Origin of the sequence: Pseudomonas sp. NPDC087612 (genome assembly GCF_044743505.1) — a bacterium.
In the GTDB taxonomy this organism is placed as follows: Bacteria; Pseudomonadota; Gammaproteobacteria; order Pseudomonadales; family Pseudomonadaceae; genus Aquipseudomonas.
Map to the genome: position 1 here is coordinate 435,337 of NZ_JBIUWO010000001.1, position 54,114 is coordinate 489,450.

Annotated in this window: 54 protein-coding genes (2 of these 54 cut by a window edge); 32 read left to right on the forward strand and 22 right to left on the reverse strand. The window is 64.2% G+C overall.

The annotated features are described in order from the left end of the window. A protein-coding gene (gene lexA, locus ACIOVF_RS01810; RefSeq protein ID WP_401286996.1) for a transcriptional repressor LexA crosses the window boundary here: on the reverse strand, positions 1-512 show its 5' portion. Its footprint begins 106 nt before the window's first position; only the first 512 of its 618 coding nucleotides appear in the window; it begins with the start codon at positions 510-512; the stop codon falls past the left edge of the window. Between the two features lie 77 nt (positions 513-589). On the opposite strand from lexA, the gene ACIOVF_RS01815 reads away from it, so the two are divergent. The 4 genes from ACIOVF_RS01815 (at position 590) to ACIOVF_RS01830 (ending at position 5,062) form a co-directional block, all read left to right on the forward strand. Continuing rightward, positions 590-1,246, forward strand: a complete 657-nt coding sequence (locus ACIOVF_RS01815; RefSeq protein WP_401286999.1) for an HAD family hydrolase — start codon at positions 590-592, stop codon at positions 1,244-1,246. Between the two features lie 185 nt (positions 1,247-1,431). Further along, positions 1,432-2,151 carry a DUF899 domain-containing protein gene (locus ACIOVF_RS01820; RefSeq protein ID WP_401287002.1) on the forward strand — a complete coding sequence of 240 codons (720 nt, stop codon included), beginning with the start codon at positions 1,432-1,434 and terminating at the stop codon, positions 2,149-2,151. A 101-nt stretch (positions 2,152-2,252) separates the two neighbouring features. Further along, positions 2,253-3,869 (forward strand): hypothetical protein, encoded by a 1,617-nt coding sequence (locus ACIOVF_RS01825; protein ID WP_401287005.1) that lies wholly within the window; start codon positions 2,253-2,255, stop codon positions 3,867-3,869. 275 nt (positions 3,870-4,144) lie between these two features. Continuing rightward, positions 4,145-5,062 carry a bestrophin family protein gene (locus ACIOVF_RS01830; RefSeq protein WP_401287008.1) on the forward strand — a complete coding sequence of 306 codons (918 nt, stop codon included), beginning with the start codon at positions 4,145-4,147 and terminating at the stop codon, positions 5,060-5,062. On the opposite strand, the gene ACIOVF_RS01835 is transcribed toward ACIOVF_RS01830, so the two are convergent. Next, the gene (locus ACIOVF_RS01835) at positions 5,043-6,035 is read right to left on the reverse strand and encodes a bile acid:sodium symporter family protein (RefSeq protein ID WP_401287011.1); all 993 of its coding nucleotides are present in this window, start codon (positions 6,033-6,035) and stop codon (positions 5,043-5,045) included. The two genes, ACIOVF_RS01830 and ACIOVF_RS01835, sit on opposite strands and share 20 nt — an antisense overlap. Before the next feature lie 79 nt (positions 6,036-6,114). On the opposite strand from ACIOVF_RS01835, the gene ACIOVF_RS01840 reads away from it, so the two are divergent. From ACIOVF_RS01840 to ACIOVF_RS01860, 5 genes are all read left to right on the forward strand, one after another. After that, the gene (locus ACIOVF_RS01840) at positions 6,115-6,927 is read left to right on the forward strand and encodes a helix-turn-helix domain-containing protein (RefSeq protein ID WP_045194099.1); all 813 of its coding nucleotides are present in this window, start codon (positions 6,115-6,117) and stop codon (positions 6,925-6,927) included. 81 nt (positions 6,928-7,008) lie between these two features. Next, positions 7,009-7,404 carry a hypothetical protein gene (locus ACIOVF_RS01845; protein WP_258607202.1) on the forward strand — a complete coding sequence of 132 codons (396 nt, stop codon included), beginning with the start codon at positions 7,009-7,011 and terminating at the stop codon, positions 7,402-7,404. A gap of 5 nt (positions 7,405-7,409) precedes the next feature. Beyond that, complete coding sequence (locus tag ACIOVF_RS01850) at positions 7,410-10,070, forward strand: DUF4132 domain-containing protein (RefSeq protein WP_401287014.1); 2,661 nt, start codon at positions 7,410-7,412, stop codon at positions 10,068-10,070. Positions 10,071-10,099: 29 nt separating this feature from the next. Continuing rightward, positions 10,100-10,525, forward strand: coding sequence for a hypothetical protein (locus tag ACIOVF_RS01855; RefSeq protein ID WP_052676464.1), 426 nt, complete (start codon positions 10,100-10,102; stop codon positions 10,523-10,525). Beyond that, the gene (locus ACIOVF_RS01860) at positions 10,522-11,571 is read left to right on the forward strand and encodes an NAD(P)/FAD-dependent oxidoreductase (protein ID WP_401287017.1); all 1,050 of its coding nucleotides are present in this window, start codon (positions 10,522-10,524) and stop codon (positions 11,569-11,571) included. Before ACIOVF_RS01855 ends, ACIOVF_RS01860 begins: the two co-directional genes overlap by 4 nt. Here the strand turns inward: ACIOVF_RS01860 and ACIOVF_RS01865 are convergent. Beyond that, positions 11,561-12,436 (reverse strand): LysR family transcriptional regulator, encoded by an 876-nt coding sequence (locus ACIOVF_RS01865; RefSeq protein ID WP_401287020.1) that lies wholly within the window; start codon positions 12,434-12,436, stop codon positions 11,561-11,563. The two genes, ACIOVF_RS01860 and ACIOVF_RS01865, sit on opposite strands and share 11 nt — an antisense overlap. Positions 12,437-12,567: 131 nt before the next feature. Between ACIOVF_RS01865 and ampC the strand changes: the two genes are divergently transcribed. After that, complete coding sequence (gene ampC / locus ACIOVF_RS01870; RefSeq protein ID WP_401287023.1) at positions 12,568-13,722, forward strand: class C beta-lactamase; 1,155 nt, start codon at positions 12,568-12,570, stop codon at positions 13,720-13,722. A 195-nt stretch (positions 13,723-13,917) separates the two neighbouring features. Here ampC and ACIOVF_RS01875 read toward each other — a convergent pair whose 3' ends face one another. Together ACIOVF_RS01875 and ACIOVF_RS01880 are read right to left on the reverse strand one after the other, a co-directional pair. Further along, on the reverse strand, positions 13,918-14,541 hold the full coding sequence (locus ACIOVF_RS01875; RefSeq protein ID WP_401287025.1) for a glutathione S-transferase family protein: 624 nt from the start codon (positions 14,539-14,541) through the stop codon (positions 13,918-13,920). A gap of 3 nt (positions 14,542-14,544) precedes the next feature. After that, positions 14,545-15,336, reverse strand: coding sequence for a helix-turn-helix transcriptional regulator (locus tag ACIOVF_RS01880; RefSeq protein ID WP_045194106.1), 792 nt, complete (start codon positions 15,334-15,336; stop codon positions 14,545-14,547). A 166-nt stretch (positions 15,337-15,502) separates the two neighbouring features. Here ACIOVF_RS01880 and ACIOVF_RS01885 point away from each other — a divergent pair, with 166 nt between their 5' ends. The 3 genes from ACIOVF_RS01885 to ACIOVF_RS01895 all read left to right on the forward strand — a co-directional run bounded on the left by ACIOVF_RS01885 (position 15,503) and on the right by ACIOVF_RS01895 (position 18,926). Further along, positions 15,503-16,597, forward strand: a complete 1,095-nt coding sequence (locus ACIOVF_RS01885; protein WP_045194107.1) for a P1 family peptidase — start codon at positions 15,503-15,505, stop codon at positions 16,595-16,597. A gap of 86 nt (positions 16,598-16,683) precedes the next feature. Then, positions 16,684-18,057: a nucleotide 5'-monophosphate nucleosidase PpnN gene (ppnN, locus tag ACIOVF_RS01890; protein ID WP_045194108.1), complete on the forward strand. Its 1,374-nt coding sequence runs from the start codon at positions 16,684-16,686 to the stop codon at positions 18,055-18,057. A gap of 182 nt (positions 18,058-18,239) precedes the next feature. Continuing rightward, positions 18,240-18,926, forward strand: coding sequence for a TIGR04211 family SH3 domain-containing protein (locus tag ACIOVF_RS01895; RefSeq protein ID WP_045195640.1), 687 nt, complete (start codon positions 18,240-18,242; stop codon positions 18,924-18,926). Between the two features lie 18 nt (positions 18,927-18,944). Here the strand turns inward: ACIOVF_RS01895 and ACIOVF_RS01900 are convergent, their stop codons facing one another. Continuing rightward, on the reverse strand, positions 18,945-19,868 hold the full coding sequence (locus ACIOVF_RS01900; RefSeq protein ID WP_045194109.1) for a DMT family transporter: 924 nt from the start codon (positions 19,866-19,868) through the stop codon (positions 18,945-18,947). Between the two features lie 96 nt (positions 19,869-19,964). On the opposite strand from ACIOVF_RS01900, the gene ACIOVF_RS01905 reads away from it, so the two are divergent. Next, complete coding sequence (locus tag ACIOVF_RS01905; protein WP_213604023.1) at positions 19,965-20,522, forward strand: helix-turn-helix domain-containing protein; 558 nt, start codon at positions 19,965-19,967, stop codon at positions 20,520-20,522. Between the two features lie 14 nt (positions 20,523-20,536). After that, complete coding sequence (locus tag ACIOVF_RS01910) at positions 20,537-21,046, forward strand: methylated-DNA--[protein]-cysteine S-methyltransferase (protein WP_213604021.1); 510 nt, start codon at positions 20,537-20,539, stop codon at positions 21,044-21,046. 235 nt (positions 21,047-21,281) lie between these two features. Here ACIOVF_RS01910 and ACIOVF_RS01915 read toward each other — a convergent pair whose 3' ends face one another. From ACIOVF_RS01915 to ACIOVF_RS01925, 3 genes are all read right to left on the reverse strand, one after another. Then, positions 21,282-23,681: a TonB-dependent siderophore receptor gene (locus ACIOVF_RS01915; protein ID WP_401287032.1), complete on the reverse strand. Its 2,400-nt coding sequence runs from the start codon at positions 23,679-23,681 to the stop codon at positions 21,282-21,284. Between the two features lie 97 nt (positions 23,682-23,778). Next, complete coding sequence (locus tag ACIOVF_RS01920) at positions 23,779-24,744, reverse strand: FecR domain-containing protein (protein ID WP_401287035.1); 966 nt, start codon at positions 24,742-24,744, stop codon at positions 23,779-23,781. Further along, entirely contained in the window at positions 24,744-25,277 is a 534-nt protein-coding gene (locus tag ACIOVF_RS01925; RefSeq protein WP_093381507.1) for a sigma-70 family RNA polymerase sigma factor, read from the reverse strand. Before ACIOVF_RS01925 ends, ACIOVF_RS01920 begins: the two co-directional genes overlap by 1 nt. Positions 25,278-25,466: 189 nt before the next feature. Between ACIOVF_RS01925 and ACIOVF_RS01930 the strand changes: the two genes are divergently transcribed. From ACIOVF_RS01930 to ACIOVF_RS01940, 3 genes are all read left to right on the forward strand, one after another. Next, a complete protein-coding gene (locus ACIOVF_RS01930; RefSeq protein WP_401287038.1) occupies positions 25,467-26,054 on the forward strand; it encodes an SMI1/KNR4 family protein in 588 nt (195 codons plus the stop codon). A gap of 94 nt (positions 26,055-26,148) precedes the next feature. Next, entirely contained in the window at positions 26,149-26,964 is an 816-nt protein-coding gene (locus ACIOVF_RS01935; RefSeq protein WP_401287041.1) for a carbon-nitrogen hydrolase family protein, read from the forward strand. A 36-nt stretch (positions 26,965-27,000) separates the two neighbouring features. Beyond that, positions 27,001-28,095, forward strand: a complete 1,095-nt coding sequence (locus tag ACIOVF_RS01940; RefSeq protein WP_401287044.1) for a polyamine ABC transporter substrate-binding protein — start codon at positions 27,001-27,003, stop codon at positions 28,093-28,095. A 31-nt stretch (positions 28,096-28,126) separates the two neighbouring features. Here ACIOVF_RS01940 and ACIOVF_RS01945 read toward each other — a convergent pair whose 3' ends face one another. Further along, entirely contained in the window at positions 28,127-28,711 is a 585-nt protein-coding gene (locus ACIOVF_RS01945; protein ID WP_045194117.1) for a DUF4174 domain-containing protein, read from the reverse strand. Positions 28,712-28,934: 223 nt separating this feature from the next. Between ACIOVF_RS01945 and ACIOVF_RS01950 the strand changes: the two genes are divergently transcribed. After that, positions 28,935-29,438 carry a DUF1772 domain-containing protein gene (locus ACIOVF_RS01950; RefSeq protein WP_045194118.1) on the forward strand — a complete coding sequence of 168 codons (504 nt, stop codon included), beginning with the start codon at positions 28,935-28,937 and terminating at the stop codon, positions 29,436-29,438. A gap of 62 nt (positions 29,439-29,500) precedes the next feature. Here ACIOVF_RS01950 and ACIOVF_RS01955 read toward each other — a convergent pair whose 3' ends face one another. Both ACIOVF_RS01955 and ACIOVF_RS01960 read right to left on the reverse strand, forming a co-directional pair. Beyond that, entirely contained in the window at positions 29,501-31,861 is a 2,361-nt protein-coding gene (locus ACIOVF_RS01955; RefSeq protein WP_401287048.1) for a DNA polymerase II, read from the reverse strand. Between the two features lie 66 nt (positions 31,862-31,927). Beyond that, positions 31,928-33,136 carry an MFS transporter gene (locus ACIOVF_RS01960; protein WP_401287051.1) on the reverse strand — a complete coding sequence of 403 codons (1,209 nt, stop codon included), beginning with the start codon at positions 33,134-33,136 and terminating at the stop codon, positions 31,928-31,930. 113 nt (positions 33,137-33,249) lie between these two features. Here ACIOVF_RS01960 and ACIOVF_RS01965 point away from each other — a divergent pair, with 113 nt between their 5' ends. Beyond that, the gene (locus tag ACIOVF_RS01965) at positions 33,250-34,155 is read left to right on the forward strand and encodes a LysR family transcriptional regulator (protein WP_401287053.1); all 906 of its coding nucleotides are present in this window, start codon (positions 33,250-33,252) and stop codon (positions 34,153-34,155) included. Here the strand turns inward: ACIOVF_RS01965 and ACIOVF_RS01970 are convergent. Beyond that, entirely contained in the window at positions 34,152-35,051 is a 900-nt protein-coding gene (locus ACIOVF_RS01970) for a LysR substrate-binding domain-containing protein (RefSeq protein WP_401287056.1), read from the reverse strand. The genes ACIOVF_RS01965 and ACIOVF_RS01970 overlap by 4 nt on opposite strands. 112 nt (positions 35,052-35,163) lie before the next feature. Here ACIOVF_RS01970 and ACIOVF_RS01975 point away from each other — a divergent pair, with 112 nt between their 5' ends. From ACIOVF_RS01975 to ACIOVF_RS02000, 6 genes are all read left to right on the forward strand, one after another. Next, the gene (locus ACIOVF_RS01975) at positions 35,164-35,781 is read left to right on the forward strand and encodes a LysE family translocator (protein WP_045194123.1); all 618 of its coding nucleotides are present in this window, start codon (positions 35,164-35,166) and stop codon (positions 35,779-35,781) included. A 118-nt stretch (positions 35,782-35,899) separates the two neighbouring features. Next, the gene (locus tag ACIOVF_RS01980) at positions 35,900-36,628 is read left to right on the forward strand and encodes a sel1 repeat family protein (protein ID WP_401287578.1); all 729 of its coding nucleotides are present in this window, start codon (positions 35,900-35,902) and stop codon (positions 36,626-36,628) included. A gap of 104 nt (positions 36,629-36,732) precedes the next feature. Beyond that, complete coding sequence (locus ACIOVF_RS01985) at positions 36,733-37,431, forward strand: AzlC family ABC transporter permease (protein ID WP_045195646.1); 699 nt, start codon at positions 36,733-36,735, stop codon at positions 37,429-37,431. Then, positions 37,428-37,751 (forward strand): AzlD domain-containing protein, encoded by a 324-nt coding sequence (locus tag ACIOVF_RS01990; RefSeq protein ID WP_093381490.1) that lies wholly within the window; start codon positions 37,428-37,430, stop codon positions 37,749-37,751. The genes ACIOVF_RS01985 and ACIOVF_RS01990 overlap by 4 nt, the downstream gene beginning before the upstream one ends. Further along, the gene (locus ACIOVF_RS01995) at positions 37,748-38,578 is read left to right on the forward strand and encodes an AraC family ligand binding domain-containing protein (protein WP_401287061.1); all 831 of its coding nucleotides are present in this window, start codon (positions 37,748-37,750) and stop codon (positions 38,576-38,578) included. The genes ACIOVF_RS01990 and ACIOVF_RS01995 overlap by 4 nt, the downstream gene beginning before the upstream one ends. A 12-nt stretch (positions 38,579-38,590) precedes the next feature. Next, positions 38,591-38,986, forward strand: coding sequence for a hypothetical protein (locus ACIOVF_RS02000; RefSeq protein WP_401287063.1), 396 nt, complete (start codon positions 38,591-38,593; stop codon positions 38,984-38,986). Positions 38,987-39,005: 19 nt separating this feature from the next. On the opposite strand, the gene ACIOVF_RS02005 is transcribed toward ACIOVF_RS02000, so the two are convergent. Next, complete coding sequence (locus ACIOVF_RS02005) at positions 39,006-39,776, reverse strand: AraC family transcriptional regulator (protein WP_401287066.1); 771 nt, start codon at positions 39,774-39,776, stop codon at positions 39,006-39,008. Between the two features lie 100 nt (positions 39,777-39,876). On the opposite strand from ACIOVF_RS02005, the gene ACIOVF_RS02010 reads away from it, so the two are divergent. Beyond that, entirely contained in the window at positions 39,877-41,007 is a 1,131-nt protein-coding gene (locus ACIOVF_RS02010; protein ID WP_401287069.1) for a Bcr/CflA family efflux MFS transporter, read from the forward strand. 104 nt (positions 41,008-41,111) lie between these two features. On the opposite strand, the gene ACIOVF_RS02015 is transcribed toward ACIOVF_RS02010, so the two are convergent. The 6 genes from ACIOVF_RS02015 to ACIOVF_RS02040 form a co-directional block, all read right to left on the reverse strand. After that, a complete protein-coding gene (locus ACIOVF_RS02015; RefSeq protein WP_045194129.1) occupies positions 41,112-42,107 on the reverse strand; it encodes a hypothetical protein in 996 nt (331 codons plus the stop codon). Between the two features lie 220 nt (positions 42,108-42,327). Then, positions 42,328-43,083 carry an ABC transporter permease gene (locus ACIOVF_RS02020; RefSeq protein ID WP_045194130.1) on the reverse strand — a complete coding sequence of 252 codons (756 nt, stop codon included), beginning with the start codon at positions 43,081-43,083 and terminating at the stop codon, positions 42,328-42,330. Next, positions 43,083-44,282 carry an ABC transporter substrate-binding protein gene (locus ACIOVF_RS02025; protein ID WP_401287073.1) on the reverse strand — a complete coding sequence of 400 codons (1,200 nt, stop codon included), beginning with the start codon at positions 44,280-44,282 and terminating at the stop codon, positions 43,083-43,085. The genes ACIOVF_RS02020 and ACIOVF_RS02025 overlap by 1 nt, the downstream gene beginning before the upstream one ends. After that, the gene (locus ACIOVF_RS02030) at positions 44,248-45,096 is read right to left on the reverse strand and encodes an ABC transporter ATP-binding protein (RefSeq protein WP_045194132.1); all 849 of its coding nucleotides are present in this window, start codon (positions 45,094-45,096) and stop codon (positions 44,248-44,250) included. Before ACIOVF_RS02030 ends, ACIOVF_RS02025 begins: the two co-directional genes overlap by 35 nt. Next, positions 45,093-46,154: an acyl-CoA dehydrogenase family protein gene (locus ACIOVF_RS02035; RefSeq protein WP_045194133.1), complete on the reverse strand. Its 1,062-nt coding sequence runs from the start codon at positions 46,152-46,154 to the stop codon at positions 45,093-45,095. Before ACIOVF_RS02035 ends, ACIOVF_RS02030 begins: the two co-directional genes overlap by 4 nt. Before the next feature lie 50 nt (positions 46,155-46,204). Further along, entirely contained in the window at positions 46,205-46,762 is a 558-nt protein-coding gene (locus ACIOVF_RS02040) for a carboxymuconolactone decarboxylase family protein (protein WP_045194134.1), read from the reverse strand. A 106-nt stretch (positions 46,763-46,868) separates the two neighbouring features. Here ACIOVF_RS02040 and ACIOVF_RS02045 point away from each other — a divergent pair, with 106 nt between their 5' ends. Beyond that, positions 46,869-47,780 (forward strand): AraC family transcriptional regulator, encoded by a 912-nt coding sequence (locus ACIOVF_RS02045; protein ID WP_045194135.1) that lies wholly within the window; start codon positions 46,869-46,871, stop codon positions 47,778-47,780. A 139-nt stretch (positions 47,781-47,919) separates the two neighbouring features. Next, the gene (locus tag ACIOVF_RS02050; RefSeq protein ID WP_401287079.1) at positions 47,920-49,449 is read left to right on the forward strand and encodes a methyl-accepting chemotaxis protein; all 1,530 of its coding nucleotides are present in this window, start codon (positions 47,920-47,922) and stop codon (positions 49,447-49,449) included. A gap of 120 nt (positions 49,450-49,569) precedes the next feature. Here the strand turns inward: ACIOVF_RS02050 and ACIOVF_RS02055 are convergent, their stop codons facing one another. Beyond that, on the reverse strand, positions 49,570-49,923 hold the full coding sequence (locus ACIOVF_RS02055; protein WP_045194137.1) for a DUF1428 domain-containing protein: 354 nt from the start codon (positions 49,921-49,923) through the stop codon (positions 49,570-49,572). A gap of 140 nt (positions 49,924-50,063) precedes the next feature. Next, the gene (locus ACIOVF_RS02060) at positions 50,064-52,283 is read right to left on the reverse strand and encodes a TonB-dependent receptor (protein WP_401287082.1); all 2,220 of its coding nucleotides are present in this window, start codon (positions 52,281-52,283) and stop codon (positions 50,064-50,066) included. Positions 52,284-52,510: 227 nt separating this feature from the next. Here ACIOVF_RS02060 and ACIOVF_RS02065 point away from each other — a divergent pair, with 227 nt between their 5' ends. The 3 genes from ACIOVF_RS02065 to ACIOVF_RS02075 all read left to right on the forward strand — a co-directional run. Beyond that, entirely contained in the window at positions 52,511-53,380 is an 870-nt protein-coding gene (locus ACIOVF_RS02065; RefSeq protein WP_401287084.1) for a GyrI-like domain-containing protein, read from the forward strand. A gap of 227 nt (positions 53,381-53,607) precedes the next feature. Then, positions 53,608-53,802, forward strand: coding sequence for a hypothetical protein (locus ACIOVF_RS02070; RefSeq protein WP_401287087.1), 195 nt, complete (start codon positions 53,608-53,610; stop codon positions 53,800-53,802). Then, positions 53,799-54,114, forward strand: the 5' portion of a protein-coding gene (locus ACIOVF_RS02075; RefSeq protein ID WP_401287090.1) for a low molecular weight protein tyrosine phosphatase family protein. It continues 17 nt past the right edge of the window; only the first 316 of its 333 coding nucleotides appear in the window; its start codon is at positions 53,799-53,801; the stop codon falls past the right edge of the window. The genes ACIOVF_RS02070 and ACIOVF_RS02075 overlap by 4 nt, the downstream gene beginning before the upstream one ends.

Sequence of the window (54,114 nt, forward strand, 5' to 3'; positions counted from 1 at the left end):
TGCCCGCCGACGCGTTCGAAGCGCTTGATGGTCACCTCGCCGTCCAGGCGCGCGACGATGATCTGCCCGTCACGGGCCTCGGCCTGCTGCTTGATGCCGACCAGGTCGCCGTCGAGGATGCCGGCGTCGATCATCGAGTCGCCGCGCACCTTGAGCAGGTAGTCCGGGGAGCGGCTGAACAGGTGTGAATCGAGCATCAGTTGTTCGTGGATATCCACGTCCGGGCCGATCGGCCGGCCGGCGGCGACCTGGCCGAGCACCGGGATCTCCAGCACCTCGGGGCGGCGCAAGGCGCCAGCCAGGCGGATGCCACGGGCCTGGTTGGGGGTGACCTCGATGAAACCCGCCTCGGTCAGCGCCTGAATGTGCTTGCGCGCGACACTGCGCGAGGCAAAACCGAAGGCCGTGGCGATGTCGGCCAGGCTTGGCGGCTGGGCCTGATCGGCGATGCGCTGGCGAATGAAATCGAGAATAGCGCGGCGTTTGGGCGATAGTTTATTCATGGAGTACATTTGTACTCTTTTCCTACGCATCTGACCAGCCCCGCTGATCCGGTTATCATGGCCGGCCACCGCAGCGGAAGCCGACCATGCTTGATGCCCTGTTGTTCGACCTCGACGGTACCCTGACCGATACCGACAAACTCCACCTGCTGGCCATGCAACAGCTGTTGCTCGAAGAAGGCCGGGTGTTCACCGAAGCCGAGTTCGATGCCCACGTCAGCGGCCGGGCCAATGCCGACCTGTGCCGTTACCTGTTCCCCGACCGCCCGGTGAGCGAGCACCAGCTGTTCGCCGAGCGCAAGGAGGCGCGCTTTCGCGCCCTGTCGCCCACCTTGCAGCCCACCGCCGGCCTGCTGCGTTTGCTCGAACATGCCGAACGCCAGCGCATCGATGTTGCCGTGGTCACCAACGCGCCACGGGCCAACGCCGTGCACATGCTCGCCGCCATGGGTCTGGAGCAACGCTTCGAGCATGTGCTGGTGGCCGAAGAACTGGCCCGGGCCAAGCCCGACCCGCTGCCCTACCTCACCGGCCTTGAACGCCTGCAGGCGCGGGCGGCGCATGCGCTGGCGTTCGAGGATTCGCTGCCGGGAGTGAAGGCGGCCAGCGGCGCGGGGATCTTTACCGTCGGATTGTCGACCAGCCAGCGGCCTGAAGCCTTGCTGGAAGCCGGTGCGCAGTTGGTGGTGAAGGATTTCGACGATGAGCGCTTGTGGGCGTTGATCGGGCGGATGTCCGGCTGAAGACTGCGGCGCGCCCATCGCTGGCAAGGCCAGCTCCCACAGGGTTGCGGGGTATGCAGGATCTCTGTGGGAACCGGCCTTGCCGGCGATGAATTCACCACCGTTCATCGCCCCTGCCCTCATACCTGTCGAATCTCCCGGCCGACAATCGACCATGAGTACATTCCCCCAGCGGAGCCGTACCCATGGACAACCATCAAAACCCCCAGGTGGTCTCGCGCAGCGAATGGCTCAGCGCCCGCCGCCAGTTGTTGCTGCATGAAAAGGCCCTGACCCACCAGCGCGACGAACTGAGCAAGGCCCGCCGCGCCCTGCCCTGGGTGCGGGTCGACCAGGACTACCGCTTCGAAGGCGCCGAAGGTCGCCTGAGCCTTGGCGACCTGTTCGCCGGCCGCAGCCAGTTGCTGGTCTATCACTTCATGTTCGGCGAAGGCTGGGATGAAGGCTGCCCGGGCTGTTCGTTCCTGGCCGATCATTTCGACGGCGCCAACCTGCACCTGGCCCACCACGATGTGTCGCTGGTGGCGGTGTCGCGCGCACCCTATGCCCAGTTCCAGGCCTTCAAGCAACGCATGGGCTGGAAGTTTCCCTGGGTCTCGTCCCACGCCAGCAGCTTCAACCAGGACTTCGGCGTCGGCGCCAAGGGCAGTGATCAGTACAACTATGAGCCGTATTCGGGTGAAGAAACCGAGCTGCCGGGCCTCAGCGTGTTCTACCGCTATGCCGATGGCACGCTGTTCCACACCTATTCCAGCTACGCCCGCGGCCTGGACATTCTGGTCGGTACCTACAACTTTCTCGACCTGATGCCCAAAGGCCGCAACGAGGAAGGCACCATGGACTGGGTGCGCCACCATGACCGTTATGAAGGTGCCGTCCAACCTCCCCACTGCTGCCATGAATAGCCGCGCTACCTAGTATTTTTGCCAGTAGCCAGTACGCCCTGGCGGTGCTCGAATGCACCGAGGCCTGTCGACCGACAGGCACCACCCCGGAGGCAGGGCGTATGGAACTGTTCATCGACCACACCGATTTCGAATCCGACATTGATCCCTGGAATAGTTGGCAGAAAGGGCCCAATGGCAGCATGTTGACGATCAAGACAGAGCAAGAAAATCACTTTGCCGGATTTGAAAACTTCCAGGGCACCCTCAATGGGCGCATCCTCAACAAAACGCTCGAGGGGCTGACACCCGCAACGCACTACACAATTTCCATGCGCGTCAGACGCCAGAAAGACACGTCGATGACGCCCAGCCTGTGGTTCGAATTGGACGGTAATGAACTGGAGGGGCGAATTGCGGTAGTCGACAAGCAATGGCAAACCCTTCGCTGGACTTTTCAAGCCACCAGCATCACGCAACACCTGGAGTTGCTAGGCCGTGACGGCACAGCACAAACAGGTGGGGATATCAGCTTTGACGATATCCGCATTCACCCCACCACCATCACGGAAAACTTCGACGATCAGACCAGTCAACTGATCGACCCCGGGCAAAGCATTCAACTGCCGACCATGACCATTACCCTGCTCGAAGGCCCTGCTGGCATCAAGGCCGGTGTCGAGCGCTACGCCTTTCCAGAGGCCGGTCTACTGGAGGGCGAAGCGATTGTCCTGCAACGCGGCCAGAGCAACCCACCTTCAGCGCAACGGCTGTGCATCGACCCCATTGTACCGTGCGATAAAATCAAGTTCGCCTGGACCTGGAGGCAACGCCCGGGCGAAGTCGAGTTCTACGATGAGCAAAGCCAGCTGCTTGAAACATTGAGCTTTGACGGGGAGCCCAAACACCATTGGGTGGAGTATCAAGCGCCAGCCAATCGCCCGATCGCCTCGCTGGTGATTACCTCGCGCGACCACGCCTTCCTCGATTTTTTCACCTTGTCTCAACTACCCGACGAGGCCGCAACAACACTCAACACTGTGTACATCGATCACACCGATTTCGAACCCGGCAATGACCCATGGAATGCTTGGCAGAAAGGCCCTAATGGCCAGGCGCTGGCGCTGACCTCCGATGGCAGCAACCACTGGGCGTACTTCGAAGGCTTTGCGGGCAACCTGCTGGGCAGGGTGATGCGCAAGGAACTGGCAGGCCTGACACCCGGCACCGACTATCGCCTGTCGATGCGGGTAAAACGCAACGGCAACAGCTCCAAGACCCCTCACCTGTCATTTGAGCTCGATGGCACCCGACTCGAAGGCGAGTTTGCCGTCACCGCGCCTGAATGGCAGACCTTGCGTTGGCAGTTCCGCGCCCAGGAGCACTCCCACACCCTCGAGCTGATCGGGCGTGACGATACCGGCAACGGCAGTGATAACGGTGCTGATTTCAGCTTCGATGATATCCGTATTCAGCCCGCCATCGTTCACGAGGATTTCAATGGCCACCCGCAAACAATCATAACGGCCGGCCAACATATCGACCTGAGCACCTTGCGTGTGACGCTTTTGCCCGGTTCCACAGGAGAAGCCGCCATTCAAAAACATACCGGCGAAGTGCCCGGCCTGCAGGAAAAGGAAGGCTTGGCAATATGCCGCAACCAGGGTATTCAGCAACCACAAGTACTACGATTTGACTTGGTCGGTATCTATGCATCCTTGAAGTTTGCCTGGACCTAGCATGACCACCCTGGCCAAGTCGCGTTCTTCAACGCCAAAGGCGAATTGCTTGAACGACGTGACGTCCAGCCACCCGCTGGCCGCCACTTGTGGATAGAGTTCACTGCCCCGACAGACAACCCAGTTGCCAGCCTCGAAGTCAAAAGCCAGGACTTTGCCTACCTGGACTTCTTCACCTTCACCAGCGCTTGACCCCATCAGACTGTATCCCGGTCCGGCTTTGCCCTACAGTAACGCGCGTCAATACTCGCGTTACTGTACAGGGCCTGCCTTGCATGATCATCCAGCCACAAAAACCCTCCATCCGCGTCCTGCTGTTTTCGCTCAAGGGCTCGATCATCCCGGCGATCTGGCGCAAGGTGCTGTACACCGTGCTGATCAGCTCGGCAGTGGTAGCCACCCATGGCACCCTGTTCGAGTACAAGGTCATCCTCACCGCCACGCCCTTTACCCTCTGGGGCCTGACCCTGGCGATTTTCCTCGGCTTTCGCAACACCGTGGCCTACCAGCGCTTCTGGGAAGCGCGCACGCTGTGGGGCGAGCTGCTGATCGTCAGCCGCAACCTGACCCGCCAGAGCCTGAGCCTGCTGCCGAGCCTCGACGCCAACCAGCGCCGCGCCCTGCTCGACCCCTTGATTGCTTTCGCCTATGTGTTGCGTGACCAGTTGCGCGGCACCCCGGCCTGCGCCGACCGCCAGCGCCTGCTCGACACCCCGACGCGCACTGCCCTGGCCAACAGCGATGCGCCTGCCAGCCGCCTGCTCGGCCTGCTCGGCCAGCGCTTCATGGCCCAGGCCCGCGATGCCGGCGCCGGCGAGGTGATCCAGGCCAACCTCGACCAGCAGCTCAACCGGCTGTCGTACGTGCTGGGCGGTTGCGAGCGGATCAAAAACACGCCCATCCCCTACCCCTACATCCTCATGCTGCACCGCATCGTCCACGTCTACTGCTTCCTGCTGCCGTTCTGCCTGGTCGACAGCATCGGCTGGTTCACGCCGTTTGCCGTGTGCGTGCTGGCCTATACCTTCTTCGGCCTGGATGCCCTGGGTGACCAGATCGCCGACCCGTTCGACACCCAGCCCAACGACCTGGCCCTGGATGCCATGTGCCGCAACCTGGAAATCGCCGTGCGCGAGCTGGCCGATGAGGCGGCGCCGGCACCACTGCAACCGGTCAAAGGGGTTCTGTTGTAAGCGAGGGTTCTTCAGTACGCGCGGCATAACGCTGGGCCAGTACCGCGCAAACCATCAGCTGGATCTGGTGGAACAGCATCAGCGGCAGGATCATTGCACCGATACCGCCGCCGACGAACAGCACCTGGGCCATCGGCACGCCGGTGGCCATACTCTTTTTCGAGCCGGCAAACAAAATGGTGATGCGGTCTTCGAGGCTGAAGCCCAGCCAGCGCCCCAGCGCGCCGGTCAGCCACAGCACCAGCGCCAGCAGCAGGCAGCAGACCAGCGCCAGGCCCAGCAGGCGCGACGCAGGTACTGCATGCCACAGGCCGCTGACCACCGCATCGCTGAAGGCGGTATAAACCACCAGCAGGATCGAACCCTGGTCGACGCTCTTCAACCAGCGGGCATTGCGCGCCACCCAGGCGCCGATCCAGCGCCGCGCCAGTTGCCCGGCCACGAACGGCACCAGCAGTTGCAAAACGATCTTCAGCACGGCATCGAGGCTCGAGCCGCTGTCACCCTCGACGCCCATCAGCAGCACCACCAGCAACGGCGTCAAGACGATGCCGAGCAAACTCGACGCCGCCGCGCTGCAGATCGCCGCCGGTACGTTGCCACGGGCCAGCGAGGTAAAGGCGATGGCCGACTGCACCGTGGCCGGCAAGGCGCACAGGTACAGCACGCCCAGGTACAGCTCATCGCCCACCAGCGGCAGCAACAGCGGCTTGAGCAGCATGCCCAGTAGCGGGAACATCACGAAGGTGCAGGCAAACACCAGCAGGTGCAGGCGCCAGTGCCCGGCACCGGCGGCGACCGCCTCGCGCGACAACTTGGCGCCATGCAAAAAGAACAGCAGGCCGATGGCCAGGTTGGTCAACCAGCCGAACAGCACAGCGCCACTGCCTTCGCAGGGCAGCAGCGTGGCAATGAGGATGACCCCGAGCAGCGCCAGGGTGAAATTGTCGAACAGCATCCGCAGGTACTTCATGGCCGCTCCCGGCTTGTTATTGTGGCGCCGCAGACGTTAAGGTCTTTGCCCGATCTTGACTAACGCCAGCGCCCCGCCAGTGTCGCCAAAAGGACAACCGCCCGCCTTCACCCCGCAGTCACTGGAGCAGCTGACGGCACTGCCGCGCCCGGTGTATGGCCATGTGCAGGCGCTGCCCAACGTGGTGCTCGGCTACCGCCATAGCCATCCGTGGGGGCAGTTGTCCTATGCCATTCGCGGCGTGCTGGAGGTGCACACCGACCAGGGTTTCTACCTGGTGCCGCCGCAGCGCGCAGTGTGGCTGCCGGCGCACGTGCCGCACCGGGTCAGTTGCGCCGACGACACCTGCCTGCGCAGCCTGTACCTGGAGCAAGCACCGGCAAGCTGGCGCGAGCCGCAATGCCGGGTAGTCGCGGTCAAGCCGCTGTTGCGCGAGCTGATCCGCAGCTTCAGCGAACTGCCGGTGGAATACGACAGCGAGGGCCCCGACGGGCGCCTGGTGCAGGTGCTGCTCGACCAGCTGAACAATGCCGAAGAGCAGCAACTGATGCTGCCGCTGCCACTGGACCCTGACCTGCGCGCCCTGTGCAGCCACCTGCAGGCACAACCCGATTCGCCGACCGGGCTGGCCGACTGGGCGCGGCAAGCCGGCGTGTCGGAGAAAACCCTGAGCCGGCGTTTTCAACGCGAAACCGGCCTGAGCTTTCGCCTCTGGCGCCAGCGCATGCGCCTGCTTTGCGCCCTGCCGGCCCTTGAGCGCGGCGAGCGGGTCACCGACGTGGCCCTGGCCTGCGGCTACGAATCGCTGTCGGCGTTTATCGCCGCCTTCGGCAGGCAGTTCGGCCTGCCGCCGGGGGAGTTCTTTCGCGCACGCAACGGCAGTGATGGTTGAGCGCCTGCACGTCGAAATCCGCCGACCAGCCTGATACTCTTGCGCCCATTCGTTTTGCCTCTTGCCAGAAAAGGAGTTCCCATGGCAACGCTCACCGTCCGCGACGAGTCGGTTTCGGGAGAAGTCTTCGACGATTTCGCCCTGCACTTTGCCACCGACACCATCACCGTGCGCCAGCTGATCCGCGAACGGGTCCATCAGGAAGTCCTGCAGCGCAGCACTGAAACCGGCCACAGTCGGCGCCAGCGCCTGGTCAGCCCCGAACCGCTGGAAGCTGCGCTCAATGGCGAGCCTGTCGTCGAGCGCCAGACCATCGACTGGCGCAAGCAGGTCGACATCGCCTGTGAGGCCTTCGAGCGCAATGGCTTTTTCATCCTGCTCGACGAGCGTCAGGCCGAAAGCCTCGACGAAGTCCTGACCATCCGCCACGACAGCGTGGTCAATTTCATCAAACTGACCCCGCTGGTAGGAGGCTGAACCTCATGGCACTGGAACAACTTCAGGCGTTTCGCCACGACCGCGCGCAAACCGAACTGGGCCCGGTCGAGCACATCGGCCCGGACGGCTACCCGCTGCTGGCCGGCTCCGAACTGCGCCACGAGCATGCGCTGATCGGCGAACTGCTGCCGCTGCTGCAAAAAATTCACGGCCGCCCCGACGCCATGGTCTTCGCCCTGGGCAAATTGCCGGCGGTGATGGCCCTGAGCCCTGACCCGGCGCTGCGCACGCGCCTGGTGCTGGCGCTGATCGAACGGGTGGTGGCCTACAACGGTGAGCTGAGCACCGCCAGTGCCGGCCATGCCTTCTCGCACATTTTCGACTACGGCGTACTGCCGGCGCTGATGACCTGGCTGATGGAAAACGGCGCCGACGTCGGCCAGCTGGCCGAGCCTGTGCTGCAGTGGTTCACCAGCTACCGCTTTGCCTATTACGGCACCCTGCCAACCCTGACGGTGACCGACTGGGTCATCGCGCAACACTTCAGCACAGTGCCAACCGACCTGCGTGACCTGCTGATCATGCTGCGCAGCCAGTGCGCCGACCTGGGCCACTACGGCAACTTCGGCGAACAACTGCTGGCCAAGCTCGACCCGCTGCTGGGCAGCGGCGCCTGGCAGGTGTTGGCGCCGTGCGAACACTGGACCCAACTGGCCCTGGAAGACCTCGAACAACTGAGCCCCGAGGTGCGCGAAGACTGGCTGGCGCTGTTGCGTCAGGCCGCTGCGGCAACTTCGGCGCGGCCCTCGGCGAAATGGTTGAAGAACGCCCAGGCGCTGTTGGCCAAGGTCGGTGAAGCACCGCTGCGGGCGGCACTGCTGCGCTGGTTTGCGCGGGTCGATGCCGGGCGCTGCGGCGCGCTGCTCAACGTCGGCTGGGAAAGCACCGATGACCGCGCACGCATGCACGATGGCAACGCCACGGTGCTGCGCGGCCTGTTGTGGATGTGCGCGCCGCTGGCCGACAGCGAACTGACCCGGGCCATCGCCCGCCTGGCCCTGAGCGCCTACCGCAAGGTGCGCGGCATCGGCCCACGGGCGCCCAAGGTCGGCAACGCGGCGGTGTTCGCGCTGTCGTCGATCCCAACCAGCGAAGCAGTCGGGCAACTGGCCCTGCTCAAAGTGCGGGTCAAGTTCGGCACCGCGCAGAAGGAAATCGAAAAAGCCTTCACCAGCGCCGCCCAAGCACTGCAACTGCCCCGTGACCAGATCGAAGAACTCGGCGTGCCGACCTACGGTCTGGAGCAGGTCGGCCTGCGCCGCGAAAGTTTTGATGACGGCGCCTTTGTCGCCGAGCTCAAGGTCGATGGCAAGGCCGCTACCCTGAGCTGGTTTCGCGCCGACGGCACGCCGCAAAAATCGGTGCCGGCCAAGGTCAAGGCCGACTACAAGGACGAGCTCAAGGAGCTGCAAGGCGCGCTCAAGGACATCGGCGCCATGCTGCCGGCCCAGGCCGAGCGCCTGGACAGCCTGTTCCTGCTGGAAAAGCACTGGCCGTACGATCAATGGCAGGAGCGTTACCTCGACCACCCGCTGATCGGCACCCTGGCGCGGCGGTTGATCTGGGTGATCAGCGACGGCGGCCAGCAGCACGCCGTGGTGTTCAACGAAGGCTGCCTGCAAACCCTGGACGGTAAAACCATCAGCCCTTCCAGCGCGGCGCAAGTGCGCCTCTGGCACCCGATCGGCCGCCCGCTGGAGGAGGTCCTGGCCTGGCGCGAGCGCATTGAAGCGCTGCAGATCACCCAGCCATTCAAGCAGGCCCACCGCGAGGTCTACCTGCTGACCGAAGCCGAGCGCAACACCGCCAGCTACTCCAACCGCTTCGCCGCGCACATTTTGCGCCAGCACCAGTTCCACGCCCTGGCCGCCGCCCGCGGCTGGCGCAACAAGCTGCGACTGATGGTCGATGACACCTACCCGCCGGCCAGCCGCGAGCTGCCGGCCTGGGGCTTGCGTGCCGAGTTCTGGATCGAGGGCGTGGGCGACGACTATGGCGTCGATACCAACGAAGCCGGCGCCTTCCTGCGCCTGAGCAGCGACCAGGTACGCTTCTACCCGATCGACGCCGCCCAGCGCAGCGCCCATGCCGGTGGCGGCGGTTATGCCTTGAACCGCTGGGATAACGCCGTGGACGCTGCGCCCTTGCCGCTGGACCAGGTGCCGCCGTTGGTGCTCAGCGAAGTGATGCGCGATGTCGACCTGTTTGTCGGCGTCGCCTCGCTGGCCAACGACCCGCTGTGGGCCGACGGCGGGCCGGACGGCCGCTACCGCGATTACTGGCACAACCACTCGTTCGGCGAGCTGGGCGCCACCGCGCAAACGCGCAAGCAATTGCTGGAAAAACTGCTGCCGCGCATGACCCGCCTCAAAGACAAATGGACCCTGCACGGGCGCTTCCTGGAGGTCACCGGCAAGCTGCGCAGCTACAAGATCCACCTGGGCTCGGGCAACATCCTGATGCTGCCCAACGATCAGTACCTGTGCATCGTCCCCGACGCCAAGGCGCGGCAGAAAAACACCCCGCAGTACCTGCCGTTCGAGGGCGACGCGCTGCTGTCGATCATCCTCTCCAAGGCCTTGCTGCTGATTGACGACGACAAGATCAGCGACCCGACCATTACCCGGCAGTTGGCTTTGAAGTGAACGTGAAAAAGGATTGCCCCGTGTCCGCCATGAGGCTGTTGCTGCTGAGTCTGTTGCTGGTCGGCACGGTTTGCGTAGCCGATGACGAGGACTATCCGGACCCGCTGTACGGCTTCGTGGTCGGGCCTTATGCACTGATCGGCAAAGCGCCGGACAACGGCGTCACGTATTCGGGCCGGGCCACGCTGCGCTATGCAGGCGGGCAACTGCAGCTGGCAACGACCATTGACGGCAAGACCCGCACCGCCATCGGCCAGGTCGAGGTCGCGGCCATTGCCAAGGCCAAGGTGCTGCGTTTCACTTGGCCCGGTCACCGTTCGACCTGCCTGATCCACGGCGACCTGGACAACTACGCGCGCCTGACCTGCTACTGGCAACGCGACGGCGTCGAGCACAAGGAGCCGGGCATGGAAAGCTACTTCCCGACCGCCACCTGGCCGGAGAATCGCCAATGACAGCCGAGGCCGAGCGCCCGCACGTGGTGGTCATCGGCGCCGGAATCGTCGGCGCCTCGATTGCCTACCACCTGAGCAAGCACACCCAGGTGACAGTGATCGACAAGGGCCAGCCGGGCCTGGGGGTCACCTCGCGAGCCTTTGGCTGGATCAACACCACGGCGCCGCAGCCTGGCGAATTCGCCGCCTTGCGCACTCTGGCGATTGGCGAGTATCACCGCCTGCAAGATGAGCTGGGCACGGCGCCGATCAACTGGAGCGGCGCACTGTCGTTCAGTGCAGCGCCCTCGCCCGCCGCTGGCGTCGAGCCGATCGACCCGGCTCGCGTGCGAAAGCTTGAGCCGCAGTTCAAAGCGCCACTGCAACAGGCGCTGTTTGCACCGCAGGAAGGCTCAATCGACCCGCTGGCGATGACCCGTTTGCTGCTGGAACGCGCCCAGGCCAACGGCGCCAGGGTGCTGAGCGACACGCAGGTGCTGGCGATTGAATGCCGGGACGGCGCCGTCGCCGCGCTTGTCAGCGCAGAGGGACGGATCAGTTGCGAGCGCCTGGTCGTAGCGGCAGGCACCGCGTGCAAGGCCTTGCTGCAGCCCTTGGGCATCAGCTTGCCACTGCATCCGTCGCCGTCGATCCTGATCCGCCTGCGGGCGCAACAGCGGCTGGTGCACACCCTGATCGCCAGCAGCGAACTGGAAATCCGCCAACCGACGCCGGAGCTGATCCTGGCCGCCGAAGACTACCTCGACGCCGACGGCGAAGACGGTCCCGAGGGCATTGCCCAGCGGGCGCGCACTACCATCCGCAACAGTTTGCACGGCGGCCAGGGCCTTGAGCTAATCAGTACCGAGGTTGGCTGGCGACCCATGCCGGATGATCGCATCCCCATTATCGGTGCCTTGCCAACTGTCAGCGGCCTGTACCTGGCGGTGATGCACTCGGGCGTGACCCTGGCGGCCGTGGTCGGCCGACTGGTGGCGCAAGAGCTGATCGACAGCCGACTGGCGCCCGAGCTGCAAGGCTGCCGGCCTTCGCGTTTCAGCCTGTAGCTGCCTTCAACAGCCAGGCTTTGAACGCCGCCATCGCCGGGCTTTCGGCCTTGGACTGCAGGCGCGTCAGCCAGTAGCTGCCGGTACTGATGCCCAGGGCAAATGGCTGGCGAATGGCATCGCTGGCCAGCAGGCGTTCGAACATAAGCGGTGGCGCCAGGGCCACACCGGCGCCTTGCAGGGCGGCGTCCATCATCCCCAGCGACGAATCGAAGACCATGGTCCGCGACGGCTGTACCGCGCCCGGCAGGCCAGCGGCCTGGAACCATTCGGACCACTCATCGCTGCGGTAGGAACGCAGCAGGGTGTGTTGCAGCAGGTCGGCCGGGCTGTGCAACTGCACGGCAATCGACGGCACGCACAACACCGACAGCGGCGCCTCCAGCAACGGCTGGGCATCGATGCCATGCCAGGCGCCGCTGCCAAAGCGGATGGCGTAGTCCAGGCCTTCGGCGGCGATATCGACGCGGTTGTTGTTGGTCGACAGGCGCAAATCGATAAACGGGTGCAGGGCCTGGAACTCGGGCAGGCGTGGCAGCAGCCAGCCGAGCGCAAAGGTGCCCACCGCGCCGACGGTGAGTACTTCGCGGTAGTGGCCGCCATCGAAGCAGTCGAGGGTCTGGGCGATGCGGTCGAAGCATTCGCGCAACACCGGCAGCAAGGTTTCGCCTTCACGGGTGAGCATCAGCCCGCGCGGCAGGCGCTTGAACAGGGCGACCTTGAGCTGGGCCTCGAGGCTCTTGACCTGATGGCTGACCGCCGCCTGGGTCACGCACAACTCGATGGCCGCGCGGGTAAAGCTCAAATGCCGGGCCGAGGCCTCGAAGGCACGCAGGGCATTCAGGGGCAGGTGTGGTCGGATCATGCAGACTCCCAAATTTTTCTAATGGCTGCTGCGAAATATCATCGTTTGTGCAACCTGGGCAAAGCGCCTAGATTGGCGCTCCCTGCTGCAGCCAGGCTCACAACAGTCCACTTAAGGAAAGGTTGCCGATCATGCACCAAAAAACCAACCTCAAGCCAGGGATTCTGGCTGCCTTTACCCTTTGTCTGGTTGCCGGGCAAAGCCTTGCGCAGACGCCGCTGGAGTCAACGGTGAGCGCCGCCGTGCGCCCGCTGATGCAGCAACAGGCAATCCCCGGCATGGCCGTGGCTATCAGCGTCGATGGCCAGCAGCACTACTTTAACTACGGAGTGGCCTCGAAACAGAGCGGCCAGCCAGTCAATGCCGACACCCTGTTCGAGATCGGCTCGGTGAGCAAAACCTTCACCGCTACCCTTGCAGGCTTTGCCCAGGCCAGTGGCAAGCTGAGCCTTGGCGATACGGCCAGCAAGCACTGGCCCGCACTCAAAGGCACCGCGTTCGATGGCATCACCCTGCTCAACCTTGGTACTTACAGCGCGGGCGGCCTGCCCTTGCAGTTCCCTGACGCGGTCAAGGGCGAAGCCGACCTGGCCGGCTACTACGGCCACTGGAAAGCCGACTACGCGCCGGGCACTCAGCGCTTGTATTCCAACCCCAGCCTGGGCCTGTTCGGCTACCTCACGGCGAAAAGCCTGGGAACGCCGTTCGCCCAGTTGATGGAACAACAGCTGCTGCCGCAACTGGGCCTGCAGCACAGCTACCTGCAAGTGCCTGGCGCGCAGATGGGCAACTATGCCCAGGGATACAACAAGCAGGACCAAGCGGTGCGCGTCGGCCCCGGGCCGCTGGATGGCGAGGCCTATGGATTGAAAGTGACCGCCGTGGACCTGCTCCACTACCTGGACCTGAACATGCAGCCGCAAAGCCTGAGCAAACCGCTGCAACGGGCCATCGCCACCACCCAGACCGGCTATTACCAGGTCGGTGCCATGACCCAGGGCCTGGGTTGGGAGCAGTATGCCTACCCGGTCAGCCTTGAGCAGTTGCAGGCCGGCAATGCGCCGTCGATGGTGCTGGAGCCGCAACCTGTGAGCTGGCTGAAACCGGCGCGGCCGCTGCCAGCCGACACCTTCTTGAACAAGACCGGCTCGACCGATGGTTTTGGTGCCTACGTGGCGTTCGTGCCATCAAAACGCATCGCCATTGTGTTGCTGGCGAACAAGAACTACCCGATTGCCGAGCGGGTGAAGGTGGCGCATCAGATCCTCACGGCTCTGGCCAAGTAGAATCGCGGGGCAAGTCGAGGCGTCGCCCCGCCGCTCCACAGTGGATTTGTGTACGCCGGACCTGTGGGAGCTGGCTTGCCAGCGATGAAGCCGGTGCAGGCAGCACACACAGTGTTGCCTGAATTGCGACCGCTGCGCGCTCGATCGCCGGCAAGTCCGGCTCCCACAGGTCCTACGCAGTGCTTAAAGTTGGCCTCACGGCAACCCGTTGCGCCCATGCAAGCGATAGCCTTCACGCTCGTTCAGGCGCTCATAGTAAGCCTCGACCGCCGGCAACGCCGGGCGCTCCATGGGGGTCTGCAGCCAGCGGTTGACCGACAGGCCGATGGCGATGTCCGCCAGGGCAAAGTCCTGGCCACTGACATAGGCCCCGGTACGTTCCAGCTGACGTTCGAGGATGGTCATGTGCTTCGCCCAGTTGCGGCAACCCGCCGCCAGCGCTTGCGGGTCCTGGTGGGTCGGTGCCTTGCGCACCAACGAGACAAAGGCGTAGCTCCACGAACCGTTGAGGTCGGTGGCCTGCCAATCCAGCCATTGATCAACCCGCGCCCGCGCCTTCGGTTCGGCCGGGTACAACGCCAGGCCGCCATACTGGGCGGCGAGGTAGCGGATGATGCTGTTGGACTCCCACAAGACAAAATCGCCGTCGACGATCACCGGCACCATGGCGTTGGGGTTCAGCGCCAGGAACGCCTCATCTTCGGTCGAGCGAAAGCCCGAGCCCCAATCCTCGCGTTCGAACGGCAACTGCAATTCGGCGCAGGTCCACAGCACCTTGCGCACGTTGATCGATGAAGCCTTGCCGAGTATCCGTAGCATCATTCACTCCTGATGGTCATGTTGTCCCAGGTGTTGCAAAAACAGGCTGAACAGCTCCGATTGGGACGAGACCCCAAGCTTGCTGTAGAGGTTGCGCCGGTGCACCTTGACCGTCTCCTGGGAGATGTCCAGGCGCTTGGCGATGGCCTTGCTGGAGTTGCCGCGCAGCACCAGGCGGGCGGTTTCCAGCTCACGCGCCGACAGCGTGTCGCTGCCAAAATGCTCCAGCGCCCGCTCGACCGGGGTCGAATGCTCGGCAACCTGCCGGGGATGCTGCTGGTGCCAGTGCTGGCGCATCAAGGCCAGCAGCCACGGCGCCAGCAGGCTCAGCTGGCCTATGGCCGCGGTGTTGTAACGCTGGTTGGCGCCCAGCGAGATGGCCAGGACCTTGCCCGCATCGAGGTTGAGGATCAGTTGCAGCTCGTCCTCGCCGACCAGGGCACGAAAGTAGTTGTTGAAGTAGTCGCTCTTGCGAAACTCGTCCGGGGCGACCTCTTCCATGCGGTACACGCCATCGGCAAGGCCGTCGCGCATGGCCTGGATGAACGGGTCGAGCAGGTACAGGCCGCCCAGGTACAGGGGTGCTGCCGCCGGCGCATCGCGAAAGCCGCGGTCGAATTCCTCCAGCACCTGCGGCGCGCCCTCGCGCTCCACCAGCAAGGCCAGGGCGGTGTCGCACGGCAGCAGTTGATCGAGCAGCACGATCAGTTGATGCCAGAACCCCGGCTTGCCCAGCTGGTCGATGACCCGGGCCAGGCCATGGTGGTGGGCAGCGGCTTCGAATAGCAGGTTCACCGGTAACTCCTAGGGGGTAACGATTGGGGGGAATCGCCAGCGGCAGGTCGGGCTCCTAGACTCTGCACACCGGCACGCAGTATTGCCGTTGCTCAAGCACTTGTCATGCGCTGCGAACAACGGCCCTTGCGCGCCCCTCGAACCTTCCAACAGGAGCTGTGAATCAATGCGTGTACGTGATCTGGGCATTCGTATCGGCGTCGGCACCCCTGGCGCGTTCAACGCCATTACCGACGTGCCGGGCGTGCGTGTCGGCCATCACACCGTGCAGCGCGGCAGCGGCGACCACGCGGTCAATACCGGCGTCACGGTGATCGAACCACGAGCCCAGGCCGCCAGCCTGCAGCCGTGTTTTGCCGGTGTGCACGTGCTCAACGGCAACGGCGATGCCACCGGCCTTGAGTGGATTCGCGAAGCCGGCCTGCTGACCACGCCGATTGCCTACACCAACACCCACAGCGTCGGCGTGGTCCGCGATGCGCTGGTGGCGGCCGAGCGCGAGATGGCCAAGGCCCGCACCTACTGGTGCATGCCGACGGTACTGGAAACCTACGACGGCGTGCTCAACGACATCTGGGGCCAGCACGTAACGGCCGAGCATGTCCACGCCGCACTGGCCGCGGCGCAATCGGGGCCGGTGGCCGAAGGGTGCGTCGGCGGCGGTACCGGGATGATCTGCCACGAGTTCAAGGGCGGTATCGGTACCTCGTCGCGGGTCCTGGACCGCGCGGCCGGCGGCTGGACCGTCGGCGTCCTGGTGCAGGCCAACTATGGCGTACGCGGCGCCCTGCGGGTGGCCGGCTACCCAGTCGGCCAGGTGCTGGGCGAGGTGCATTCGCCGTTCAGCGCGCCGCGCAATGTCGGCGAGCCGGGCATGGGCTCGATTGTCATCACCCTGGCCACCGACGCCCCGCTGCTGCCGCACCAATGCACGCGCCTGGCGCAACGGGCCAGCGTCGGCCTGGCACGGGTCGGCGGCGGCACCGAGGACTCCAGTGGCGACATCTTCATCGCCTTCTCTACCGGCAACAGCCTGCCGGCAGCCAACTTCGGCCACCCCGGCGCGCCGACCAGCACAGTTGAGATGGTCAACAACGACCATATCTCGGCGTTGTTCAGCGCAGCGGCGGACGCCGTCGAGGAAGCCATCGTCAATGCCCTGCTGGCTGCCACCGACCTCGAGGCCCATGGCAGCAAGGTCCTGGCGCTGCGCCCCGAGCGTTTGCTTGAGGCCCTGCAGGCGGTCGGCTGGAAGGCCTGACAGCGAAAGGCACTCGTTGCTGCGACAATTTGTCGGTATGGTGGTGTTCTGAAGATGGACGTTTACCCGCTCACAGGAAACCCAGAATGCCCCAACGTGAAGTTATCAATGCATCTGTCAGCCCAAAAGGCAGCCTGGAAACACTGTCTCAACGTGAAGTACAGCAACTGAGTGAAGCCGGTTCCGGCAGCCTGTACACCCTGTTCCGCCAGTGCGCGCTGGCAATCCTCAACACCGGCGCGCACGTCGACAACGCCAAGACCATCCTCGAAGCCTACAAGGACTTCGAGGTACGCATTCACCAGCAGGACCGCGGCGTGCGCCTGGAACTGCTGAACGCCCCGGCCGATGCCTTCGTCGACGGCGAAATGATCGCCAGCACCCGTGAAATGCTCTTCAGCGCCCTGCGCGACATCGTCTACACCGAAAGCGAACTGGCCAGCCAGCGCATCGACCTGGAAAGCTCCCAGGGCATCACCGACTACGTCTTCCACCTGCTGCGCAACGCCCGCACCCTGCGCCCTGGCGTGGAGCCGAAAATGGTCGTGTGCTGGGGCGGTCACTCGATCAGCACCGAGGAATACCAGTACACCAAGAAGGTCGGCCACGAGCTCGGCCTGCGCAAGCTGGACGTCTGCACCGGCTGCGGCCCGGGCGTGATGAAAGGCCCGATGAAGGGCGCGACCATCGCCCACGCCAAGCAGCGCATGAGCGGCAGCCGTTACCTGGGCCTGACCGAGCCTGGCATCATCGCCGCCGAAGCGCCGAACCCGATCGTCAACGAACTGGTGATCCTGCCGGACATCGAAAAGCGTCTTGAAGCCTTCGTCCGCGTCGGCCACGGCATCATCATCTTCCCTGGCGGCGCCGGTACCGCCGAAGAGTTCCTGTACCTGCTCGGCATTCTCATGCACCCGGACAACCGCGGCCTGCCGTTCCCGGTCATCCTCACCGGGCCCAAGAGCGCCGCGCCGTACCTGCAGCAACTGCATGCCTTCGTGCGCGCGACCCTGGGCGACGAGGCGCAGGCGCACTACCAGATCATCATCGACGACCCGGCCGAAGTGGCCCGGCAGATGGTCGACGGGCTCAAGGAGGTCAAGCAGTTTCGCCGCGAGCGCAACGACGCCTTCCACTTCAACTGGCTGCTGAAGATTGAAGAAGGCTTCCAGCGCCCCTTCGACCCGACCCACGAGAACATGGCCGGGCTCAAGCTCAGCCGCGCGCTACCGCCTCACGAACTGGCCGCCAACCTGCGCCGGGCGTTTTCCGGGATTGTCGCCGGCAACGTCAAGGACAAGGGCATCCGCCTGATCGAAGAGAAAGGCCCGTACGAAATCAAAGGTGACAGCGCCGTGCTCGAACCCCTCGGCCACCTGCTGCAGGCGTTCGTCGACCAGCACCGAATGAAACTGCCGGGCGGTGCCGAATACGTGCCCTGCTACCGGGTCGTGAGCTGATTCAAGCCCCGCCCCCGCTTGCGGGCACAGCCTGTGCCCGCAACATTTGCTGCTATTTTCCTACCCCCTTCAGTGAACCTGCCCGCAGAAATATGGTCTTTCAGCAGGCGGCCTGCGCGCACGCCGACTGTTCACCGGCCCAGTCATCGGGCTTTTATTGTTTATTTCACGCGAAGACCATCATGCCTATCTCTCGTCCCGTTTCTGCGGCGCCCGCGCTGTTTTCCTCCTGCAACCCGGGCGCGCGCCGCCTGCTGACCGGCAGCCTGATAGGCGCCCTGCTGGTTTTGGCCAACCCGCTGCATGCCGAAGAGGCCGCGCCCAGCAGCGAGCGCTGGGTCAGCGACAGCTTGAGCACCTACGTGCGTAGCGGCCCTACCGACGGCCACCGCATTGTCGGCAACCTCAAGTCCGGGCAAAAGGTCACACTACTGACCACCCAGGGTAACTACAGCCAGGTGCGCGGCGAATCCGGCGACACCGTGTGGATCACCAGCAGCGACCTGCAGGCCGTGCCCGGCCAGGCCGAGCGCCTGCCGCAACTGACCGAGCAGGTGACCCAGCTCAGCGAACAGCTCAAGACCATCGACGACAGCTGGAAGACCCGCGTGCAAGGCATGCAAGAGACCCTCGACTCGCGCAAGGCGCTGATCGACGAACTGCAAGCACGCAGCAAGGCGCTCAATGCCGAGCTGAGCGACGCCCAGTCGGAACTGCGCAGCACCCAGGCGCGCCTGGGTGACGAGAACAAACAGGTGTTGATGCGCTACATGGTGTACGGCGGCGGCATCGCCGGTGCCGGTTTGCTGGCGGGCTTGATCTTGCCGGCCTTGAGCCGTGGGCGCAAAAAGAATGACCGCTGGTTCTGATGGATAATCCTGAGGTGCTCAGCGATCCCCGTGGGAGCTGGCCTTGCCAGCGATCGGCCGCGCAGCGGTCGTGATCCGCAGCATCCAGCCAAAGGTCATCCCCGCCGCCGCCAGCAATATCAAGCCGGAACCGGCCAGTTGCAGCGCACTCAGCGGATGTCCCAGAGCCAGCCAGTCGACCAGGATCGCCACCACCGGATAGATGAACGACAAGGCGCCGACCAGGCTGGTGGGGATTTTCTGGATGGCGCTGTACAGCAGGGTCGACATCAAGCCGGTGTGGACGATGCCGATCGTGGCCAGCAGTGCCCAGGTAGCAGGCGCCAGGGCCAACCCCGGCAGCTGCGCAAACGGCGCCAACAGCAGCACCCCGACCAGCATCTGGATCAACACGATCAGGTGCGGCGCCACCCCCTGCAAACGCTTGGTGATAGCGGCAGCGACGGCATAGAAAAACGCCGCGCCCAGGGCCATCAGCACGCCCAGGCGGTAGTCTCCGGCAACGCTGTCAACGCTCGATCCGGCCATGACGATCAGCAGCATCCCGGCGAACGCCGCCAGCAACCAGCCGGCCTTGTTGACGGTCATCTTCTCGGCGAACAGCAGCATGCCCAAACCCACCAGCATGAACGGCTGGGTGTGATAAACCACGGTGGTAACGGCAATCGAAGCATGGGTATAGGCACTGAACAGCAACACCCAGTTCAGCACCAGCGCGACCCCGCCCAACACCGCCGCCAGCGCCTGGCGGCCGCTAATCACCCTGCGCCGGAGCAAGCCCAGGCCGGCACAGGCCAGCAGCAACGCCAGCGCGCCAAACAGGCAACGCCAGAACACAACAGCCGCTGCCGGCTGGTCTGCGGCCAGCACGAACCAGCCCACCGTGCCGGAGATCACCATGGCCGCGGTCATCTCCAGGGTGCCACGTGTTTTCAGGTGCATGCTGTATCGACTCCTGTCATATCGAACAAAGGTCCGCTATGCTGAACAGATGAGTAGCGTTCGTCAAGACGAACAAATGACCGGTATAAAGAACACATGATCGAAGCCCATTCCCCTATCCTGCTGCTGGCCAGCGCCATCCGCCGCGAGCGCGAGCGCCTGGGCCTGTCGGTGACCGAGCTGGGCAAGCGCGCGGGCCTGGCCAAGTCGACCCTGTCGCAACTGGAGTCCGGGGTCGGCAACCCCAGCCTGGAAACCCTCTGGGCCCTGGCCACTGCGTTGCAGGTGCCGGTCAGCCGGCTGATGGGCCAGCCGCGCCAGCACGTGCAGGTGATTCGCGCCGCTGAAGGCGCCGCCAGCCATAGCGAGCAGGCCCACTACGCCGCCACCCTGCTCGCCGCCTGCCCGGCCGGGGCGCAGCGCGATATCTACCGGCTGCGGGTGCAGCCGGGTGAACCGCGGCGGTCAAAACCGCATCCACCGGGTACCCTTGAGCACGTGATCCTCTGCAGCGGCCGCGCCCGGGTCGGCCCGCTCGAGCAAGCGGTGACCCTGGAGGCCGGTGACTACATGAGCTATTCGGCCGACGCCCCGCACGTGTTCGAGGCCCTGGCCGCCGACACCCTGGCGGTGATGCTGATCGAACACGCCTGAAACGAGGACTGCCCATGAGCGAACTGCTGCTGCGCCGCCTGCACCTGCCGGAGCCGATTGGCCAGGTGCTGATCGTCGGCGATGACCAACGGCTGTTGGCGCTGGAATTCGATGAGCCAGAAAAACGCCTGCTGCGGTTGCTGCGCACCCGTTTTGGCGCCGCTGTGCAATTACGCGAAACCGCTGGGCTGACGGCGCTTGCCGATGCTGTGCAGGCTTATTGCTCAGGCCAGTTGCAGGCGTTTGATGCGCTGGCAGTTGATGCCGGCGGCACGCCGTTCCAGCAACGGGTGTGGGCGGCGTTACGGGAAATTCCGCCAGGCACTACCCGCACCTACGGGCAGATTGCTGCACAGCTGGGTAACCCGGCTGCCGCGCGGGCGGTAGGCTTGGCCAACGCGCTGAACCCGGTGAGCCTGGCCATTCCCTGCCATCGGCTGGTGGGCAGCAATGGCGCACTGACAGGTTACGGCGGCGGTATTGAACGCAAGCGCTGGTTATTGCAACACGAACGCCACGCCTAGTTATATTATTTATAGATGTTATAATCGTCCGTTAATTGTTTTGGAGGGCAGTTTATGACTACATTTCAATTCATTGCCGGCATGGCTTTCTGCTTTGCAGCCCTTGCGCTAAAAGCCTACCTGATCCTGAAGCCGCCCGTAGAAGCCGGGCCTGACGCTCGATAAGCATATATAAGCCGGAATAACAGAACGCCCCCTTTTTTATAGATCAAGGGGGCGTTTTTTATTTAACCGTTCAGAAATCCCAGCGCGTGGTCAGCATCAAATTGCGCGGGTCACCGTACGACATCGAGTTATAAAAACCGATGTTGGTGTAATAACGTTTATCGAACAGGTTATTGGCATTTACCGTGGCCGAAAAACGCTCGGTGAACTGGTAGCGGGCCATCAGGTCCACCAGCCAGAACGGGTCCTGGGCGAACTCCTCGTCGATGCCCTTGGGGCGGTTGCGCAGTACCTGCCAGCCCTTGCCCTGCCAGCGCGCGCCGCCGCCGACCGTCAAGCGATCAAGCGCGCCCTTGAGTTTGTAGCTGGTGTAGAAGCTGACCTGGTCTTCCGGCTCCCAGGTCGACACCTTCTGGCCCTCGTCATCGCGAATCACTTTGTGGGTGTAACCGCCCTGCAATTGCCAGCCCGGCGCCAGCTCACCCGAGACTTCAGCTTCGAAGCCCTTGGTCTTGGCTTTGACGCCCATCCAGGCGAAGCCCACCGCCGGGTTGGTCGGGTCGCCGTTGTACTGGTTGTCCTCGACGGTGCGGTTGCTCTGGTGGATCTCGAAATAGGCAAGGCTGGCGTTGACCCGGCCATCGAGGAACTCGCCCTTGATCCCCACCTCGTAGTTCTGCCCTTCGTCCGGGTCCAGCAGGCGGTCGGTGCGGTCGCGGAACCAGCTGTCCTGAGGCATGAAGATGTCGGTGTAGCTGGCGTACAGCGAATAGGTGTCGTTGAGGTCATAGACCGCGCCTACGTAAGGGATCAGGCGGTCGTTTTCCTTGTTGTCGGCGTCGATGCCGTCGTAGCTGTAGTTGACCAGGCGCCCGCCGAGCAGCAGGGTCAGGTCGTCGATCGGGTGCAGGCGCGCGGTGAGGTAAGTGCCGTTCTGGCGAACCTTGTCGTCGGTGCGCGCCGACACCGGGCCCCAGTCAGGTTCGCCGATGTCGCCGTCCCAGTTGGGAAAGTCGAGGATGTTGTTATTGGCATGGGTAACGTCGCGGTAGTCGTTGCCCTTCCAGCGCGAGGCGGTATAGGAGTTGCCGATCACCAGTTCATGCTCGCGGCCGAACAGCTGGAACGGCCCGCTCAGGTACAGGTCGAGGGAGTCGCTCACGGTTTCGCCGGTGTACTTCTGCGCATAGATGCCGGCGGTGCCGTCCTTGCGTGGCTGGTAGCCCTGGATCGAGCCGAGCGGCGCGTGGTAGCCGTTGATCTTGTGATCGAACTGGGCCTTGGCCACCCAGCCGTTGTCCAGGTGATGCTCAAGGCTGGCGAACACGGTGCGGGTGTACTGCTCCCAGCTGCTCCATTTCGCTGCGTTGTTGAAGTGGTGCGAGACATTGTTGGTGTCGCCATTGCCATCGTACAGCGGCACGGTGCCCGACCAGCTGGAGCCTTTGGGGTTGTTGTCCTGGTAGTCGGCGCCGACGGTCAGCAGGGTGTCGGGGTCGAGGTCGAACTCGAGGATGCCGTAGTAGACGCTGGTCTTGCGCTGGTAGTGGTCGAGGAACGAGTGCTTGTCCTGATAGGCCGCCACCGCCCGGCCACGCACGTTGGCGCTGTCGGTCAACGGGCCGCTGACGTCCAGTTCGCTGCGGTAGTTGTCCCAGCTGCCGGCGCCCAGATCAAAATGGCCCTTGAACTCGGCGGTGGGTTTCTTGCGCACCAGGTTGATGGTCGCGCCCAGCGAGCCTGCGCCGGTGAGCAAGCCGGTGGCGCCCTTGAGTACCTCGACGCGGTCGTAGATGGCCATGTCGCTGAGGCTGTTGCCAGCCGAGTAACCGACGTTGCGCGAAGTCGAGGGAATGCCGTCGTACTGGAAGTTGCTGATGGCAAATCCGCGGGCGTAGTAGCTGTTGCGCTCGGTGTCATAGGCCGAGACGGTGATGCCCGGGGTGTGGCGCATCACGTCGTCAATGTTGTTGAGGCCGAAGTCATCCATGTGCTGGCGGGTCACCACGGTGATCGACTGCGGCGTCTCGCGCGGGGTCAATACCAGGCGTGTGGCGGTGGCAATGGTGCCGGGGGTGTAGGAGTGGCTTTCTTCGGTGATGGTCCCCAGCTGGTTGCTGGTGACCTCGGTGGCGCTGAGGTTGATCGCACCCGCCTCGTTCACTTCGCGCACCAGGCTGTAGCGCCCGTCGGCCTCCTTGATCAGTGCCAGGCCCTTGCTGGCGAGCAAGGCGCGCAGGCCCTCCTCGACCCCGTACTGGCCGTGCAGGCCTTCGCTACGCTGGCCCCGGGTCAGCGCCGGGTCAAATGACAGCACCACGCCGGCCTGGGCGGCAAAACGGGTCAGCACCTGGCCAAGATCGTCCTGCGCCAGGTCGTAGCTGCGCGCGGCCGATTCGGCCTGGGCCATGCTCAAGGGCAACAACAGCGCGCAACAGCGCAGGGCGTGGTGAATCGGGCGGGTTCTCATTCGATGCGTTCTCTTCTGGTTGGCATTCAGGCAGTGGGCCTGCCTTCCATAAGTCGAACGACAAGACGAATTAATATCATTTGCATGAAAAATACTTTTATTTGCGTGCCTCTACCGTCACCCAATACGGCGTGCGCTGGCTGACCCGCACCGGCAACGTGCTTTCAAGGGCGCGGAAGATCTGTGCCTGGTCGTCGAGCCTGAAGGTGCCGCTGATGCGCAGCCCCACCACTTGCGGCGCGCAACGCAACCAGCCGCGGCGGTAGCGCGCCAGGTCAGCGATAAAGGCCCCCAGGTACTGCTCGTTGGCGATCAGCAGGCCCTTGCTCCAGGCATCCAGGTTGCCCTCCAGTGGCGAACTGAGCACCAGCGCCGGGTTGGCGAAGCGGCATTGCTCGCCCGCCTCCAGCAGCGCACCGCCGCCCTGCTCGCCCGCCAGCACCTGTACGCGGCTTTCGAACACTGCCAGGCGTGTGGTGTTTTCGCCGGCCAGCAGCGAAAAGCGCGTGCCCAATGCCTGCACGGTGCCGTGGCGGGTTTGTACCAGGAAGGGCCGGTTGGCCGGGTCCTTGGCGGTGGTGATCAGCACCTCGCCATCGCGCAGCACCAGCAGGCGCTGTTGAGGGTCGAAGCGCACATCCAGGGCGCTGGAGGTGTTGAGCTGCACCTGGCTGCCGTCGTCCAGGGTCAGGTTCAGGCGTTCGCCGGTGCGGGTGTGATAATCAGCGAACCAGGGGCCCTGGCGCGCCTGCTGGTAACCGCCCCACCCCACAGCACCGGCTCCCGCCGCCAACACCAGCCCCTTGAGCACACCCCGACGGCCCAGCGCCGGTTGCTGGCCGGCCAGTTCCAGGGTGCGCCCGGCCAGGCGCGTGGGCATTTGCTGCAGGCGTTGCTGCACCCGCTCGACCTGCTGCCAGGCCCAGCGGTGCTGCTCGTCGGCCTGCAGCCAGGCGTGCCAGGCGGCGTGCTCGGCGCTGCCGGCGCTTTCGTCACCGAGGCGTGCACGCCATGCGGCGGCCTGCTCAAGGGCAGCGAGCTGGCGCGAATCGAGGGCGGCCATCAGTCAGCCTCGTGTTGCAGGCTATACAGCGTGCAATGGTGCAGGGCCTTGGCGATGTCACGATTGACCGTGACCACCGAGATGCCGAGGGTTTCGGCGATGGCCTTGTAGGTCATGCCGTCCAGTTGCGAGAGCAGAAAAGCCTTGCGCACCCGGGCGCCGAGGCCGGCGAGCATGGCATCCAGCTCGCACAGGGTTTCCAGCAGGATCGCCCGCGCTTCAGCGGAAATATCCAGGGCTTCAGGTTGCTCGGCCAGCGCCTGCAGCCAGGCGCGTTCGAGCCGCGCACGGCGAAAATGGTCGATCATCAAGCGCCGGGCGATGGTCGCCAGGTAGCCCCGCGGTTCGCGTACGGCGCGCAGGCGGTCGACGGCATCGTCGGCGCTGAGCACGCGGACAAACACGTCCTGCATCAGGTCGGCGGCCAGGTCATGGCACGCCACTCGCGGGCGCAGCCAGCCGGTCAGCCAGCGGTGATGAGCCTGGTACAGGTGGCTGACCTGCTGGCGCAGGGCGGGGTTGGAATCGCTCATGATGACTCGAAAAAGTAAATGAGAATTTCTATCATTCTATGCGAATGTAGGACGCCGGTGGAAGCGCGGCGTCAGGCTGATCACGGGCCAAGTCGAGTCGTCGCACCGCCGCGCCCATAGCACTGGCAATCCCGGTGAATTTCAGTCAGCCTGCCACACACCTCTGCGCTTTCAGGAAGGAACCGCCCCATGTCACTCGTCGAAACCTACCTCAGCGGCCTGCGCCAGGCGCTGCCAAGCGAAGAGCTTGAACAATTGAACCTCGCCCACGGCGCTTCGGCCGCAGACCTGCAAAAACTCAGCGCCCACTACCCGCTGTGCCCCGACAGCCTGCTGCGATTGCTCGGGCAGATCGACGGCACTCATTTTCGTGATTACCCGGGCGGCACGGTCATCGTCCTGGTGCTCGGTTCGGACGTGTTCGAATACCCCTATTACCTCAGCGCCAGCGAGCAGATCCTCGAAGACGCCCGGAGCTACACCGACAGCATTCGCGGCATGTACGGCGAGTACCTGGAGGAATACCCGGAAACCGTCGGCGCGGGCATCGACAGCGACCTGGCCATGAACCAGCGCCTGTGTTTCTCCCATTGCATGAACAACGGCGGCAGCTCGAAGCTGTACATCGACTTCAACCCCGCCGCCGGTGGCACTGTCGGCCAGGTGGTGCGCTACCTGCACGACCCGGACAGCTATGAAGTGATCGCCGACAGTTTCGATCAGTACCTGCAGCAGCTGATCGCCGATGACTTTGCCTTTGTCGAACGCGAGATCTGAGCGCCATTACCCATTCAGGGTTACTCCATCAACGTAATTAACGCCTACGCCGTCGCGCCGCATACTCGGTTCCAGCCCCCCGCAAGGAACCCCGATGAAGATCGAACTGATACAACTCGCCGGCCGCGACGGCGATACCGCCTACAACCTGCAACGCACCCTTGAAGCGATCGCCAGTTGTGCGGCCGACACCGACCTGCTGGTGTTCCCGGAAACCCAGCTGATGGGTTTTGCCAGCGCCGAACAGCTGCCAAAGGTTGCCGAAACGGTGGACGGCCCCAGCGTCCAGGCGGTGCTGCAGGCGCTGCGCAAACGTGACGTGGCGGCGGTGATCGGCCTGGCCGAAAAGGCCGATGGCCGCTTCTACAACACCTCGCTGCTGCTGACCCCGGAAGGCATCGCCCTGCGCTATCGCAAAACCCACCTGTGGCCCTCGGAGCGCGGCCTGTTCACCCCCGGTGATCGCTACGCCACCACCACCTTCAAAGGCCTGCGTATCGGCCTGCTGATCTGCTACGACATCGAGCTGCCGGAAAGCAGCCGCGCCCTGGCGCAACTGGGCGCCGAGCTGATCGTGGTCAGCAACGGCAACATGGACCCCTACGGCCCGGTGCACCGCACCGCGATCATGGCCCGCGCCCAGGAAAACCAGGCCTTCGCCCTGATGGTCAACCGCGTCGGTGCAGGCGATGACAACCTGGTGTTTGCCGGTGGCAGCGCCGTGGTCGACCCGCACGGGCGCCTGCTGTTCGAGGCCGGGCGCGAGCCTTGCCGGCAGCTCATCGAACTGGACCTTGGGCAACTCGAACTGGCTCGCCGCGACTACGACTACCTGGCCGACCGGCGCCTGCACCTGCCTGGCCAGCGCCTTGAACACGCCGATGGCCGCCGCGAACTGCTGATCCCCTGAGCGCTACCCCTATAACAAGAATCCGGAGTGCCCTTCATGAAGTCGATCCGTCGCCTGCCCCTGGCCCTGGCCGCGTTGCTCAACCTGGCAACTGCCCAGGCCGCCGCGCCCAGCGTGCACATCTATAACTGGTATGACTACATCGCGCCGAACACCACCAAGGAGTTCCAGCAGGCCTCGGGCATCGCCCCGGTGTATGACGTGTTCGACAACAGCGATGTCATGCAGAGCAAGCTGATGGCCGGGCGCAGCGGCTATGACGTGGTGTTTGCCAGCGCCGACCTGCTGCCCAACCTGATCAAGGCCGGGGTGCTGGCCGAGCTCGACCGCAGCCAGTTGCCCAACCTGGCGCACCTGGACCCGCAGATCCTCGCCAAACTGCAGGGCAACGACCCCGGCAACCGCTTCGCCGCCCCCTACTTATGGGGCACCACGGGCCTGGGCTATGACGTCGACAAGGTCAAGGCGCGCCTGGGCAAGGATGCACCGCTCAACTCCTGGGACCTGATCTTCAAGGAAGAAAACCTCGCCAAGCTGGCCGACTGCGGCGTGGCCATGCTCGATGCACCCGGCGAGATCATCCCCATCGCCCTGCACTACCTGGGCCTGCCCTACAACAGCAAGAACCCTGAGGACTACCGCAAGGCCGAGGCGCTGCTGCTCAAGGTGCGCCCGCACATCGCCTACTTCGACTCCTCGCGGTTCATCTCCGACCTGGCCAACGGCAATGTCTGCGTGGTGCTCGGCTGGTCTGGCGGGGTGTTCGATGCCAAGCTTGCCGCCAACAACGCCAACAATGGCCGCGACATCCGCTACAGCATTCCGCACGAAGGCGCACCGTTCTGGCTCGAAAGCATGGTCCTGCTCAAGGACGCGCCCAACCCGCAGCAAGGCCTGGCCTTCATCGACTACATGCTGCGCCCCGAGGTGATCGCTGCCTCGACCAACTACCTCGGCTACCCCAACGCCAACAAGGATGCCGCGCCGCTGGTAGACGCAAAAATCCGCGACAACCCCTCGGTGTACCCGCCCCAGGCGGTGCTCGACACCCTGTTCGCCCTGGAGCCGCTGCCACTCAAGTACGAACGCATCCGCACCCGGGTATGGAGCAAGGTCAAGACCGGCAGTTAGCCTGGAGCAGGATCCCGGCGATCGCCGCGCCTCAGTCCTCCAGCGGCTTGGGCGGTGGCAAGGGCTTTGGAGGTTTTGCCGGTTTGGCCGGTTTGTCATGCTTGCCGGGCTTGGCGTCTTTCTTGCCCTTTTCGGGCTCGTTCTTCAGGTCGGCAACGGTCGGCGGCACGATGGCCTTTTCGGCCGCCGGCAACTGGTCGACCGCATCGAAAATTGCCTTGGGTTCGAGGGTGCCGGTGTGTTCGAGCCGGTGCAGTTCGCCGTCCTTGCCTACCAGTACCACCGGGGTGACCATGGTATCCCGGGCGCTGAACTTGAACTTGCGGATCAGGGCCATGGTCTCCTGCTGCTCCAGAAACTTGTCATCGCGTTTGCCGACCATGCTGGCGACGCTATACAACACCAGTTTTCGCTCCTCAAAGGCAGCCTTGGTGGCCGGGTCTTTGAGGGCCTCTACCAACTTACGCAAGGTCGGGTCGGCAGTACTGGGGGCAAGGACAATCAAGGGGCGGGCCTTGTACAGATCCTGGGCCAGAGGGTCATCGCTATCGGCAGCGAGGGCGGGGCCGGCAACGAAGGCCAGCAGGGTGGCGAGGGTCAGTGACCGGACAAGCATGCGCATCTCCTTTCAATTTCCATGCATCAAAGACTACAAGTCGCGACGAAAGATCCGGGTTGCGAGCCTAAACTACAGGGCCAGATGAGTGGGCAAAGCAAAGGTAACTTCCGATTACCAAGTGCGACCTTGGATGCATACCGAAAGGTCTGTCATCCGATTCTGAGGATAGCTGAAGGCCGCCTGCCATGCCCGTCGACCACCCTGGAAAAAGGCCTGAACCATGAGCATTGCCGATACCCTGCTGTTGCTGCTGATCCTTGTTACCGCGTTGGGCTGTGGGTTGATGGGCGGGTTGTTCTTCGCCTTCTCAAACTTTGTCATGCAGGCCCTGGAGCGCATCCCGGCGCAGAGCGCGGTCACCGCCATGCAGTCGATCAACCAGGTGGTGCTCAACCGCCTGTTCCTGTCGTTGTTTCTCGGCACCGCCGTCACCTGCGCGATCCTGCTGACCTGGGCCTGGCTGCGCTGGCCACTGCCCGGCAGCTTGTGCATCGGCATCGGCAGCGGCCTGTACCTGCTCGGCAACGTACTGGTAACCCTGCTGTTCAACGTGCCGCGTAACCAGAGCCTGGCGCGCCTGGACCCGGCCAGCAGCGAAGCGGCCAGTGCCTGGCCAACCTATGCACGGGTGTGGAACCGCTGGAACCATGTGCGCACCATCACCGCCCTGGCGGCGACGGCGTGGTTGATGGTGGCCTTGCTGCGGGTGGTGTGGACTCAATAGCGGCTGCTACGCAGCCATCGCTGGCAAGCCAGCTTCCACAGGGTCGGTGCGTGCAGGTCCGGCTAGAACAAGCCCATCTGCCGATCGATCAGCGCCGTGAAGTCATCCTCCACGAACGGCAGGATCGCATCCGCCACCGGCTGCAATTGCCGGGTCAGGTAGTGGTCGTAATCGATCGCCGAATGCCGCGTCTCCAGCGGCTCCGGCCCCGCCACGGTTATCACGTAGCTGATCCAGCCGCCGTTCTGGTACTGCCGCGGCCGGCCTTGACGGTCATTGAAGTCATCGGCCATGCGCGCCGCCCGCACATGCGGCGGTACGTTGCGCTGGTAGTCAGCCAGCGGGCGGCGCAGGCGCTTGCGGTAGATCAACAGTTCATCCTGCTCACCGGCCAACGTCTTGCGCACATACTCACGCAGGTACTGCTGGTAAGGCTGGCGCTTGAAGATGCGCTCGTACAGCTCCTGCTGAAACTGCCGGGCCAGCGGCGACCAGTCGGTGCGCACGCTTTCCAGGCCCTTGTAGATCATCTCTTCAGTGCCCTGGCCGCGTTGCACCAGGCCGGCATAGCGTTTTTTGCTGCCTTCCTCGGCGCCGCGAATGGTCGGCATCAAAAAGCGCTTGTAGTGGGTTTCGTACTGCAGTTCCAGGGCACTGTCCAGACCATAGCTGTCGCGCAGGTGCTCACGCCACCACTGGTTGACCTGCTGCACCAGCTCGCGGCCGATCTGCGCCGCGTCCGCCTCGTCATGGGCACGCTTGAGCCAGACGAAGGTCGAGTCGGTGTCGCCATAAATCACCGTATAACCCTTGGCTTCGATCAACTCGCGGGTACGGCGCATGATCTCGTGGCCGCGCATTGTGATCGATGAAGCCAGGCGCGGGTCGAAGAAGCGGCAACCGCTGGAACCGAGTACGCCGTAGAAGGCGTTCATGATGATCTTCAGCGCCTGGGACAGCGGCGCATTGTGCTCGCGCTTGGCTGTCTCGCGGCCCTGCCAGACCCGCTCGACAATCGCCGGCAGGCAATGCCGGCTGCGGGAAAAACGCGCCCCGCGAAAGCCTGGCACCGAGGTCTCATCGCCCGGCTCGCGCAAGCCTTCAACCAGCCCCAGCGGGTCAATCAGAAACGTGCGGATGATCGACGGATACAGGCTCTTGTAGTCGAGCACCAGCACCGACTCGTACAAGCCCGGTCGCGAATCCATGACAAAACCGCCCGGGCTGGCCTCCTCCGGGCGCTCGCCCTGGTTGGGCGCGACGAAGCCCTGGCGGTGCATCAAGGGCATATACAAATGACAGAACGCCGCCACCGAACCGCCGCTGCGATCAGCCGGCAAACCGGTGACCGTGGCCCGTTCGAGGAGGAAGGTCAGCAGTTCGGTCCTGGCGAAGATCCGCGTCACCAGCTCGCAGTCCTTGAGGTTGTAGCGGGCCAGGGCCGGCTTGTCCTCGGCGAACATGCGGTTGATTTCATCCATGCGCTGGTACGGGGTGTCGATCGCCTTGCCTTCGCCGAGCAGGGTCTGGGCGACGTTCTCCAGGCTGAACGAGGGGAAGCTCCAGGTCGCCGAACGCAGCCCTTCGATACCGTCGATGATCAGCCGCCCGGCCGCCCCGGCAAAAAAATGCGCGCGGCTGCCGTGCTCGCGCCAGTCCATTGCCTCACCGCCACGGCCCAGGCGCAGCGGCACCTTGAGCTGGGTGGCGTGCTGCTGCAGTACGCGCAGGTCAAACTGCACCAGGTTCCAGCCGATGATCGCATCGGGGTCGTGCACGGCCAGCCAGTCGTTGAGGCGTTCGAGCAATTGAGCGCGGTTGTCGCAGTATTCGAGGTCGAAATCCACGCCTGCGGCGTCGCCATTGGCCGGGCCGAGCATGTACACCTGGCGCTGGCCACAGCCTTCGAGGGCAATCGAATACAGCTCGCCGCGTTCGGTGGTTTCGATGTCCAGCGACACCAGTTTGAGCGTGGGGCGGTAATCGGCGGCGGGCTTGAGCTGGGCGTCGATCAACACGCCGCTGGCATCCGCCGTGCCGCTGAAGCTGACCGGCGCGGTGATGAAGCGCTCCATCAGGTAGCGCTCCGGCGGGCGCACATCGGCTTCGTAGATTTGCACGCCGGCGGCGCGCAGGCGCTTTTCCAGCTGGATCAACTGGCGGTGCTGACGGCAGTACAAGCCCAGCACCGGCCGTTGTTCAAAATCGCGCAGGGCCAGCTCGCGCAACTCGACCTCGCGCTCGCCGCGCAACACCGCTTCGGCCTGGCGCCGCTGCTCGGCGGGGATGAACGCCACTGAAGTCTGCAGCGGCAGGCGCAAGCGCCGTGGGCCCTGGTCGGTGGCCAGCCAGAACTCGACAACAGTACCGGCCGGGGTATCGCGCCAATGCCGGGTCAGGACAAAGCCCTGCTGTAACTCCACCGCTGCAACCTCGAAAACACCTGTGTATGTGGCGATTCTACCCGTCTGCGCGGCGGCCTGGCGAACTTAGCTCGGCACCCGTGCGCCCGGGGCGAAACCGTGGCCATGGGCGCGACCGGCAATCAGCAGGGCCAGGGCGATCAGCGCCAGCAACACCCAGGGGAAACTGGCCACGCCCCACTGGCTGAGCAACACACCGCCAAGCAGGCCACCGGCGGCAATGGCCGAGTTCCATACCGTGACAATCATCGACTGGGCGACATCGGCGCCCTCCCCGGCGGCATCGGCGCTGGCGGTTTGCAGCAGGGTTGGCGCGCCGCCGTAGGTCAGGCCCCAGAGCGCGACACTGACATACACCAGCGGCGCCGACTGGCTGACAAAACCAAGCACCAGCGCCACCACGGCAAAACCGAACAAACTCAGCAGGACCATGTTGCGCAGGTGCTTGTCGATCAGCGCACCGACCACGCCGATGCCGGCCAGGGCGGCAATGCCGAAGGTCAGCAGGACCATGCCGGTGCTCGCCGCCAGGCCCACCGAGGCCAGGTACGGCACGATGTAGGTGTACAGCACGTTGTGCGCCAGCACCCAGGTGAGGATCACCAGCAGCACCGCCAGCACCCCGGGTGTGCGCAGCACCTGAGCGATACCGGGGCGTTGGCCGGGGGCATGGCCGTCGAAATCCGGCACCTTGCACAGCACCCAGGCCACCAGCACCAGGGTCGCGCCGGACACCAGGGCAAAGGTCATGCGCCAGCCCAGCAACTCGCCCAGCCAGGTGCCGGCCGGCACCCCCAGCGACAAGGCCACTGGCGCACCAATCATCGCCACCGCCATGGCCCGGCCTTGCTGCTCGGGGCTGACCATGCGCCGTGCATGCCCGGCAATCACGCCCCAGGCCAGGCCCGCGGCAACACCGGTCATGAAGCGCGCGACCAGGGTCAGCCAGTACGAGCTCGACAACGCCGTCACCGTGTTGAACAGCAAGAAGCCGATAATCGCCAGCAACAGCACCGGCCGCCGGCGCCAACCCTGGGTCAGGGTCACCAGCGGGATGGCGGTCAAAAGCGAGCCCAGGGCATAGACGCTGACCATCTGCCCGGCCATCGCCTCACTGACCTGCATGCCGCTGGAGATCTGCCCAAGCAGGCCGGCCGGCAAGGTTTCGCTGAGGATGGCGATAAAGCCGGTCATGGCCAGGGCCAGCAGGCCGCTGACCGGCAAGGGCTGCTCCAGTGCGGCCGGCCCATCGGCGCTGCAGCTGATGTGGGTCATGGTGAAACTCCTGTAGGAAAGATGGGCGAACCTTAAGCCTGCAGGCACTGCGGAAAAAGCCGGGTACAATTCCGCTCATAACGGACACAGGTGTCCGCAATCGGGAAATGCAGATGGATAGCCTCAGCGGTTTCGTGGTGTTCGTGCGGGTGGCAGAAACCGGCAGTTTTGTCGGCGCTGCGCAGTCGCTGGGGGTCAGCGCCTCGGCCATTGGCAAGCGCGTGGCGCGCCTGGAGCGTCGCCTGGGCGTACGCCTGTTTCACCGCAGCACGCGCAGCATCACCCTCACCGCCGAGGGCAGTCAGTTTCTGGAGCGCAGCCGGCGCATCCTTGCCGAGATCGAGGCCACCGAGCTTGAGCTGTCCCAGGCCAGTGAAGTGCCGCGCGGGCGTTTGCGCATCAGCCTGCCGCAAGTCACTGCGCTGGTGATGCCGGCCTTGAGCGAGTTCATGGCGCAGTATCCGGAGATCGAGCTGGACCTGGATTTCGACGACCGCATGGTCGATATCATCGGCGAAGGTTTTGACGTGGTAATGCGCGGCGGCACGCCCAGCGACTCACGCCTGAGCGCGCGCTTTCTTGGCCATTTTCACCATGTACTGGTGGCCTCGCCGGCGTACCTGGCGCGCAATGGCAGCCCCGCGCACCCCGCCGAGCTGGCCCGCCACACCTGCCTGCACTACCGCTTCCCGAGCACCGGCAAGCTCGAACAGTGGCCGCTGCGTCAGGAGCCCGCCGGCCACGCCTATGAGATCCCGGTGTCGATGGTCTGCAACCACGTCGACACGCGCATCTGCTTTGCCATGTGCGATCGCGGCATCACCTGCATTCCCGACTTCACCGTGCGCCAGCAGTTGCAGCGCGGCGACCTGGTGACCGTGCTCGATGACTACATGGAGCGCCGCGGCAGCTTCTACCTGCTGTGGCCCTCGGGGCGGCAAGTGCCGCCACGGCTGCGGGTGTTCATCGACTTCATGAGCACGCGGCTGCTGCCCGATGCTGGCGCGCCGCAGTATTAGTCATATAAATAATCAAAGCCCTGGGCAGGCAATTGTGGCACCTGCTGCACCAGGAACGCCCCCAGTTGTTGCACCTGGCGGGCCTTGGGGCTGGCCTGCAGCCAGGCCAGGTAATAGCCCTCACCGGTGGCCACCGCCTGCGCAAACGGCGTGACCAGGCGCCCGGCGGCGAGCTCGGCGCTGGCCAGCAATAGGTCGACCACGGCCACACCCAGGCCTTGCTGAGCCGCCGAGATGCCCTGGTCAAGGGTGTCGAACAGCTGGCCGCGCTCAAGGCTGATGGCTGCAGCCCCGGTGCGCTGCAACCAGCGCCGCCAGTCGCGCCGGTCGGGAGATGGGTGCAGCAGCTCGCAATGGGCCAGGTCTGCCGGGTAACCGGGCTGGCACACCGGTACCAGCCATTCGTCAAACAGCTTGAGGCTGGCGATGCCGGCGCCGAAATGTCCGTCGCTCAACAGGATCGCGCAGTCGTAGGGCTCGCTGTAAAAATCCACCGTATCGATGTCCATCCACACGCTGCTCAGTTGCACCTGAGCGTGTTCCTCACAGTGCTTGAACAGCGCCAACTGGCCAAGCAACCAGCGCACGGTCAGGGTCGAGGGCGCCTTCAGGCGCAGTTGCTGGCGGTCCTGTCTGAGCAGGCCGCAGGCGTTTTCGATGATCTTGAAGCCGACTTTCAGCTCCTGGGCCAGCAGCCGCCCCGCTTCGGTCAGCACCACTTTCGGCCCGCGACGCTCGAACAGGGCGCAGTCGAACAGGCCTTCGAGGGTTTTGATGTGATGGCTGATGGCGCCCTGGGTCAGGGCCAGTTCTTCGCCAGCGCGGGTGAACGAACCGTAGCGCGCGGCCACCTCGAACGCTCTGAGCGCCTGCAATGCGGGAATGCGTTCGGTCATGGCCGCCTCTAGCATGAGTCAAACTAATAGAAGGCCACAGTAACAGGCGTTTTACAACCGGACCGGGCCTGCCGAGAATTGCGCTCCCGCCAAACGCCCTCGAGACCCGCCCGTGAACAGTGCCCTGCTTGCTACCTACGCCCTGACCGTTGTGCTGCTGATCGCCAGCCCCGGCCCGGTGGTGGCGCTGGTGGTCAACACCACCGCTCGCGCCGGGCGCAAACAGGCACTGCTGACCGCCCTGGGCACCAACGGCGCGTCACTGGTGCTGATCGCCCTGGCGGCGCTGCTGATCTTCAGCAGCGCCGCGATCAACCCGCTGCTGCTTAGCGCCTTGAGCGTGTTTGGCTGCCTGTTCATCGGCTTTCTGGGCCTCGGCGCGCTGGCCGAACTGCGCCGGCCCGCGCACGCCGCAGCGCCGCATGCGGTGCGCCAGGGCGGGCTATGGCAGGGGTTTGCCATTGGCCTGTCGAACCCCAAGGACATCCTGTTTTTCGTCGCCTTCTTCCCGCAGTTCATTCAGGTCACCGAGCAGTTCAGCCACAGCCTGATGCTGTTGGCGCTGGTCTGGCTGGTGCTCGACCTGGGCATTCTGGGCCTGTACATCCTGGTCATCGGCCGCCTGGCCGAGCGCCTCGACCGGCGCCTGATCAGCGCCATCAGCGCCGTGGTACTGCTGGCCATCGCCGCCGTCGGGCTGGCCTACAACATCCGGCAACTGTTGCCCTGACGGGCTACGCTTTCGGGCGCGGGCCCGGAGCGGTTAGAATGGCGCGCTATCACCCAGGCCAGCCACACTATGGACAGTCGGATTGAACCCTGAACAGCGCAGTCGTCTCCAAGCCAACATGCATACCCGCCCGGTCCCGAATTCCAGAGGCACTTCCTTGATCCGCTCGCCCCTTTTGCACGGCCTGCTCGCCGTCGTGCTGCCGACTTCGGTACTGGCTGCCGGCGTACAGATCGACCCGCATGCCGACCTGCTGTACCGCCAGGCCGTGAGTTTGCTGGAACAGGCCGACAACCAGAGCGCCAGCTTCACGCTCAAGACCAGCACCACCGACCAGGATCTTGCCCAGCAAGGCCAGGCCCTGGGCCGCACCCTGGCGCCTGCGGTGAGCCTGTTGAAAAAAGCCGTGGAGCTTGACCACCCGGCTGCCCAGTATCGCCTGGCGCTCTACTACATCACCTACCTGCCGGCAGCACAGATTTCCGCTGCCGCCTGCCCGCTGCTCGAAGCCAGCATGGGCCAGGGCTTTGCCCCGGCGGCCCTGGGCATCGAGAACTGGTGCCCCAACTACAGCCGTAGCGAATACCGCAACGCGCTCGAAAGCGTGCCGAACCTGGCCAGCCTGTACGCCCCCTACTACCCGCAACCGGCCGTGCGCCTGTTGTGCCATCGCGAGCAACCGCAGGGCCTGGCCATGCAGTGGGGCCGCCAGCGCGACTACCAGGCCGAGGTCTACCGCCTGCTGGCCAGCACCGACCCGGCGCAGAGCAAGGCCTACTGGCAAAAAGCGGTGGACATCAATGGCTGCATCGCCGCGCAGCGCCGCCTGGCCAGCAACCACTACTGAGCGCCAAGCCCTCTGCCGCGCCGCTGACAGCAAGATCGTTCAAGTCAGCGGCGCCCGCCTCTGGCATGCTGTACAACCTTGTTCATTGGTTGTTGCTGCCGTCCATGTCCAGTCCGCCGTTCGCCCGCCAGGCCTTCATCCGTGGCGCCATCGCCATCCTGCCGTTGTCCCTCGCCGTCGCTCCCTGGGGGCTGCTGGCCGGTTCCATGGCCATCGAAGCCAACCTCAGCCCCTGGGAAGGCCAGGGCCTGTCGGCGATCGTCTTTGCCGGTGCCGCGCAACTGGTGGCAATCGGCATGCTCAAGGGCGGCGCCAACCTGTTCTCGATCCTGCTGACCACCCTGTTGCTGACTTCCCAGCATCTACTCTACGGGCTGTCGATGCGCCCGGTGCTGTCGGGCCTGCCGACCCGCTGGCGGCTGGGCCTGGGCTTTTTGCTCACTGACGAGTTCTTCGCCCTCACCAGCCAGTACGACCAACAGCAGTTCAATCGCTGGTATGCCCTGGGGGTCGGCCTGACGTTCTACATTGCCTGGAACCTGTTCACCCTGGCCGGGATCATCCTCGGCCAGAACATTCCGCACCTCGACCAGCTAGGCCTGGATTTTTCCATCGTCGCCACCTTCGTCGCCCTGATCGCGCCGCTGGTGCGCAACCTGCCCACCGTGGTGTGCGTGGCGGTGTCGCTGTTCTGCTCGGTGCTGTTCAGCGCCTGGCACTGGGACATCGGCCTGGTGGCCGCCGGGTTGCTGGGCATGAGCGCCGGCTTTGTCTGCCAGAAATTCAGTGGAGCACGCGCATGATCTTCGCCCTGATTATCGGCATGGGCCTGCTGGTGTTCCTCAACCGCTATGCCTTTCTCGAGCCGCGCCTGCCCCTGCGCCTGAGCTCCAACGCCCGGCAGTTCCTCGGCTTTGCCGTGCCGGGCATGCTCACCGCCATTTGCGGGCCGATTGTGTTCTTGCCCGGGCACCAGCTCGACCTGAGCCTGAGCAACCCTTACCTGGTCGGTTCGGTAGTGGCGGTGGTGCTGGTGCTGTTGACCCGCAGCACCTTGATCAGCATGCTGCTGAGCATGGCCTTCTTTTTTGTCTTTCGTTGGTGGTTGAACGGCAGCCCATGAACCCTGCACACAAGGAACAGACCCGCTTCTGGCAAGCCTCGGCGCTCGGTGATACCGAGATGCTGCACGCGCGTTATTTTCAGCAGCGCTTCGCTCCCCATGTGCACGAAGGCTACGTGATCACCATCATCGAGTCCGGTGCCCAGCGTTTCTGGCACCGCGGCAGCGAACACCTGGCGCCGGTGGGCAGCATGGTGCTGATCAACCCCGACGAGCTGCACACCGGTGCCAAGGCCAGCGAAGATGGCTGGCGCTATCGCGGTTTTTACCCCGACAGCGAGCGCATCACCGGCGTGCTCGACGAGCTGGAGCTCAAGCGCGACGGCCTGCCGCGCTTTGACGCCAGCGTGCTGCACGACCCGCAACTGGCCAAGGCCTTCAGCTGGCTGCACTGCTCGGCCGAACACGGCGCCAGTGCCCTGGAACAACAAACCGCCTGGCGCGAAGCGGTGCTGTTGCTGGTGCAACGCCATGCCCGTGCCGGCACCGCGTCCGCGCCCGGCAACGAACCCTGCGCCGTGGCCCGGGCCAAGGAACTGATGGACAGCCGCCTGGCCTACCCGCCATCGCTGGAAGAACTGGCCACGGCAGTCAACCTCTCGCCCTTCCACTTTGCCCGGGTGTTCCGCCAGGCCACCGGCCTGCCGCCCCATGCCTGGCTCAAGCAACGGCGTCTGAGCCGCGCCCGCGAACTGCTGAAAAACGACTGCCTGCCGTTCAACGTCGCCTTCGCCCTGGGCTTTTCCGACCAGAGCCATTTGAACCGGCAGTTCAAGCAAGCCTATGGCGTAACGCCGGGCGAGTACCGCCGCGCCTGCATTCATTGACGGACCAACCCCATGCCCTACCCGCTTGCCTACCGCTGGTTCATTCACAAAGGCCTGACCGATTGGGAGCCGTGGTATTTCTGCGATACCCCGGCGTCACTGCAACAAGGCCCGGACCTGAACAAAAACGCCTTCGCCGCCCGGGCCTTCGCCAAGGAGACCGGTGCGGACTTCGAGGTCTACCTGTTCGCCCGCCGCCAGGACCGCGAAGACTTTGCCTTCTTCGTGGTACGCGACGGGGTGATCGAAGACAAGGTAATCACCGCGCACCTGTCGTTCGCCGACAAGCTGGAGCTACGCTCGCGCCTGAGCTATGAACAGGTGACCCGCAGTTTCAGTGAGTGGGTGGCCGAGGTGGCACTGGCCGATGCCGTGGAGTGGATGAGCGAGGACGACCTGCAAGATTGAGCCTGGGCTGCTCTTCTGCTCAGCGGCAATACGCCCGCGGCGTGCTGCCGGTCATGCTTTTGAAGAAGGCGATAAACGCACTGTCGCTGGCAAAGCCCAGCTCCAGCGCCACCTGGGTCAGCGGCTGATGGATCGCCAACTGCTCCACCGCCCGCACCAGCCGCCACTGCTGGCGCCATTGCTGGTAGGACATGCCAGTGTCGCGGCGAATCAAGCGACCGATGGTTTTCTCGCTGGCGCCCACCGTGCGGGCCAGCTCTTGCAGCGGCGGCGGCAACTGCTCAAGGTTCTCGACCAGGCGTGCCAGGCGCCGGTCCCTGGGCAGCGGCAAGCGCATCGGCTGCTGCCCGGCAGCCTGCAGTTCGGCGATGCACAGGCCGGCCAGGTGCGCGGCGGCGCCTTGGCTCCAGTCGGTTTCGAACGGCGCCTGGGCGATGCGTTCGAGCAGCTCGCGCAGCAGCGGGTTGACGTCGAGGATCACCACTTCATCCGACAAACGCGGCCAGTGGCGGGTGTCCAGGTACACCGAGCGATAGTCCACGGTCGCCCGCATTCGCGCCCGATGGGCTACGCCGGCGGGAATCCAGGCCGCGCGGGTCGGCGGCAGCAGGCAGAGCAGGTCCGGCGCCTGGGCATCGATGCGCACACAGCCCTGGCGGGTGAACAGCACCTGTCCCATACGGTGCTGATGGACGCCGGAATCGTGCTCGCCCAGGGCCGAGCAGATGCCGACGATGGGCGCATCGACGTGCTCGGGGTTGAAGAGGGCGGTAGGTTCCAGCCAGGCCATGCAGGTTGTCCGATTTTCACTATTTCTAGACCAGACCGCGACAATACACCCATCGCCCGCCGCCTACCATGAGCGCCCTTTTACCCACGGGACCCTGCTCATGACCCAACGCACCTGGTTGCCCCTGGCCACGGCCCTGCTGATGTTCCCGCAGATCGGCGAAACCCTCTACAGCCCCGCCCTGGTGGATATCGGCCAGGGCTTTGGGGTAACGCCTGCACAGGCGGGGCAAACCCTGTCGCTGTATTTCGCCGCCTTTGCCGTCGGCGTGCTGGTCTGGGGCCGCCTGTGCGACCTCTGGGGCCGGCGCCCGGCGTTGCTCACAGGCTTGCTGCTGTACGGCCTTGCTTCGCTGGCGGCCCTGTTGGTCACCACTTTCGCCGGCCTGCTTGGCGCGCGCATCGTCGCCGCGTTCGCCGCAGCGGTCGGTTCGGTGGTGACGCAAACCGCGCTACGCGATGCATATAGCGGTGCGCAACTGGCGCGGGTGTTTTCCCTGATCGGCATGTTCCTGGCCATCAGCCCGGCGATTGGCGTACTCAGCGGCTCGCTGCTGACCCAGGCCTTGGGTTACCGTGGCGTGCTCGCCGCGCAGTTGCTGATGGCCCTGGCGTTATGGCTGTGGAGTTGGCAACTGATGCCGGAAACCCGCCCGCAAACGCCCCACCACGCCAGTGTGATCGGCACCTTGCGGCGCATGCTCGGTGATCGCCGGGTGCTGCTGGCGACGCTGCTGGTGGCGTTGTTCAACATCGGCGTGTTCAGTTGGTACAGCCTGGCACCGTTCATTTTCCAGCGTTTGCAGTTGCACAGCCTGTTTGGCTACAGCGGCGTACTGCTGGCGCTGGGCTCGCTGCTCGGCGCGCGCCTCAATGCGCGATTGCTGGCACGGGGTGTCAGCCAGGCAACCCTGCTCAACCTGGCATGCGCGGTGAACCTGCTGGCGGCGCTGGCGATCCTGCTGCTGGGCGAGCACTGGCTGATCGCGGTGGCCATGGCCTTCATGCTCGGCGCCTTCGCCATGGCGATTGCGCTGCTGCTGGGTTCGGCGCTGATCGAGTATGGCGATTGCCGGGGGACGGCGGGGGCGTTGTTCGGGTTGTTGTATTACGCGTTGATTGGCGCGGGCTTGAGCCTGGCGAGTGAGTGGCAGGCATTGGGGGTTAGCCTGATGTTGTGTGCAGCGCTTGCCAGTGTTGCGGCGCGGGTTTATGGCCGACGGCGCTTATGAGTGCATCGTGTTGCCCATTGAACTGAAGCCAAAGCATCCCAAGAACCCGATCATCAACTTGCCGCACCCAGGCGGCAAGTTGATGGGGGTAGCGTGCTGACCTGTCAGGGGCTGACGGGATCAAGCGTGAACTGTTGCATTGGCGTGCCGTTCCAGCGGTCCAGCCAGGACATTCCCAGGTCGTCGAGAAAAGCGGTCAAGGCTTTATCAGCCGCGCCCGGGCCCTGAGGAAAGAGGCCCTTTCGCCGACTGTTGTACGTCCAATGTTGGAAGGCCTGTGCCTTTGAAGTGCGCGGGCGGGCCCAAACAGCGGCTCGGCCAACCTCTATATTTTCCCCCTCCAGCAGCAATGCCCCGCCCTTGCTGTCGGCCACTGCGGAAATCATTTCGTTATCTGCAGTGTGGCGCCATTGCTGCGCTGGATCGGTAGCGTTGCAAGTAACCAGGCCGACACGGCGAGTCGCGAGCGATTGCGAAGCATCAAGCTCCCCTACGGCCAGGCAGTGGCCATTACTCTGTTTGATTTGCACCCACGGAGCGACGGGCTGTTGAATCGGTGCAATCGTAAAGTTCTGCGTCACACGGCCACTGACCCAAGGGTCCAGCCAAGCGCCACCCGCGCCAAACACGGTCAACGCAAGCCCTGCGTGGCTAGGGTTTTGCGTCGTCAGTCTGTTTCGCTGGGCGTCATGCTCCCAGCGGTACTGGGGCCTCATTGTCGAAGGTCGTGAACGCGCCGAAACGGACGATCTGCCACCGACTATATCCATCCCGTACAGCATCAATCGCTCGCCATTCGGGTCGGTGATCTCGGAAAGCAGTTCCTTGTCTTCGTTGTATTGCCATTGCTGTGCGGGGTCCCGGTCATTGCACATGGCCAGCTCAACAACACGGAAATAATAGGGCGCCTCTGAACCGCGCGTCCCCACCGCTAGGCAGTAATTGTCTATTCGCTTGATCTGTACCAAGGTTGCGAGCGACTTTTCAGGGGGCTGGGCAACAGGCGTTGGTGGGTGCTCGGCACACCCTGCCAATAGTGCTAAAGCGATTGCCACTATCGGGATCTGGAATACGATTGCATTGAATAATCTGAGGCTCATGACATTCTCCGACGACGCTGTCAGCAGGATAAGTTCGATCTACGGCACGCATTTCCAAACAGCGGCAGTAAGGCGACCTTGAGTTATCCACTGGCTTGCGCACCTGACGTCGGCGAAGGTCAATTGCTTCATTGAAAAACTGAACGTGGTCCGAATGAGAATCTAGACGGCCACAGGCAATTTGCAAATCAATCGCTAAAGCACTGCAACTTGCCCACGATCAAGCATGCACCCATCGCCGATGCAGGCCACGGGCAATGGCATCGAGCATAAAGCCCAGCACACCGATCAGCAGCACCATCGCCATCAGCTCCGAATACGCCAGCCGGTCACGGGTATCGAGGATGAAGTAGCCCAGCCCGGCACTGACTCCGAGCATCTCGCACGGCACCAGCACGATCCACAGGATGCCGATGGCCAGGCGCACGCCGGTCAGTACATGGCCGAGCACGCCGGGGATGATCACCTTGCACAGGGTCTCCCAGCGTGTGGCGCTGAGGCTGCGGCTCAACTGCAGCCAGCGCGGGTCGAGCTGACGCACCCCCGCAGCGGTGTTGAGCAGGATCGGCCACAGCGCGGCGAAGGCCAGGAGGAAGTAGATCGGCTGGTCGCCCACCCCCATCAGCATCACCACCACCGGCATCCACGACAGCGGCGAGATCATCCGCAAGAACTGGAACGCCGGGGTAGTCGCCGCCTCCAGGTGACGGTAGCTGCCCACCAGCAAGCCCAGCGGCACGCCGATCAGCAAGGCCAGCAGCAAGCCGACAAGGATACGCTTGAGGCTGACCCAGATGTGCTCGTAGACCTCGCCCTGGCCCAGCAGCTCGATCAGGCTGCTGAGGGTCGCCTGCGGCGAAAAACGCGCCGACAGGCCATCGGCCTGGCCGAACGCATGCACGCCCAACCACCACAGCAACAACAAGCCGAGCAGGCCGGCGACGCCCAGGGCGCCATGGATTGCATGCTTGCCCATCAGATCGAAAACTCCTCGCTACGCTCGAAGCTCTCGGGCAAACCGAAGGCCTTGAGCCCGCCAACGGCGGCGATGCTGTTGCGCACGAAGCGGTCGTCGACCAGGTCGCGGGCAGTCTGCTGCGGGTCGAGGCCGGCAAGGAAACCCTTGTCGCCCTCGATCAGGGTGTTCTGCAGGCGACGCACCAGTTCTTCGGTGTAGCTGGGGAACGGATAAGGCTGAAAATCGATGCGCTTTTCGTCCCACTGCGCATGCTGGATCGCGCCATTGGCGATGTAGGCGTCGCGGGCCGCGGCCGCCGGCGCCAGCACCTGGCTGAGCACCTGCGGGGTGTGCGGGGTGTATTTGTTCGGCCCGCTCTTGGACAGCAGCGCGGCGGCTTCGGCGCGGTGCTCGCGGGTCCACAGCTGGGCCTTGACGATGGCGTTGACCACCTTCTGCGACCACTCGGGGCGGTTGTTCAGGTCGTGCTCGTGCATGAACACCACGCAACAGGCATGGTTACGCCAGATGTCGCCGGTAAAGCGTTGCACGCGGCCAACCTTGAGGTCTTCGGCCAGGGCGTTGAACGGCTCGGCGACGATGTAGCCGGCGATGCGCTTGCTGGCCAGGGCCGGCGGCATGTCTGACGGCGGCAACACCACCAGGTTGACCTCGTTGGCGGCCAGCTGGGCTGTGGCGGCCCTGGACACCGGGGTCAGGCCATGGTCGCGAAACAGCTGCTGCACCACCACGTTATGGATTGAATACCAGAACGGAATGGCCACGGTCTGCCCGCCCAGTTGCTTGACCTCGGTGATGCCCGGGGCGACGGTCAGGCCCGAGCCGCCAACGTGGTTCCAGGCCACCACTTTGGCCGGCACCTTGCTGGCATAACGGGCCCAGACGGTCATCGGCGACAGCAGGTGAATGACATTGACCTGCCCGGAGATGAACGCCTCGATCACCTGTGCCCAACTGCGTAGCAGCACCGGCCGCTCGGCCTTGATGCCTTCGGCTTCGAACAGGCCATTGTTGTGCGCCACCAGCAACGGCGTGGCGTCGGTGATCGGCAGGTAGCCGATACGTACCGGGGCGTCCGGGTCGCTCGCGGCGCGGGCCTGCAGGCTGCCGAGCAGCGGCATGGCGCCGCCGGCGGTGAGCAAGGCGCTGAGTTTGATGAAGTCACGACGAGTGTGGGTGAAGTCGTCCAGGCACATGGGCAGTCTCCGACGGCAGCGGCATAGGTTCAGAAGAAGGTTCGGGTGTGCGGCTGGCCCGCCGAAGGGTTTTGAGTATGTCGATGCGCAGCGCGCCCAGTTCCTCGACCCGCTGCTCGCGGGGTTGCGGCAGGTCGATGAGCCATTGGCCGAGGGTGCGCGCCGGGTGGTTGCCCAGTAGCAGCACGCGATCGGACAGCAGCAGGGCTTCGTCGATATCGTGGGTAATAAGGATGGCCGCGGTGTTGTGCCGGGCAATCAGTTGCAGCAGCAGTTGCTGCATGTCGGCGCGGGTGACTTCATCCAGCGCACCGAAGGGTTCATCGAGCAACAGCACTTGTGGCTGGCGCGCCAGGCAGCGGGCCAGCGCGGTGCGCTGGGCCATACCGCCGGAGAGCTGCGCCGGGTACTGCTCGCGTGCATGCTGCAGGCCGACCGCCTCGATGGCATGGTCGATGCGCGCCCGTCGCTCACTGGCAGCGAGCTTGGGCTGGCGGGCGAAGTCCAGGCCGAAGGCAACGTTGCTTTCCAGGCTCAGCCAGGGCAGCAGGCTGGGGTCCTGGAAGGCCACCGCCAGGCGCGGGTGCGGGCCCTGCAACGGCTCGCCGAGCAGGCTGACGCTGCCGGCGCGGGCCTGCTGCAAACCGGCCAGCACCCGCAACAGGCTGGATTTGCCAACGCCACTGGGGCCGAGGATGGTGATCACCTCGCCCGGCGCCAGTTGCAGGTCGAAATTTTCCAGCACGCTTTGCCAGCCTTGTTCACGCGGGTAGCCGAGGCTGATGCCTCGGGCGTCGAGCAACACTTCGGTCATGCTGACGACGCCTGGCGCTGCAGCTCGGCGCGCAGTTGCACCAGGCTTGGGGTGACGATCGGCACGAACGCCGACTCGCGCCAGCGCCGGGCAAAACCTGCGCCGTAGGCGGTCAGGTAAGCCTTGCCGCCACTGGCTTGCAACTCAAGCTGCACGGCATCGGCAGCCGTTTCGGCAAGGGTGATGCGCAGCTTGAACAAGGCCGCCGGCTGGCTCAGGAAACGGCCGTCGAGCAAGCCCTTTTTCAGTTCGGCCACGGTGTTTTCCAGGCGCTCGCGCAGCACCTGCAGCGCCTCGCCAAGGAACGAGCGCATGCCCTGAAGGTGCCCCTCCACCTCGCTCAATGAGCGCCGCGCCAGGCCGATGGCCATGCCGCATTGCAGGCCCAGGAACGACGGGCGCACGGCAGGCAGAAACTGCTTGGCGTTGTCGTGCAGCAGCCAGTCACGGCTGATCGACACCTGTTCGAAACTCAAGGCTGCGGTGTTGCTCGACTGCAGGCCCATTAACTCAAGGTCGTCAGAGCGGCTCAGCCCGGTAGCGTGATCGGGAATCGCCAGCACAAACGGCGAGGCGCCCTCTTCTTCAATCGCCGCCGCCACCACGAAACCGCCCTTGCGCAGGTTGGTGACCCAGTGCAGGCGCCCGGCCAGGGTCCAGCCCTGGTCGTCGCGCAGGCCCTTGACCTGCAGCGCTTCGATACCCGAGAGGTACTTCATGGCGTTGGACAGGCCGGTGGCGCCAGCCAGTTGGCCGCTAAGCAGCTCAGGCAGCAGGCGTTCACGCAGCCCGGCGTTGGGGCTGTGCAGCAGGTATTCGATAAAGGCGCGCTGGCCCCAGAACACGAAGGCTGCCGCCAGGGAATGGCTGGCGACCGTGGCCAGCGTCTCGACCGCGTCGGCGACCGTGCCGCCACTGCCGCCCAGGTTCTGGTCAATACCGACGCGCAGCACCTGCGCCGCCGCCAGTTGCCCCAGCACCGCCTGCGGGTCGCCGTGGCCCTGGTCGAGAGCTTCAGCCTGGGCGTCCAGCCACGCGACCAATGCGGGATCGAGCATAGGGTTTACTCCTTTAACAATGCGCCAGCCTGCGCTGGCGCCGAGGGTCGTTATGCCGAGGGCTGCCAGCGGTACTTGCTCAGCTCGTCATTGAGCGGCGTCTGGGCGAACACATTAGCAAAGTTGCACAGGGTTGCCAGACTGACACCGAGGATCACCTCCAGGGCATTGCCTTCGCTGTAGCCGGCTTCGCGAAACGCACCGTAGCCGGCTTCGCTGACATTGCCGCGGGTGGCGATCACTTCGCGGGTGAACGCCGCCAGGGCTTCGAGCTTCTCTTCTGGCAGCTCGCCCTTGGCGCGCAGGGCGTCGACCACCTCCTGCGCCAGCTTGGCCTTGTTCAGTGCCACGGCGGTGTGGCCGGCCACGCAGAAGTCGCAGCCATGATTGGTGGCGGCCACCAGTTGCACCACTTCACGCTCGGCCAGGCTCAGCTCGGCCTTGCCGTTGAGTGCCGAGACGGTGACGTAGGTTTCCAGCGCCGCCGGGGCGCTGGCCAGCACGCCGAGCAGGTTGGGGATGAAGCCCGAAGCCTTCTGGGCGTTTTCCAGGTAAGGGCGTGCAGCCTCTGGGGCGCTTTGCAGAGTATGGACAGTGACGCGCGACATGGAGTGGACTCCTGCTGACTGAGGGTGTGCCACAAGTCTGTTGGTTATAAGAATTACCTGCCATATTCTGCAGTCGCTATTACTTGCTCCTGAGTCTTTTCATTAGATGATTTCATCCAGCCCAGTAGTCGATTGGTTATTAGAAAGCCTTGAGCTAGACGCCAGCCTATTCCATGTCGGGCGTTACTGCGGTGGCTGGCACGCCAGCACCCACGGCCTGGCGCGGGCCAGTTTCCACCTGATCGTCCAGGGCCACTGCTGGCTGCATATCGATGGCCAGGCCGAGGCCATTCGCCTGCAAGCGGGCGATGCGGTGTTCCTGCTGCGCGACTTCAACTATCGGCTGTCCAACGCCGAGGAGTGCGAGCTGGCCCAGCAGCAACCGCGCCAGGTCATGCAGCCGCTGGACAGTACAGCCGCCGATGGCGTGGGCCTGGTGTGCGGCTTCTTTCATTTTCAGCCGGGCTTGTCGTCGCTGATCATCGATGGCTTGGACGACTGGATCATCCTGCGCGCCGGCGACCCGGCGCTAAGCGCGGCGCGGGCGCTGTTCGAGCTGATCCTGGCCGAGTGCCAACGCCTGCCTGCGCCCTCCTCGGCCTTGCTCGAACGCTTGAGCCACTTGCTGTTCTTGTACGTGCTGCGCCAGCGGGTCAGTGACGACCAGGGCATCCGCGGCCTGGTCGCCCTGGCCCGCCACGGCAACTTTGCCAGCCTGCTCGAGCAGTTGATCGAACACCCCGAGCAGCCTTGGTCGCTGGAAAGCATGGCGGCCTGCACCGGGCTGTCGCGCTCGGCGTTTTTCAAGCGTTTCAGCGAACTGGCCGGGCAATCGCCGGGGCAGGTATTGCTGGCCCTGCGCATGCGCCATGCCTGCCAGTTGCTCAAGGCCAACAACACCGTCGAGCAGGTGTGCGCAGCGGTGGGGTATCAGTCGATTGCCGCGTTTACCCGCGCCTTCAGCAAGGCCGTCGGCGTGCAGCCGGGGGCCTATCGGCGCCAACATGAGGGGCGCTGAGGCAAACAGCGTGCGGTAATCGAACACAAGCAGGCTAAGCGCCCTCAAGTCCGCCGCCGGCGACTCCGATAGCAGACCACCCACCGCCGTTGCCGCGGCAAAGCGTGGTGCTGATAACAACTCAAGGAGTACTGCCCGCATGTTCGCCGACCTGAAAATCCGCACCGGTATGTTCTGGGTGCTGTCGCTGTTCAGCCTGACCTTGCTGTTTTCCACCGTCAGCGCCTGGCGCGCGGCGGTGGGCAGCGACCAGCAGATCAGCGAACTGGACCAGACCGCGCACCAGTCGGATCGCCTGAACAACGCCTTGCTGATGGCGATCCGCGCCAGCGCCAATGTCTCTTCGGGCTTTATCGAACAGAGCGGCGGCCACAGCGACAGCGCCAACAAACGCTTGAAGCTCTCGCAAGAACTGCTGGGCAACAGCGCGCAACTGATCAGCGAGCTGGTCAGCAATGCCCAGGAGCCCACCTTTAAAGGCCTCGCCGTCGAGCTGCAAACCACCTTCGGCGACTACGCCAAGGCCGTGGCCGGCCAGCGTGAAGCGACCGGCAACAAAGACCTGCAGCATTACTTCAGGGTCAACACCGACGCTGGTAACGCCATGGGCCGCTTGCAGGCGCTGCGCCAGCAACTGGTGGCGGCGTTGAGCGAGCGCAGCCAGCAGATCATGCTCGAATCCGATCGACGCCTGAGCAGCGCCCAGGTGCTGAGCGTGGCGCTGGGGCTGCTGACCTTGCTGCTCGGGGCGTTGTGCTGGAGCTTTATCGCCCAACGCGTACTGCGCCCGCTGCAACAGGCCGGCCAGCACTTTCAGCGTATTGCCGGCGGCGACTTGAGCGTGCCGGTGGCGGTGCACAGCAGCAACGAGATCGGCCAGTTGTTCAGCGAACTGCAGCGCATGCAGCACAGCCAGCGCGACACCCTGGGGCAGATCAGCAGTTGCGCCACGCAACTGGCCGAAGCTGCCGGTGCGCTCAACGGCATCACCGAACAGAGCTCGCACAGCCTGCGCCAGCAGGACCAGGAGCTGGAACAGGCTGCCACCGCCGTCACCGAAATGACCACCGCGGTGGAAGAAGTAGCGCGCAATGCCGTGTCCACCTCCCAGGCCGCCAGCGCCTCGAATGAACTGGCCGGGCAGATTCGCGATATCGGCCAGGTACTGGAGGTGATCCGCTCGGTGTCCGAGCAAACCAACCTGCTGGCGCTCAATGCCGCCATCGAGGCGGCCCGTGCCGGTGAAGCCGGGCGCGGCTTTGCCGTGGTCGCCGACGAGGTACGCACCCTCGCCTACCGCACTCAGCAATCGACCCAGGAAATCGAGCAGATGATCGGCCGCGTGCAGCACGGCACCGAAGCGGCGGTGGCCTCGATGCATGCCAGCACCCAGCGGGCGCAATCAACCCTGGGCATCACCCAGGCCTCGGGACAGGTGCTGGAGGGGATCTACAGCGCCATTGGCGAGATCAACGAGCGCAACCTGGTGATTGCCAGCGCTGCCGAGGAACAGGCGCAGGTGGCGCGGGAAGTGGATCGCAACCTGCTGAACATTCGCGACCTGTCGACCCGCTCGGCGGCCGGGGCGCAGGAAACCCGCGAAGCCAGCCAGGCGCTGGCGGGGCTGGCCGGGCAGCTGACAGCGCTGGTGGCGCGGTTCAGGGTGTAATCAAAAGCAGCAAGGCTTTGCCTTGCATCGCTGGCAAGCCAGCTCCCACAGGGTCAGCGTTCACAGTTCCCTGTGGGAGCCGGCCTTGCCGGCGATGGGCTGCAAAGCAGCCCAAAAACCTCAAGCTTCCACCAGAATCTTGAACCCACCAAAAATCATCCGCATGCCATCAAACGGCATCGGATTCTTGTCCGGCTGCAAGCGCGGGTCTTGCATCATTTTCTGCATCCCGGCATCGCGCACCTCGCGCGACGGCCAGAGGATCCAGGAAAACACCACCGTCTCGTCGCCCTTGAGCTTCACGGCCATGGGGAACGAGGTGACCTTGCCATCCGGCACATCGTCGCCCCAGCATTCGATGACCTTCAAGGCACCGCATTCCTTGAACACTACGGCTGCTGCTTCGGCGTGCTTTTTAAAAGTGTCGCGGTTGGCGGTGGGGACTGCGAGGACGAAACCGTCTACATAGGACATGGGGGCACTCCTGCACGTGGGGTATGTGCAGGATGGTCGATTGGGCCGGGGGTGGATCGACAGGCTTGCACGCAAGCCCGACCGATGGTCATCGCACCCTGTGGGAGCTGCTTGCCAGCGATGAGGCCGGCAGCCCCGGCTCAAAACCGCGTAGTCGCACTCACCCCGAAGGTACGCCGATCCCCGCGCGCATCCCAGGCAATATCAAACGGCAGCGGCACGCTGTCGGTCTTGTACTGCTTGTCAGTCAGGTTGTTCACGTAAGCGGTCAGGTCCAGGTCATAGCGCCCGCCCAGGTGATAAGTGGCACTGGCATTGCCCAGGGTGTAGCCGCCCTGGGACACGCTGTGATCCTGCTGCGCCGTGGGCAGGAAGAAGATCCGGCTCTGGTAGCGCCAGACCGTGCCCAGGCGCACTTCATCGCCATTTTCCAGCGGTATCCGGTAACTGCCGCCCACCGCCAGGGTCCGCGACGGCGAGCGGGCAATGCGGTTACCGGAGTAATCCACCCCACCCGACTCGAAGTCCTGCAATTCGGTATGCAGCAAGCCGAGCGAGCCATGCAGCTCCAGGTTGCTGAACGGCAAGGCCTGCAGCTCGAACTCGGCGCCGCGAATCACCCCCTGGCCGCTGTTGGTCAGCAGCGACACCACCTGCCCGTCGCGCACCGACACGGCGTTGACCTGGATATCCGAGTAGTCGTAGTAAAAGACGTTGGCGTTGGCGATCAGGCGCTCATCGAACCACTCGCTCTTGACTCCCAGTTCATAGGCATCGACGTTCTCCGGCGCCACCACCGAGGCCTCGGCCTGCACCTGCGCACCGCCGCTGAAACCACCGGAGCGAAAGCCCTTGGCATAACGGAAATACACCCGCGCGTTGTCATTGAGCTGGTACTCGGGGGTGAAGTCGTAGGTTAGCTTGTTCCAGGTGCGCTTTTCGTCCTGTTCAACGCGGGTCACCAGGTCGCCGCTATAGTGCTTCCACCAGTCGCGTTCGCTGCTGTAGCTGACCCCGTCGGCATCTGGCGCGGCGACGCGGTGCAGGTCGATGTCCTTGGTTTCGCGGGTCCAGCGCAGGCCGGCGGTGAGGCTCAGGTTGTCAGTGGCCTGCCAGGTGCTGCTGCCGAAAATCGCGAAACTGTCGGTGCGCTGGTCGATATCGGTACGGCCATAATCGGCCACGCCAAAGGCCTGATTGTAGGGCTTGGGCAACAGGCCGTTGTCGTTGCGGCTGTCGAGCTGCTCATGGAACAGATGGGTGCCGACGATCCAGCTGAGCGGCTGGTTTTTCGCCGAAGACAAGCGCAACTCCTGGGACACCTGCTTCCAGCGGTCATCGTTAAAACCGCGGCCGAACTCGTAGATGCTCATGTTCGGGCTTTCAGCTTTTTCGTGAATATCGTCGAAGGCGGTGATCGAATCCAGTTGCAGGTCGCCCAGGTCCCACTTCAGCGCCAGCTGCACACCGTTGTGCTCGATGCGGTCTTCGGCCTTGCCGGTAAATGCGGCCTCATCGGTATCCGGCTTGGGTGCCGGGCCAAACAGCGTGCTGCCGCCCGGCCCCGCCCCCCAGGCGCGGGTGGCAATGCCCTGGCCTGTGTAGTCGCGGCCATGCAATTGCAGGGTGGCCTGCAGGTCGTCGTTGATCTGCGCCAGCAACTGCAGGCGCAGGGCCTGGTCGTGGATATCGCCGACGGTGTGGCCATCGACCTGGTTCTCCAGTTGGCCATCGGCGCTCTGGTCGACAAACGCCACCCGTGCGGCCAGCTTGTTGTCGATCAGCGTATCGCCATAGGCACCTTCGTACAGGCGCGAGTTGTAGTTGCCCAGGTCGAGCTTGAAGTAACCGTTGGCTCTCTCGAAATCCGGCTTGCGCGAAACGAAGTTGATCGCCCCGCCGGTGGTGTTCTTGCCCCACAGTGTGCCCTGCGGCCCGCGCAGCACCTCGACGCGCTCCATGTCGTAGAGCGGAAAACCGGTGGCTACGTGAGGGTCGATGTACACGTCATCGGTGTAGATGCCCACCGGGTAAACCGTGGTCGAGGCCATATCCCCCGAGCCCATGCCACGAATGTACCAGCGCGGCCGCTGGTGCCCGGCAAACTCCGGGGCGATGGCGTTGGGCACGTTCTGCAACGCCTTGCCGGCACTGAAACCGCCGCCGCTGTCGGCGATCTGTCTGGCGCTGACCACAGAGATGGCCGAGGGCACGTCCTGCACCGACTCTTCGCGCTTTTGCGCGGTGACGGTAACAGTCGGCAGGGCTTCGGGGGCTGGCTCGGCGGCGAAGCCGGGGAGCGTGGGCGAGGCTGCGGCGATGGCCAGTAACAGGGGCACGCGGGCGAAGGGAGCGGTCATGAACGTCAATGTTCCACAAGGGGGAAAGAGACGGGGGGCTTCGCAATGGTTGTGCCAGGTGGTTAATTTATTGATTTATATGATTTTTTTATTGATAAATTGAGATGAATGCTGCGCTACAAGCAGTGACTCAGCATAGGTTGCACGAAGATCAGCAAACCCGGCTAGGCACCGCCATACGCGTATAGTCGATTCTATGCCGACCGTACTTCCAAGAGCCTGAAGCCGTGCCCGACCTGCCGCCCAACGCCGCCTACACCCTGCGCTTCAGCGCTGTACTGGCCTACATCGACGCCAACCTCGAGGGTGATCTGTCGGTAAAAACCCTGAGCCAGGTGGCGAACTTTTCGGTGTTTCACTTTCACCGCCAGTTCACGGCGTACGTCGGCGTGCCGGTCTCGCGCTATGTGCAGTTGATGCGCTTGCGCCAGGCGGCGCACCGGTTGGCGGCCAATGCAGATCTTTCGGTACTGGAGGCCGCCCTCGCGGCAGGTTTTGAAAGCCCCGAGGCGTTCAGCCGGGCGTTTCGGCGGGCGCTGGGGATGTCGCCGAGCGGCTTTCGCCGGCAGCCGAACTGGCAGGCCTGGAATGCGGTGTTCGCTATCCCTCACTTTTCCAGGAGCGTCATCATGCAGGTACGTATTGTCGAGTTTGCGCAAACCCGGGTCGCGGCGCTGGAGCACTGCGGGCCGCCCGCGCAGGTCAGCCAGAGCGTGAACCGGTTCATTGCCTGGCGCAAGGCCAGCGGGCAGTCGCCGGTGGCGTCGAGCCGCACTTTTGGCATCCCCTATGGCAACCCCGATACCACGCCGGCGGAAGATTTTCGCTTCGCCATTTGTGGCGAGATCGACGAGGCGGTGGCGGCGAATGAAGCCGGCGTGCACGAACGACTGATTGCTGGCGGGCGCTATGCCGTGGTGCGGCATGTGGGTTCGCCCGACCATATTGGTGAATCCATCTATCCGATCTATCGCGACTGGTTGCCGGACAGTGGTGAGGAGCTGCGCGATCAGCCGCTATTTTTTCATTACCTGAGCGTGTATCCAGAGACGCCGCAGGCGCAGTGGCAGACGGATATCTACGTGCCGTTACGCTAGAGAGGTGTATTGGGGCCTGTGGGAGCGGGCCTTGCCCCGCGATCGAGCGCGAAGCGGTCGTAATCCAGGCGCCGCCTTATGTGCTGGCTGGGCTGGCCTGATCGCGGGGCAAGCCCGCTCCTGCATGAAAACCAGCGACTAGCTAGCCGCAACGCTGATTCGCGCTTACTATAAGCCCAACTCGTATTACCGCGGCTGCTGAACCCGGTACTCACGAGGAAATGATCATGCAAAGAACCCGCGCCTGGAGACGTTCACAGGCCCGCAAAAACGGCAAGAGCAAAGCGCCAGACCCGCTGCTGTTCAAGCCTGAGAAGAACTGGAAGCTGCTCTACACCCGTGGCGACAAGTTGCTACGGGCACGCCAGCTCGGCCTGAGCTATCCCGTTCGCTCAACCCGCCAACTGTTGGATCAAGAGTGACTAACCTCCTGTTCGTCTGCAGCCGCAACCAGTGGCGCAGCCCTACCGCAGAAGCGCTCTGGCGCCGCCGCCCAGGCTTCGATGCCCGGTCGGCGGGCACCAGCCCGAATGCGCGCAAACCCATCGGCCCGGCAGACATTCGCTGGGCCGATGTGATTTTTGTCATGGAACGCAAGCACCACAATCGCCTGCAGGCGCAGTACGCGCGGCTGCTTGAACACAAGCCGCTCCATACCCTGGATATTCCCGACGATTTTCAGTACATGGACCCGGAGCTGGTGGCCTTGCTCGAAGACAGCGTCGGGGCTTTTC

Excerpts from the sequence above, each read along its gene's own strand:
- ACIOVF_RS01815 (WP_401286999.1), top strand. The coding sequence starts at position 590 with ATGCTTGATGCCCTGTTGTTCGACCTCGACGGTACCCTGACCGATACC.
- ACIOVF_RS01820 (WP_401287002.1), top strand. The coding sequence starts at position 1,432 with ATGGACAACCATCAAAACCCCCAGGTGGTCTCGCGCAGCGAATGGCTC.
- ACIOVF_RS01825 (WP_401287005.1), top strand. The coding sequence starts at position 2,253 with ATGGAACTGTTCATCGACCACACCGATTTCGAATCCGACATTGATCCC.
- ACIOVF_RS01830 (WP_401287008.1), top strand. The coding sequence starts at position 4,145 with ATGATCATCCAGCCACAAAAACCCTCCATCCGCGTCCTGCTGTTTTCG.
- ACIOVF_RS01835 (WP_401287011.1), bottom strand. The coding sequence starts at position 6,035 with ATGAAGTACCTGCGGATGCTGTTCGACAATTTCACCCTGGCGCTGCTC.
- ACIOVF_RS01845 (WP_258607202.1), top strand. The coding sequence starts at position 7,009 with ATGGCAACGCTCACCGTCCGCGACGAGTCGGTTTCGGGAGAAGTCTTC.
- ACIOVF_RS01850 (WP_401287014.1), top strand. The coding sequence starts at position 7,410 with ATGGCACTGGAACAACTTCAGGCGTTTCGCCACGACCGCGCGCAAACC.
- ACIOVF_RS01855 (WP_052676464.1), top strand. The coding sequence starts at position 10,100 with ATGAGGCTGTTGCTGCTGAGTCTGTTGCTGGTCGGCACGGTTTGCGTA.
- ACIOVF_RS01860 (WP_401287017.1), top strand. The coding sequence starts at position 10,522 with ATGACAGCCGAGGCCGAGCGCCCGCACGTGGTGGTCATCGGCGCCGGA.
- ACIOVF_RS01865 (WP_401287020.1), bottom strand. The coding sequence starts at position 12,436 with ATGATCCGACCACACCTGCCCCTGAATGCCCTGCGTGCCTTCGAGGCC.
- ampC (WP_401287023.1), top strand. The coding sequence starts at position 12,568 with ATGCACCAAAAAACCAACCTCAAGCCAGGGATTCTGGCTGCCTTTACC.
- ACIOVF_RS01875 (WP_401287025.1), bottom strand. The coding sequence starts at position 14,541 with ATGCTACGGATACTCGGCAAGGCTTCATCGATCAACGTGCGCAAGGTG.
- ACIOVF_RS01885 (WP_045194107.1), top strand. The coding sequence starts at position 15,503 with ATGCGTGTACGTGATCTGGGCATTCGTATCGGCGTCGGCACCCCTGGC.
- ppnN (WP_045194108.1), top strand. The coding sequence starts at position 16,684 with ATGCCCCAACGTGAAGTTATCAATGCATCTGTCAGCCCAAAAGGCAGC.
- ACIOVF_RS01895 (WP_045195640.1), top strand. The coding sequence starts at position 18,240 with ATGCCTATCTCTCGTCCCGTTTCTGCGGCGCCCGCGCTGTTTTCCTCC.
- ACIOVF_RS01900 (WP_045194109.1), bottom strand. The coding sequence starts at position 19,868 with ATGCACCTGAAAACACGTGGCACCCTGGAGATGACCGCGGCCATGGTG.
- ACIOVF_RS01905 (WP_213604023.1), top strand. The coding sequence starts at position 19,965 with ATGATCGAAGCCCATTCCCCTATCCTGCTGCTGGCCAGCGCCATCCGC.
- ACIOVF_RS01910 (WP_213604021.1), top strand. The coding sequence starts at position 20,537 with ATGAGCGAACTGCTGCTGCGCCGCCTGCACCTGCCGGAGCCGATTGGC.
- ACIOVF_RS01915 (WP_401287032.1), bottom strand. The coding sequence starts at position 23,681 with ATGAGAACCCGCCCGATTCACCACGCCCTGCGCTGTTGCGCGCTGTTG.
- ACIOVF_RS01920 (WP_401287035.1), bottom strand. The coding sequence starts at position 24,744 with ATGGCCGCCCTCGATTCGCGCCAGCTCGCTGCCCTTGAGCAGGCCGCC.
- ACIOVF_RS01925 (WP_093381507.1), bottom strand. The coding sequence starts at position 25,277 with ATGAGCGATTCCAACCCCGCCCTGCGCCAGCAGGTCAGCCACCTGTAC.
- ACIOVF_RS01930 (WP_401287038.1), top strand. The coding sequence starts at position 25,467 with ATGTCACTCGTCGAAACCTACCTCAGCGGCCTGCGCCAGGCGCTGCCA.
- ACIOVF_RS01935 (WP_401287041.1), top strand. The coding sequence starts at position 26,149 with ATGAAGATCGAACTGATACAACTCGCCGGCCGCGACGGCGATACCGCC.
- ACIOVF_RS01940 (WP_401287044.1), top strand. The coding sequence starts at position 27,001 with ATGAAGTCGATCCGTCGCCTGCCCCTGGCCCTGGCCGCGTTGCTCAAC.
- ACIOVF_RS01945 (WP_045194117.1), bottom strand. The coding sequence starts at position 28,711 with ATGCTTGTCCGGTCACTGACCCTCGCCACCCTGCTGGCCTTCGTTGCC.
- ACIOVF_RS01950 (WP_045194118.1), top strand. The coding sequence starts at position 28,935 with ATGAGCATTGCCGATACCCTGCTGTTGCTGCTGATCCTTGTTACCGCG.
- ACIOVF_RS01960 (WP_401287051.1), bottom strand. The coding sequence starts at position 33,136 with ATGACCCACATCAGCTGCAGCGCCGATGGGCCGGCCGCACTGGAGCAG.
- ACIOVF_RS01965 (WP_401287053.1), top strand. The coding sequence starts at position 33,250 with ATGGATAGCCTCAGCGGTTTCGTGGTGTTCGTGCGGGTGGCAGAAACC.
- ACIOVF_RS01970 (WP_401287056.1), bottom strand. The coding sequence starts at position 35,051 with ATGACCGAACGCATTCCCGCATTGCAGGCGCTCAGAGCGTTCGAGGTG.
- ACIOVF_RS01980 (WP_401287578.1), top strand. The coding sequence starts at position 35,900 with ATGCATACCCGCCCGGTCCCGAATTCCAGAGGCACTTCCTTGATCCGC.
- ACIOVF_RS01985 (WP_045195646.1), top strand. The coding sequence starts at position 36,733 with ATGTCCAGTCCGCCGTTCGCCCGCCAGGCCTTCATCCGTGGCGCCATC.
- ACIOVF_RS01990 (WP_093381490.1), top strand. The coding sequence starts at position 37,428 with ATGATCTTCGCCCTGATTATCGGCATGGGCCTGCTGGTGTTCCTCAAC.
- ACIOVF_RS01995 (WP_401287061.1), top strand. The coding sequence starts at position 37,748 with ATGAACCCTGCACACAAGGAACAGACCCGCTTCTGGCAAGCCTCGGCG.
- ACIOVF_RS02000 (WP_401287063.1), top strand. The coding sequence starts at position 38,591 with ATGCCCTACCCGCTTGCCTACCGCTGGTTCATTCACAAAGGCCTGACC.
- ACIOVF_RS02005 (WP_401287066.1), bottom strand. The coding sequence starts at position 39,776 with ATGGCCTGGCTGGAACCTACCGCCCTCTTCAACCCCGAGCACGTCGAT.
- ACIOVF_RS02010 (WP_401287069.1), top strand. The coding sequence starts at position 39,877 with ATGACCCAACGCACCTGGTTGCCCCTGGCCACGGCCCTGCTGATGTTC.
- ACIOVF_RS02015 (WP_045194129.1), bottom strand. The coding sequence starts at position 42,107 with ATGAGCCTCAGATTATTCAATGCAATCGTATTCCAGATCCCGATAGTG.
- ACIOVF_RS02020 (WP_045194130.1), bottom strand. The coding sequence starts at position 43,083 with ATGGGCAAGCATGCAATCCATGGCGCCCTGGGCGTCGCCGGCCTGCTC.
- ACIOVF_RS02025 (WP_401287073.1), bottom strand. The coding sequence starts at position 44,282 with ATGTGCCTGGACGACTTCACCCACACTCGTCGTGACTTCATCAAACTC.
- ACIOVF_RS02030 (WP_045194132.1), bottom strand. The coding sequence starts at position 45,096 with ATGACCGAAGTGTTGCTCGACGCCCGAGGCATCAGCCTCGGCTACCCG.
- ACIOVF_RS02035 (WP_045194133.1), bottom strand. The coding sequence starts at position 46,154 with ATGCTCGATCCCGCATTGGTCGCGTGGCTGGACGCCCAGGCTGAAGCT.
- ACIOVF_RS02040 (WP_045194134.1), bottom strand. The coding sequence starts at position 46,762 with ATGTCGCGCGTCACTGTCCATACTCTGCAAAGCGCCCCAGAGGCTGCA.
- ACIOVF_RS02045 (WP_045194135.1), top strand. The coding sequence starts at position 46,869 with ATGATTTCATCCAGCCCAGTAGTCGATTGGTTATTAGAAAGCCTTGAG.
- ACIOVF_RS02050 (WP_401287079.1), top strand. The coding sequence starts at position 47,920 with ATGTTCGCCGACCTGAAAATCCGCACCGGTATGTTCTGGGTGCTGTCG.
- ACIOVF_RS02055 (WP_045194137.1), bottom strand. The coding sequence starts at position 49,923 with ATGTCCTATGTAGACGGTTTCGTCCTCGCAGTCCCCACCGCCAACCGC.
- ACIOVF_RS02060 (WP_401287082.1), bottom strand. The coding sequence starts at position 52,283 with ATGACCGCTCCCTTCGCCCGCGTGCCCCTGTTACTGGCCATCGCCGCA.
- ACIOVF_RS02070 (WP_401287087.1), top strand. The coding sequence starts at position 53,608 with ATGCAAAGAACCCGCGCCTGGAGACGTTCACAGGCCCGCAAAAACGGC.